Origin of the sequence: Vibrio profundi (assembly GCF_005281835.1) — a bacterium.
GTDB classification, from domain to species: Bacteria; Pseudomonadota; Gammaproteobacteria; order Enterobacterales; family Vibrionaceae; genus Vibrio; species Vibrio profundi.
The window spans coordinates 152,063-209,733 of sequence record NZ_RZIS01000008.1; the positions used below are offsets into that span (position 1 = coordinate 152,063).

53 protein-coding genes (2 of these 53 running past the window's edge) are annotated in these 57,671 nt (G+C 44.7%); 17 read left to right on the forward strand and 36 right to left on the reverse strand.

Translation table 11 applies throughout. From position 1 onward, the window contains the following. The 8 genes from gspJ to gspC all read right to left on the reverse strand — a co-directional run. Positions 1-370, reverse strand: the 5' portion of a protein-coding gene (gene gspJ, locus ELZ11_RS18325; protein ID WP_137358827.1) for a type II secretion system minor pseudopilin GspJ. Its footprint begins 311 nt before the window's first position; the window shows 370 of its 681 coding nt (coding positions 1-370); its start codon is at positions 368-370; its stop codon lies beyond the left edge, outside the window. Beyond that, positions 357-749 (reverse strand): type II secretion system minor pseudopilin GspI, encoded by a 393-nt coding sequence (gspI, locus tag ELZ11_RS18330; RefSeq protein WP_137358828.1) that lies wholly within the window; start codon positions 747-749, stop codon positions 357-359. Before gspI ends, gspJ begins: the two co-directional genes overlap by 14 nt. Beyond that, positions 739-1,320, reverse strand: coding sequence for a type II secretion system minor pseudopilin GspH (gspH, locus tag ELZ11_RS18335; protein WP_137358829.1), 582 nt, complete (start codon positions 1,318-1,320; stop codon positions 739-741). The genes gspI and gspH overlap by 11 nt, the downstream gene beginning before the upstream one ends. A gap of 45 nt (positions 1,321-1,365) precedes the next feature. Continuing rightward, positions 1,366-1,809: a type II secretion system major pseudopilin GspG gene (gene gspG / locus ELZ11_RS18340; protein ID WP_137358830.1), complete on the reverse strand. Its 444-nt coding sequence runs from the start codon at positions 1,807-1,809 to the stop codon at positions 1,366-1,368. Positions 1,810-1,874: 65 nt separating this feature from the next. Then, a complete protein-coding gene (gspF, locus tag ELZ11_RS18345) occupies positions 1,875-3,095 on the reverse strand; it encodes a type II secretion system inner membrane protein GspF (RefSeq protein WP_137358831.1) in 1,221 nt (406 codons plus the stop codon). A gap of 2 nt (positions 3,096-3,097) precedes the next feature. After that, the gene (gene gspE / locus ELZ11_RS18350; protein ID WP_137358832.1) at positions 3,098-4,600 is read right to left on the reverse strand and encodes a type II secretion system ATPase GspE; all 1,503 of its coding nucleotides are present in this window, start codon (positions 4,598-4,600) and stop codon (positions 3,098-3,100) included. Beyond that, positions 4,600-6,624: a type II secretion system secretin GspD gene (gene gspD / locus ELZ11_RS18355; RefSeq protein ID WP_137358833.1), complete on the reverse strand. Its 2,025-nt coding sequence runs from the start codon at positions 6,622-6,624 to the stop codon at positions 4,600-4,602. The genes gspE and gspD overlap by 1 nt, the downstream gene beginning before the upstream one ends. 38 nt (positions 6,625-6,662) lie before the next feature. Further along, the gene (gspC, locus tag ELZ11_RS18360) at positions 6,663-7,580 is read right to left on the reverse strand and encodes a type II secretion system protein GspC (RefSeq protein WP_374939841.1); all 918 of its coding nucleotides are present in this window, start codon (positions 7,578-7,580) and stop codon (positions 6,663-6,665) included. 251 nt (positions 7,581-7,831) lie between these two features. Here gspC and hslR point away from each other — a divergent pair, with 251 nt between their 5' ends. From hslR to ELZ11_RS18380, 4 genes are all read left to right on the forward strand, one after another. Beyond that, entirely contained in the window at positions 7,832-8,218 is a 387-nt protein-coding gene (gene hslR, locus ELZ11_RS18365) for a ribosome-associated heat shock protein Hsp15 (RefSeq protein ID WP_137358834.1), read from the forward strand. 29 nt (positions 8,219-8,247) lie between these two features. Then, positions 8,248-9,126 (forward strand): Hsp33 family molecular chaperone HslO, encoded by an 879-nt coding sequence (gene hslO, locus ELZ11_RS18370; protein WP_137358896.1) that lies wholly within the window; start codon positions 8,248-8,250, stop codon positions 9,124-9,126. Positions 9,127-9,462: 336 nt separating this feature from the next. Then, positions 9,463-11,088 carry a phosphoenolpyruvate carboxykinase (ATP) gene (pckA, locus tag ELZ11_RS18375; protein WP_137358835.1) on the forward strand — a complete coding sequence of 542 codons (1,626 nt, stop codon included), beginning with the start codon at positions 9,463-9,465 and terminating at the stop codon, positions 11,086-11,088. A 151-nt stretch (positions 11,089-11,239) separates the two neighbouring features. Beyond that, positions 11,240-13,198, forward strand: a complete 1,959-nt coding sequence (locus ELZ11_RS18380; RefSeq protein WP_137358836.1) for an AsmA family protein — start codon at positions 11,240-11,242, stop codon at positions 13,196-13,198. Position 13,199: 1 nt separating this feature from the next. On the opposite strand, the gene ELZ11_RS18385 is transcribed toward ELZ11_RS18380, so the two are convergent. The 3 genes from ELZ11_RS18385 to ELZ11_RS18395 all read right to left on the reverse strand — a co-directional run bounded on the left by ELZ11_RS18385 (position 13,200) and on the right by ELZ11_RS18395 (position 15,560). Next, positions 13,200-14,141, reverse strand: coding sequence for a bifunctional GNAT family N-acetyltransferase/hotdog fold thioesterase (locus ELZ11_RS18385; RefSeq protein ID WP_137358837.1), 942 nt, complete (start codon positions 14,139-14,141; stop codon positions 13,200-13,202). Positions 14,142-14,212: 71 nt separating this feature from the next. After that, entirely contained in the window at positions 14,213-14,647 is a 435-nt protein-coding gene (gene dtd / locus ELZ11_RS18390; protein WP_137358838.1) for a D-aminoacyl-tRNA deacylase, read from the reverse strand. Then, a complete protein-coding gene (locus ELZ11_RS18395; protein WP_137358839.1) occupies positions 14,619-15,560 on the reverse strand; it encodes a virulence factor BrkB family protein in 942 nt (313 codons plus the stop codon). Before ELZ11_RS18395 ends, dtd begins: the two co-directional genes overlap by 29 nt. Positions 15,561-15,602: 42 nt before the next feature. On the opposite strand from ELZ11_RS18395, the gene ELZ11_RS18400 reads away from it, so the two are divergent. After that, positions 15,603-16,244, forward strand: a complete 642-nt coding sequence (locus ELZ11_RS18400; RefSeq protein ID WP_137358840.1) for a DUF2959 domain-containing protein — start codon at positions 15,603-15,605, stop codon at positions 16,242-16,244. Between the two features lie 95 nt (positions 16,245-16,339). On the opposite strand, the gene typA is transcribed toward ELZ11_RS18400, so the two are convergent. Further along, positions 16,340-18,172, reverse strand: coding sequence for a translational GTPase TypA (gene typA / locus ELZ11_RS18405; protein WP_137358841.1), 1,833 nt, complete (start codon positions 18,170-18,172; stop codon positions 16,340-16,342). 539 nt (positions 18,173-18,711) lie between these two features. Here typA and glnA point away from each other — a divergent pair. From glnA to add, 6 genes are all read left to right on the forward strand, one after another. Then, a complete protein-coding gene (gene glnA, locus ELZ11_RS18410; protein WP_137358842.1) occupies positions 18,712-20,121 on the forward strand; it encodes a glutamate--ammonia ligase in 1,410 nt (469 codons plus the stop codon). Positions 20,122-20,311: 190 nt separating this feature from the next. Further along, positions 20,312-20,872: a DUF4124 domain-containing protein gene (locus ELZ11_RS18415; protein WP_137358843.1), complete on the forward strand. Its 561-nt coding sequence runs from the start codon at positions 20,312-20,314 to the stop codon at positions 20,870-20,872. Positions 20,873-21,009: 137 nt separating this feature from the next. After that, positions 21,010-22,086, forward strand: coding sequence for a nitrogen regulation protein NR(II) (gene glnL, locus ELZ11_RS18420; protein WP_308699259.1), 1,077 nt, complete (start codon positions 21,010-21,012; stop codon positions 22,084-22,086). Between the two features lie 95 nt (positions 22,087-22,181). Then, positions 22,182-23,585 carry a nitrogen regulation protein NR(I) gene (glnG, locus tag ELZ11_RS18425; protein WP_137358844.1) on the forward strand — a complete coding sequence of 468 codons (1,404 nt, stop codon included), beginning with the start codon at positions 22,182-22,184 and terminating at the stop codon, positions 23,583-23,585. Positions 23,586-23,693: 108 nt separating this feature from the next. After that, positions 23,694-26,231: a phosphodiesterase GepA gene (gene gepA / locus ELZ11_RS18430; RefSeq protein ID WP_137358845.1), complete on the forward strand. Its 2,538-nt coding sequence runs from the start codon at positions 23,694-23,696 to the stop codon at positions 26,229-26,231. A 107-nt stretch (positions 26,232-26,338) separates the two neighbouring features. Next, on the forward strand, positions 26,339-27,343 hold the full coding sequence (add, locus tag ELZ11_RS18435) for an adenosine deaminase (RefSeq protein ID WP_137358846.1): 1,005 nt from the start codon (positions 26,339-26,341) through the stop codon (positions 27,341-27,343). Positions 27,344-27,445: 102 nt separating this feature from the next. On the opposite strand, the gene hemN is transcribed toward add, so the two are convergent. From hemN to ELZ11_RS18460, 5 genes are all read right to left on the reverse strand, one after another. Then, positions 27,446-28,837 (reverse strand): oxygen-independent coproporphyrinogen III oxidase, encoded by a 1,392-nt coding sequence (gene hemN / locus ELZ11_RS18440; protein WP_137358847.1) that lies wholly within the window; start codon positions 28,835-28,837, stop codon positions 27,446-27,448. 211 nt (positions 28,838-29,048) lie between these two features. Continuing rightward, positions 29,049-29,537 (reverse strand): DUF2489 domain-containing protein, encoded by a 489-nt coding sequence (locus tag ELZ11_RS18445; RefSeq protein WP_137358848.1) that lies wholly within the window; start codon positions 29,535-29,537, stop codon positions 29,049-29,051. Positions 29,538-29,543: 6 nt separating this feature from the next. Beyond that, positions 29,544-30,095 carry a Der GTPase-activating protein YihI gene (gene yihI / locus ELZ11_RS18450; protein WP_137358849.1) on the reverse strand — a complete coding sequence of 184 codons (552 nt, stop codon included), beginning with the start codon at positions 30,093-30,095 and terminating at the stop codon, positions 29,544-29,546. After that, positions 30,095-30,733 (reverse strand): class I SAM-dependent methyltransferase, encoded by a 639-nt coding sequence (locus tag ELZ11_RS18455; RefSeq protein ID WP_167494720.1) that lies wholly within the window; start codon positions 30,731-30,733, stop codon positions 30,095-30,097. Before ELZ11_RS18455 ends, yihI begins: the two co-directional genes overlap by 1 nt. A 577-nt stretch (positions 30,734-31,310) precedes the next feature. After that, positions 31,311-31,928 carry a c-type cytochrome gene (locus ELZ11_RS18460; RefSeq protein WP_137358851.1) on the reverse strand — a complete coding sequence of 206 codons (618 nt, stop codon included), beginning with the start codon at positions 31,926-31,928 and terminating at the stop codon, positions 31,311-31,313. A 148-nt stretch (positions 31,929-32,076) separates the two neighbouring features. On the opposite strand from ELZ11_RS18460, the gene yihA reads away from it, so the two are divergent. Further along, a complete protein-coding gene (yihA, locus tag ELZ11_RS18465) occupies positions 32,077-32,730 on the forward strand; it encodes a ribosome biogenesis GTP-binding protein YihA/YsxC (protein ID WP_137358852.1) in 654 nt (217 codons plus the stop codon). 502 nt (positions 32,731-33,232) lie between these two features. Here yihA and spfP read toward each other — a convergent pair. The 4 genes from spfP to hemB all read right to left on the reverse strand — a co-directional run bounded on the left by spfP (position 33,233) and on the right by hemB (position 38,445). Further along, on the reverse strand, positions 33,233-33,280 hold the full coding sequence (gene spfP, locus ELZ11_RS24145) for a small protein SpfP (protein WP_438356636.1): 48 nt from the start codon (positions 33,278-33,280) through the stop codon (positions 33,233-33,235). A gap of 193 nt (positions 33,281-33,473) precedes the next feature. Then, positions 33,474-36,275 carry a DNA polymerase I gene (polA, locus tag ELZ11_RS18470; protein WP_137358853.1) on the reverse strand — a complete coding sequence of 934 codons (2,802 nt, stop codon included), beginning with the start codon at positions 36,273-36,275 and terminating at the stop codon, positions 33,474-33,476. Positions 36,276-36,896: 621 nt separating this feature from the next. Further along, complete coding sequence (locus ELZ11_RS18475; RefSeq protein WP_137358854.1) at positions 36,897-37,331, reverse strand: GNAT family N-acetyltransferase; 435 nt, start codon at positions 37,329-37,331, stop codon at positions 36,897-36,899. 67 nt (positions 37,332-37,398) lie between these two features. Beyond that, positions 37,399-38,445, reverse strand: a complete 1,047-nt coding sequence (gene hemB, locus ELZ11_RS18480; RefSeq protein ID WP_137358855.1) for a porphobilinogen synthase — start codon at positions 38,443-38,445, stop codon at positions 37,399-37,401. Positions 38,446-38,629: 184 nt separating this feature from the next. Between hemB and ELZ11_RS18485 the strand changes: the two genes are divergently transcribed. After that, a complete protein-coding gene (locus tag ELZ11_RS18485) occupies positions 38,630-39,391 on the forward strand; it encodes a TatD family hydrolase (RefSeq protein ID WP_137358856.1) in 762 nt (253 codons plus the stop codon). A 282-nt stretch (positions 39,392-39,673) separates the two neighbouring features. Here the strand turns inward: ELZ11_RS18485 and tatC are convergent, their stop codons facing one another. From tatC to rmuC, 7 genes are all read right to left on the reverse strand, one after another. Then, complete coding sequence (gene tatC / locus ELZ11_RS18490; protein ID WP_137358857.1) at positions 39,674-40,423, reverse strand: twin-arginine translocase subunit TatC; 750 nt, start codon at positions 40,421-40,423, stop codon at positions 39,674-39,676. 83 nt (positions 40,424-40,506) lie between these two features. After that, complete coding sequence (gene tatB, locus ELZ11_RS18495) at positions 40,507-40,911, reverse strand: Sec-independent protein translocase protein TatB (RefSeq protein ID WP_137358858.1); 405 nt, start codon at positions 40,909-40,911, stop codon at positions 40,507-40,509. Between the two features lie 3 nt (positions 40,912-40,914). After that, positions 40,915-41,160, reverse strand: coding sequence for a Sec-independent protein translocase subunit TatA (gene tatA, locus ELZ11_RS18500; protein ID WP_137358859.1), 246 nt, complete (start codon positions 41,158-41,160; stop codon positions 40,915-40,917). Between the two features lie 53 nt (positions 41,161-41,213). After that, a complete protein-coding gene (gene ubiB, locus ELZ11_RS18505) occupies positions 41,214-42,848 on the reverse strand; it encodes a ubiquinone biosynthesis regulatory protein kinase UbiB (protein WP_137358860.1) in 1,635 nt (544 codons plus the stop codon). Then, on the reverse strand, positions 42,845-43,450 hold the full coding sequence (locus ELZ11_RS18510; RefSeq protein ID WP_137358861.1) for a ubiquinone biosynthesis accessory factor UbiJ: 606 nt from the start codon (positions 43,448-43,450) through the stop codon (positions 42,845-42,847). The genes ubiB and ELZ11_RS18510 overlap by 4 nt, the downstream gene beginning before the upstream one ends. Before the next feature lie 52 nt (positions 43,451-43,502). Further along, positions 43,503-44,282, reverse strand: a complete 780-nt coding sequence (gene ubiE / locus ELZ11_RS18515) for a bifunctional demethylmenaquinone methyltransferase/2-methoxy-6-polyprenyl-1,4-benzoquinol methylase UbiE (protein ID WP_137358898.1) — start codon at positions 44,280-44,282, stop codon at positions 43,503-43,505. A gap of 118 nt (positions 44,283-44,400) precedes the next feature. Beyond that, positions 44,401-45,966 (reverse strand): DNA recombination protein RmuC, encoded by a 1,566-nt coding sequence (gene rmuC / locus ELZ11_RS18520; RefSeq protein ID WP_137358862.1) that lies wholly within the window; start codon positions 45,964-45,966, stop codon positions 44,401-44,403. Positions 45,967-46,103: 137 nt separating this feature from the next. Here rmuC and ELZ11_RS18525 point away from each other — a divergent pair, with 137 nt between their 5' ends. Next, positions 46,104-47,012 carry a DMT family transporter gene (locus ELZ11_RS18525; RefSeq protein ID WP_137358863.1) on the forward strand — a complete coding sequence of 303 codons (909 nt, stop codon included), beginning with the start codon at positions 46,104-46,106 and terminating at the stop codon, positions 47,010-47,012. A gap of 70 nt (positions 47,013-47,082) precedes the next feature. Here the strand turns inward: ELZ11_RS18525 and ELZ11_RS18530 are convergent, their stop codons facing one another. From ELZ11_RS18530 to ftnA, 4 genes are all read right to left on the reverse strand, one after another. Then, positions 47,083-47,913: an HDOD domain-containing protein gene (locus ELZ11_RS18530; protein WP_137358864.1), complete on the reverse strand. Its 831-nt coding sequence runs from the start codon at positions 47,911-47,913 to the stop codon at positions 47,083-47,085. A gap of 95 nt (positions 47,914-48,008) precedes the next feature. Beyond that, positions 48,009-49,202 carry a BaiN/RdsA family NAD(P)/FAD-dependent oxidoreductase gene (locus ELZ11_RS18535; protein WP_137358865.1) on the reverse strand — a complete coding sequence of 398 codons (1,194 nt, stop codon included), beginning with the start codon at positions 49,200-49,202 and terminating at the stop codon, positions 48,009-48,011. 186 nt (positions 49,203-49,388) lie between these two features. After that, positions 49,389-49,712 carry a universal stress protein UspB gene (gene uspB, locus ELZ11_RS18540; protein ID WP_137358866.1) on the reverse strand — a complete coding sequence of 108 codons (324 nt, stop codon included), beginning with the start codon at positions 49,710-49,712 and terminating at the stop codon, positions 49,389-49,391. A gap of 67 nt (positions 49,713-49,779) precedes the next feature. Beyond that, the gene (ftnA, locus tag ELZ11_RS18545) at positions 49,780-50,307 is read right to left on the reverse strand and encodes a non-heme ferritin (protein ID WP_137358867.1); all 528 of its coding nucleotides are present in this window, start codon (positions 50,305-50,307) and stop codon (positions 49,780-49,782) included. A gap of 177 nt (positions 50,308-50,484) precedes the next feature. Here ftnA and uspA point away from each other — a divergent pair, with 177 nt between their 5' ends. Beyond that, complete coding sequence (gene uspA, locus ELZ11_RS18550; RefSeq protein ID WP_137358868.1) at positions 50,485-50,919, forward strand: universal stress protein UspA; 435 nt, start codon at positions 50,485-50,487, stop codon at positions 50,917-50,919. 54 nt (positions 50,920-50,973) lie between these two features. Next, the gene (locus tag ELZ11_RS18555) at positions 50,974-51,867 is read left to right on the forward strand and encodes a carboxylate/amino acid/amine transporter (RefSeq protein WP_137358869.1); all 894 of its coding nucleotides are present in this window, start codon (positions 50,974-50,976) and stop codon (positions 51,865-51,867) included. A gap of 127 nt (positions 51,868-51,994) precedes the next feature. Here ELZ11_RS18555 and ELZ11_RS18560 read toward each other — a convergent pair whose 3' ends face one another. From ELZ11_RS18560 to ELZ11_RS18570, 3 genes are all read right to left on the reverse strand, one after another. Continuing rightward, positions 51,995-52,483 (reverse strand): hypothetical protein, encoded by a 489-nt coding sequence (locus ELZ11_RS18560; protein WP_137358870.1) that lies wholly within the window; start codon positions 52,481-52,483, stop codon positions 51,995-51,997. Positions 52,484-52,583: 100 nt separating this feature from the next. Then, the gene (locus tag ELZ11_RS18565) at positions 52,584-53,363 is read right to left on the reverse strand and encodes a class I SAM-dependent methyltransferase (RefSeq protein ID WP_137358871.1); all 780 of its coding nucleotides are present in this window, start codon (positions 53,361-53,363) and stop codon (positions 52,584-52,586) included. Between the two features lie 83 nt (positions 53,364-53,446). Further along, positions 53,447-56,557, reverse strand: a complete 3,111-nt coding sequence (locus ELZ11_RS18570; RefSeq protein ID WP_137358899.1) for an EAL domain-containing protein — start codon at positions 56,555-56,557, stop codon at positions 53,447-53,449. 126 nt (positions 56,558-56,683) lie between these two features. Here ELZ11_RS18570 and asnC point away from each other — a divergent pair, with 126 nt between their 5' ends. After that, entirely contained in the window at positions 56,684-57,148 is a 465-nt protein-coding gene (gene asnC, locus ELZ11_RS18575) for a transcriptional regulator AsnC (RefSeq protein WP_137358872.1), read from the forward strand. A 69-nt stretch (positions 57,149-57,217) separates the two neighbouring features. On the opposite strand, the gene prlC is transcribed toward asnC, so the two are convergent. Next, positions 57,218-57,671, reverse strand: partial view of an oligopeptidase A gene (gene prlC, locus ELZ11_RS18580; RefSeq protein WP_137358873.1) — the end only. It continues 1,589 nt past the right edge of the window; the window shows 454 of its 2,043 coding nt (coding positions 1,590-2,043); its start codon lies off the right edge, out of view; it ends in the stop codon at positions 57,218-57,220.

Sequence of the window (57,671 nt, forward strand, 5' to 3'; positions counted from 1 at the left end):
CCCCACGAGGAAATTGCTGCTGAGGGTTGTGCCAGCCAAGGCGGCTAAACATGACGCCTTTGGTATCAGAGTCTAATAAATACTGCTGCCAATAGATCAACTTAGATGATGGCTCTTCTCCGTTAGTTCGGAACTGGCGTAATGCCATTTGACGAAAATCATTATCTAATATGACCAAAGCGCGTTGCAGTTCGTTAAGTCGAGTACTGCGCTCCAAAGACAATTCATTACTGCGTTGCACTTGGTTTACCACTTGATAAGCCGCCACGCTTAACGTCGCAAAAATTGCGATTGCGACCAATACCTCAATTAAGGTAAAGCCTCTCATTTGGCGCCGAGTCGACCGTTTAGAAGCTTTAATTGGCAACATAACTTTGTACCGTGACCACAGGAGACGCCTCTTTCGAGGTTGCGACACTCACTTCAAACGCTTTCAATAAATCATCACTGGTCTGCACTGGAGTAACTTTCCAATACCAGGTACGCCCTGCCATCTCTTGTTGCCCTTTCTGAGACTTCAATTTATCGGGATGTAACATCACCATCGCCATTTGATTGTCGACCACCATAGACGCAAACGCCTTTTCTTCAAGGTAGCTAATAGTATTGATATGCTGGCTTACCGCTCGAATAACACTTATCGCAGCGGTCGCAAAAATAGCTAAGGCCACCAACACTTCTAGTAACGTCATGCCTCGGATTCGCTGAGCTGAGCGATAACGACGCGAAGTACGATTATTACTCTTCATCAGATTCTCCCGGCATTAGCAACTTAATCACCCCACTATCGCTCACTTTAATTCGCCAGCCGTCTTGAATCTCATCACCGACATTTGGGTAAAAAGACAAGCTAAACGGCGTTATTTCAGCGCTCGATAGAATAAACAGTTGAGGTGGTTTAGGCTTTTTATCTTCTTCGAGGTCGGCGAACATGTCCTCGTCAAATAAGCTACCAGGTTCAAACAAACGATCGTCGTTGTCCCATGCCCCACCACCTAACGTTAGCTTCAATGCCAACTCTTTAGGTAATTCTGTTGATGATGGGATTTTTTCAAATTCAGTTTCTTGCCAGCCTTCGTTCGTCAGAGTCATAAGTACATAGCTCAACTTACGCTCATCGACGCGAATTCCAAAATCGAGGCCACTCAAAATGGCCTCTTCATTCAGTAGCTGTAAGCGCTGATAGAAACTCTGCGCTTGTTGCTTAGCAATATCTTTACTGCTGCTTGGTATGGTAGCAATCACTGCTACCGCCGTTACTGATAGCAATACGAGAACCAACAAAATCTCGATTAAAGTAAAGCCTGCTGACTTTTTCATAGTGAGTGGTCTTCGCATTACTATCTAGCAACAATAAGCGTGAGCTTATTGGAAATCCTGCATGTTCCAGTTGCCGATATCAGCCGCAGCACCTTCACCGCCTTCTTGACCATCCGCGCCTAGCGTAAAGATATCAATCGTGCCGTTATCGCCTGGGCTTAGGTATTGGTACTCATTACCCCAAGGGTCATTTGGTAAACGCTTAATATAGCCGCCATCACGATAGTTACGAGGCTCCGGGCTGCTTGGTTTAGACACTAGCGCCTCTAAGCCTTGATCTGTCGTTGGATAAACGCTGTTATCCAACTTATACATGTCTAATGCGTTTTCCAAAGCCACGATGTCAGTAATCGCTTTTTGTTGATCCGCTTTTTCTTTATTGCCTAATAAGTTAGGGACAACAAAGCTCGCAAGCACACCAAGAATTACCACCACAACCATGACTTCTAAAAGGGTAAAGCCAGACTGTTTTTTCATTTTATTTTTCATTATTTTCTCCAAATTACAGACTTAGATTTCAGGCTAAATTTGCCTGTTCACCTAGCGCCCCGAAATTATCCACTCATTAAATTATTCATTTCGAGCATTGGCATCAACGTGGCCATTACGATGAACAACACTAAGCCAGCCATTAACGCGATAAGCGCTGGCGTAAAGATACCCAATGCAATGTTAACTGTTGATTCAAAGCTCTGATCTTGGTTGTCAGCAGCGCGCGTCAGCATCTGCTCTAATTGACCACTTTGCTCACCACTGGCAATCATATGTAGCATCATCGGTGGAAACAATTTGGTTTGATCTAAAGCCTTACGCAAGCTCGCACCCTCACGAACACTATCCGCTGCATTCAATACTTGCTGTTTCACGTGTTGATTCGACATCACATCCACAGCAACCTTCATCCCTTCTAAAATTGGGATGGCACTGGAAGTACAAATAGAAAGGGTTCGCGCAAAGCGAGCGGTATTCACCCCTTTTGCGATTTTTCCAATCAAAGGTAAAACCAATAGCTTACGATCCCAACTCAAGCGAATTGTCGGTTTTTTCAGTGCCGCACGCAGCATGACAAAGGCCGCAATGAACACCAACAACAATTGGATTCCCCAGTTTTGAATAAATTCACTGGACGCGAGAAGAAATTGGGTAGATTGAGGCAATTCTTGCCCCATTTGAATGATGGGTTCCACAATTTTAGGAACAACAGTCGCCAGCAAGAACGATACGATTGTCACCGCAAACACCACCAGCACTACGGGATAAATCATCGCTTGCATCAGTTTAGAGCGCATTTTCTGACGATTCTCAGCGTAATCCGCCAATCGCTCCAGCACCGCATCCAAATGACCCGATTTTTCCCCCGCCGCCACCATCGAGCGAAACAGTTCATCAAAGATATGTGGGTAATCCGCGAGACTGTCTGCAAGCGTATAACCTTCAGTCACCTTAGCGCGAACTGCGGCTAACATAGTCCGAATTCGTGGCTTTTCAGACTGCTCCGACACGGCTTTCAGGCACTCTTCAAGCGGCATCCCGGATTGAACTAAAGTGGATATTTGGCGAGTAATAAGCGCAAGATCTGGCGTACTAATGCCTCGCTTAAACCCTGTCGATGGCCCGCTAGATTTTTCAGCTTTAGCCTTTGCTTCGATGACTTCTATTGGCACTAAGCCTTGTTCTTTCAAGCGCTGGCGAGCTTGGCGAGCATTATCGCCTTCAATCGTACCTTTCTTCTGCTTGCCTTGCGCATTCAAGGCTTTGTATTCAAACGCAGCCATACTTAAACTTCCTTGGTCACTCGCATAACTTCTTCTAACGAAGTCACACCTAACCTAACTTTATCAAGGCCATCGTCACGGATGCTTGGCGTCGTTTCTCGGATTGCTTTTTCAATCGCTTGCTCACCCGCTTCACTATGGATCAGCTCTTGTACGGACTCATCGATCATCAATAGCTCATGAATACCCGTACGGCCACGGTAACCTTTATGGTTACAATGCTCACAACCTTTTGCATGATAAAGCGTTAAATCTTCTTTTTTCTTTAAACCGAAAAGCTTTTTCTGTTCTTTGTCAGCTTCATAGGGCTCTTTGCAGTCATTGCATAAAGTCCGCACCAAACGTTGAGCTAAAACGCCCAACAAAGAAGAAGAAATCAGGAAAGGTTCAATGCCCATATCACGTAAACGAGTGATAGCACCAACAGCGGTGTTGGTGTGTAACGTCGACATTACTAAGTGACCAGTCAAAGATGCTTGAACACCAATCTGTGCGGTTTCTAAGTCACGAATCTCACCCACCATTACTACATCAGGATCCTGACGTAAAATGGCACGTAATCCACGCGCAAACGTCATATCAACCTTAGGGTTTACTTGAGTTTGACCTATACCATCGATATCAAATTCAATCGGGTCTTCAACCGTTAATATATTACGTTCATTACTGTTGAGCTCTTGCAAACCAGCATAAAGCGTTGTCGATTTACCAGAACCTGTCGGGCCCGTAACTAGGATAATGCCATGTGGACGTTGGATAAGATGTTGGAAGTTTTGATGATTACTTGGCGTCATTCCCAAGCTATGTAGGTCTAAGCGAGTGGCATTTTTATCCAGAAGACGCATTACAACGCGCTCACCATGCGAGGAAGGCATCGTAGATACACGCACATCCACCGCTCGACCACCAATTCGAAGCGAAATACGTCCATCTTGTGGAACGCGTTTTTCTGCGATATCGAGCTTCGCCATAACTTTCACACGCGAAACTAGCAATGGAGCCAGTTTACGGCTTGGCGCAAGTACATCTCGTAGTACGCCATCCACACGGAAACGAATCGATAGCGACTTTTCAAAGGTCTCGATATGAATATCTGATGCTCCTTCCTTGATCGCTTCACCTAACATGGCGTTGATCAATTTAATGATAGGCGCATCATCTTCCGATTCTAATAAGTCTTCATCTTGTGGCAGTTCTTCTGCAAGAGAGAAGAAATCATCGTTATCTGCGCCGATATCTTCCATTAGCTGACGCGCTTCAGAAGAGTCACGCTGATAAGCTTGAGTGAGTTTAACTTCGAATTCTTCTTCAGCTATTGCTTCAGGAGTAAAGCCACTTTTCACAACGCGGCGTACTTCTAAGATCGCAGTAGCACTTAATGGTTCAACAAAATACAAGGTTGGAGCACGCTCTGGGTGTGTGTACTCCAGAACCATTTTATAACGGTTTGCAAAACTGAACGGCAGTCGTTGATAAGCTCTCGCCGTATCTAACATATCAACCATTACTGCGCTTCCATTTGATCGATAAAGGCTTGGATTTCAGCAGGATGACGAATGTCGTCGCCAAACTTCGGCAATACCGGAATATTGTCGTTATCCATCAGCTTAAGGCCTTGCTCTGACTTGTATAGCTGCTCAGCACGAATGTAGTTATATTTACGCTGAGTAATACCGTCGGCTATCATGCCGTCACGAATAATAGTTGGTTTGATGAATACCATCAGGTTCTTTTTCTCAACCTGTGTACTGGTCGACTTGAAAAGGTGACCAAGGTAAGGGATATCACCTAGTAGTGGAACCTTAGATTCGCTTTCAAGAGCGCGTTCATCAATCAAACCGCCAAGTACCAACATTTGGCCATCTTGAACGATCACTGAAGTATTCAATTGACGCTTAGCAAAACGCACGTCTACTGCACCATTAGCACCTAGTACATTAGATACCTCTTGTTCAATATTCAGCTGAACCGAGTCGCCTTCGTTAATTTGAGGAACCACTTTCAGCTTAATACCCACTTCCTTACGTTCAACCGTCTGGAAAGGGTTATCGTTACTTGAGCCAGCTGTTGAGCCAGTAAGAACAGGAACTTCTTCACCCACAATAAAAGATGCTTCGCCATTATCCATGACGGTAATACTTGGAGAAGACAGAATGTTAGAGTTAGAGTCTGTGGAAACCGCGCTTATCAATGCAGTCCAGTCACCCATTACCACACTTAAAGCCGCACCATTCACGCCAGAAAGTGCAGAAGCCAAAGTAGAGTAGTCACCCTCTTTCGTCACGGTATTAAAGCCAGTAACATTACCGTTATCATCAGTAATAGTGGTCGTTTCTTCTGAATCTTTTGCCTCTTCTAAGCCAACCATCACATTACCAATTGAAGCGCCAGTGTTGCTGTATTGGATCATCGCGCCTGTTTCTAAGTTGCCCCATTGCACGCCTAAATTAACGCCATCGCCTTCTGCCATTTCTACAATAAGCGCTTCAATCAGAACTTGCGCACGGCGAATATCCAGTTGCGCTACCACATCTTGCAATGCATTCATGATATCAGGCGGAGCAGTCACAACTAATGCGTTGGTTTCTGGGTGAGCGGCGATCATTACTTCGTTACGATTCGCACCCTTACTCTTCGAAGAGGTTTGCTTCTCTGCCTGTAGGTTGTCAGATACACCTTTCAATACATCGACAAGATCTTCTGCTTTGGCATATTTAAGGTAAACCACTCGGTTATTGCCTTTAGTCGCCATTTCTACATCAAGCTGCTCAATTAGCTTTCTTAGTCGACTACGTACTTTAGGATCGCCTGAAATCAAGATCGAGTTAGTGCGCTCGTCAGCTACAAGCTTTGGTTGTAGGAAAGCAGGGGTGTTTTTCGCATCAGTCGTTTTATTCAATGCATCAACAATACGGACCATTTCCGCAGCCGATGCATTTGCTAACTCAACGACTTCAATTTCTTTGTCACCCGCTTGGTCCACTCGCTTAATGATATCCGCCAAGCGGTTCACTACCGCAGCACGGCCTGTGATCAAAATGATATTAGCTGGATCATAGTGAACAACGTTACCCGCACCTGCATTGTCATTCAGTTGGCGTAGCAAAGGAGAAAGTTCACGAACCGAAACATTACGCACCGCTACAACTCGGGTAATTACGCTGTCGCCTTGAATGGTTTCGCGATCACCGACAACGGGAATAGCAGACGTTTTCGAATCTTTGGCTTTGATGATTTTCAGTACGCCGGATTCCATTTCAACCACAGCATAACCGTACACTTCCAAAACGTTTAAGAAGAAACTGTAATACTGCTCTTCATTGAGTACGTCGTAACTGCGTACATCAATTTTTCCTCTAACCGAAGGGTCGACAATGATGGTGCGCTCTAAATTACGACCAACAATATTGATAAATTCCTGAATGTCGGTGCCTTTAAAGCTGGCACTAAAATCATTTGCGATAGCGGCTGGTGTGCAAACTAAGCTTCCTGCCAGTAACCATGCACTTTTCTTAAACCAATGCTTCACGTACTTCTCCTACACTCTCGCCATCATGGCGTAAGTTTTTAAAATTCAATATAAACATCATGTGGCTGACCATCTCTCTCAACCGTTAAGTTAAGTTCGGTAAGATCTGAGATAGTACGAAAAATAGTACTCATCGCGGCCGGATCCGTTAAATCTTGACCGTTGAGTTGTGTGGCGATATCACCACTTTTTAAACCAACTGAATGAAACAATTCAGGCTCTTTTCCCGGACTCACACGGTAGCCCAACACTTTGCCATCACGCTTAACTTGAGATAAACGCACATACTGGAAAATTTGTTGCGGATCTTTGGTAATCGCCGCTTTAATAGACGATAACTTCTCTTCTTTATCGACCGGATTATTGCCAATCACTGATGATGACGGCTTCGCTTTAGGCTCAGATACTTCCAAACGCTTATATTCGATGCCTTCTAGCATCAAGGTTTCATCACGACCAGAGTTTTCAATGATCACGCGATCAACTAGAACCGCTTTCAGTTTTGCGCGTGTACCTTCGATATCTTCATTAATGCCATACGTCGCTTGTCTACCACGATTTGCGATAACCGCTAAGCTCACTTCTGGGTTAGAGCTTGCCACGACGCCAACCAACACTAAATTGAGGCGGGTCTTAGGCGCATCTTGAACCACAGGCTTTTGAACCACAGGCTTAGATTCGCTATAAGCACCAAATAAGTTACTTTTCTGCAGAGTCGACAGATCCAAAGAAGACGTTGGCTGCTGCGAAGAGGAAACGGACGCTTTCCAAGGGACAATAGATTGCTGTGATGGTTCAATAAACCAAGCGAGCTGGCCTAAAATCCAAGCAGAAATACCCAATAAAATGCAGCAAGCTACCACACTGAGTTTTTGCTGTAATTCAGGACCATTTTGTAACCATCGGCTCAATGAAGGATAACGCTCCAATCCACTTCCGAGCTCTAAAAACTTCACTCGTATCAATCCCTTCTCTTTCAATGAGGTCGTAATGCTACAACGCTCTACTATTTACGTATTTTATATAAGGTGAGGTTTATGGACTATATCACAACCTTTTCAATGTGCTTCATCCCCAAAGCTATTTTGTAGGTTACCTTGAAAAAATGCTGCCTCGACTCCATTGTTAGCTTCAACTACTCAAAATACACTCAGTAATTTGACTAATACGCCGCATTCATCACTTTCTTGAGAGGCTATAAGCCATTATGAAAACCGATAATGAAGCTGTCAGGCTTGATAAATGGCTTTGGGCAGCTCGCTTTTATAAAACCCGTTCAATTGCTCGTAATATGGTCGATGGCGGCAAAGTCCACTATAATGGCCAACGTAGTAAACCGAGTAAAATTGTTGAACTTGGCGCCGTGATTACACTACGCCAAGGAAATGAAGAAAAAACGGTCACAATAGAGAAAATCTCCGCGCATCGCGGTGGGGCTCCAATCGCTCAAACTCTCTATAGTGAAACCGCTGAAAGCTTGGCGAAAAGAGAAGAGTTTGCAAAGCAACGTAAATTGCACGCTCATAGCCCAAGCCCAGAGCGCCGCCCTGATAAAAAGCAGCGTCGCGATATTATTAAATTTAAACATCAATAAGCTGGACCATCCATATGACCACTGAAGTAATGGCAAACAACATTTTAAACCGCTACCTATTTGAAGATCTTTCTGTACGCGGTGAACTGGTACAACTGGATGAAGCGTACCAGCAAATTATTTCTAGCAAGGAATACCCGGCAGCAGTACAAAAACTGCTTGGTGAGCTATTGGTTTCAACCACACTACTGACAGCAACACTAAAGTTTGAAGGCTCAATCACTATGCAGCTACAAGGTGACGGCCCAGTATCTCTTGCTGTCATTAATGGTGACCACGATCAGAAGGTCCGTGGCGTAGCGCGCTTTGAAGGCGAGATCGCTGACGACGCTGGCCTGCACGACATGATGGGTAAAGGTCACCTAGTGATCACTATTACACCTAAGAAAGGCGAGCGTTACCAAGGCGTAGTTGGGTTAGAAGGCGATACACTTTCAGAAGTGCTAGAAGGTTACTTCGCCAATTCAGAACAGCTAAAAACACGCTTATGGATTCGTACAGGTGAATATAATGGTAAGCCGCACGCTGCTGGTATGCTGCTACAAGTGATGCCTGACGGCACTGGTACTCCAAATGATTTCGAGCACCTAGAGCAACTAACAGACACAGTGAAAAACGAAGAGTTATTCTCTCTAGAAGCAAACGAACTGCTTTACCGTTTGTACAACCAAGAGAAAGTACAGCTTTTCACGCCTCAACCAGTAGAGTTCTTCTGCGGATGTTCTCGTGAGCGTAGTGGCTCTGCGATTATTACTGTCGCGAAAGAAGAGATCTACGACATCTTAACTACTGAAGGCAGCGTTGCTCTTCACTGTGATTATTGTGGTACTAACTACTCTTTCGACAAGAGCGATGTTGACGCTTTATATGCCGATGCAGCGGATAAGGGCAATAATACGGTTCATTAATTTACCGCGTTTAGCAAACACGTAATTTACCCAACAAAAGGCCAGCGTAATGCTGGCCTTTTTGTGATCCAAAGCCAGTATTCACGGGGCTTTCACGTAATAAAATCACTGCTTAATTTTAATCAATTAATAATCATTTTGATCTAGCGCAAAGGTTTGCGCACAGGATAAACTAGCCCTACCAATATGTGACGAGACACTTAAAACCTTATGGTTTTTATGGGTATATTTTGAGCTATACCCTGCTTCCCAATCTCGTGACAAGAATGGTGAGCTGATAAAAATAATTACAAATTAATACCAAAATCCCTACAAAATATCCTACAAGGAGCACCTATGACCGTTATGGAACATACAAAGGCTGCACAAATTGATCTTACCAAACACGGGCTAACTGGTGTAACTGAGGTTCTGCGTAACCCAAGTTACGAGCAGTTATTCGTTGAAGAAACACTACCAGGTCTAGAAGGCTACGAAAAAGGTGTAGTCACTGAACTAGGCTCGGTTGCTGTTGACACTGGTATCTTTACTGGACGCTCACCAAAAGATAAATACATCGTAAAAGATGACACTACCCGCGATACCATGTGGTGGTCAGATCAAGGCAAAAACGACAACAAACCTATCACGACTGAAGTATGGAATGAGCTAAAAGAGCTTGTGACAACGCAGCTATCAGGCAAACGCCTGTTTGTGATTGACGGTTATTGTGGTGCTAACCCAGATACGCGTCTTAGCGTACGAATCATTACTGAAGTAGCGTGGCAAGCGCACTTCGTTAAGAACATGTTCATTCGTCCAACTGACGAAGAGCTAGCAACGTTCGAACCTGATTTCGTGGTAATGAACGGTGCTAAAACAACTAACCCTAATTGGGAAAAGCAGGGTCTAAACTCTGAAAACTTCGTTGCTTTCAACCTAACAGAGCGCGTTCAAATCATCGGTGGTACTTGGTACGGCGGTGAGATGAAGAAAGGCATGTTCGCAATGATGAACTACCTACTTCCTCTGCAAGGTATTGCTTCAATGCACTGTAGTGCTAACGTGGGCGAGAAAGGCGATGTAGCGGTATTCTTCGGCCTATCAGGTACAGGTAAAACAACGCTTTCAACCGATCCTAAACGTCAGCTTATCGGTGATGACGAGCACGGTTGGGACGACGATGGTATCTTCAACTTTGAAGGCGGTTGCTACGCAAAAACGATTCGCCTGTCTAAAGAAGCGGAACCAGAAATCTACAACGCGATCCGTCGTGATGCGCTACTAGAAAACGTAACGGTTCGTGGTGATGGTTCTATCGATTTTGATGACGGTTCTAAGACAGAAAACACTCGTGTTTCTTACCCAATTCACCACATCGAGAACATCGTTAAGCCAGTATCAAAAGCAGGTCACGCTCAAAAAGTTATCTTCCTAACTGCAGATGCATTCGGCGTGCTTCCTCCAGTTTCTAAGCTAACGCCAGAGCAAACGAAGTACCACTTCCTATCTGGTTTCACTGCGAAGCTTGCAGGTACGGAGCGTGGCATCACAGAACCAACCCCAACGTTCTCAGCAGCGTTTGGCGCGGCATTCCTAACACTTCACCCAACTCAGTACGCTGAAGTGCTAGTGAAGCGTATGGAAGCAGCGGGGGCGGAAGCTTACCTAGTCAATACAGGTTGGAACGGCACTGGTAAACGTATCTCTATCCAAGATACTCGTGGCATCATCGACGCTATCCTAGATGGCTCAATCGACGAAGCGGATACCAAAGTAATTCCAATGTTCAACCTTGAAGTGCCACTAGCACTGCATGACGTTGACTCTGGTATTCTTGACCCACGCGATACGTACACGGATCCACTTCAGTGGGAAAGCAAGGCGAAAGACCTAGCGGAACGCTTTATCAATAACTTTGATAAGTACACCGACAACGATGAAGGTAAAGCACTAGTAGCAGCAGGTCCTCAGCTAGACTAACGCAGCTACATTGCCTTAAAAGTGATATTTCTGTAGCAAGCCCCTCTTTTGAGGGGCTTTTTTGTTGAAGCCTCGCGTTTTTTGTTCCACTCTATTTGCAACGCATTACGGTCAACCAAAGCCGAAAGTTCATCATGGAGTATTTCAAGGAATGAAGAAGGCGCTCATTACACTCTCGCTGTTACTCATGCTCATCACCGTTTCGATTGGTGGATTCCTTGCTAGCCTGAATACTCAATATGGTGCGCCGGTCATCAATTATGTATTCAACTCTCTATTTAACGTGCCTGTCAAAGTAGAATCGACCAGCGTTAGTATGCCCTATCATCTCACATTATCTGGCGTCGATATCACAGCGAACGACACGCATTATTTAGAACAAGTGGACATTTGGTTCGAGCTAAACAGCCTTACTCAAAGACGACCAATCATTAGCAGCCTACTGATCGATGGAGCCAGCCTTCAGCATGGTCTAGATAACTTCTCGATTCATGATTTCATCGATCAATATCAAGTCACGCTCCACCAGCTGGCGATCAATAACCTCGATTATGCGCAGGATGAGTTCAACTCTCGTGGTGTTAACCTTCAAGTAAAGAACCCTCAGTGGCTTTCTTCGACACAACGCTTTCCTTTTGGTGAACTGCAACTGACTGCCGAGCAAATTTACTGGCACGGTGAAGCGATCGACCGATTGCTTATCGACGCCGACTTTAAGCCTCAAGATAGTACGATTTACGGCAGCTCTTTCACTTGGCGCGGCGCCAAAGTATCAGGGCAAGCTGAGCAGTTCACCCAAAACTGGTCGCTCATTAATGTCACACTCGATGGCCTGATTCTAGACTCAGCTCAAACGACTGAAATCTTCAGCAAGCCTTGGCCAATAGAGCTCATCAATATTAACCACATTAATAGTTTAGACATTATCCGCAGCGACCTGAAAGGGCAAAGCTGGCACTTAGCTGGATTTGATATGTCTGTTGAAAACCTATCACTCCCCTTTAAGCCTTGGCAACAAACACAGGGCGAGCTCTCTATTCAAGCCGAAGGTATTTCCGCCAACCAACAACCGTTGGTAGGCCCGAGTTTAAACTTATCCTTCACGCCTAATCAGATCGCCATCAACCAGTTTTCTGGCCAATGGCAACAAGGAAGGATCCAACTCAATGGCGCACTCACTCCAAACCGAATAGATTTGGCTCAACTATCGCTTCAAGGGATCAAGTGGTCATCAGATCACAAGCAACCAGATCTTCCACTTCCTAGTTGGGTTCAACAGCTCAATGACATCAGCATTCAAGAGCTATCTATCAAACGCAGCCAATTTATCCAACTGGCTGAAGAGCCATTTTGGCAAATATCGGGGTTAGATGTTGAGGGTAAGCAACTTCAGCTGTTATCCCAAGGGAAAGCTGGATTATGGCAAGGAGAACTACGAGCAGCAGTGAACAATGCCAGCTACGATAAAATACTGACCTCTCACGCTGTCGTCGAGATGAACAGTAAACAGGGCCGATGGCAACTTACGCGCCTCTTTGCACCGCTCGCAGAAGGTTATATCGAAGCCGAGGCCAATCTCAATTTTGCTGCGCTCAGCCAACCTTGGAACGTGCTAGTAACTGCAGATGGTATACCGACCCTACCTGTATTCTCTCGATTAGGTTTGCCGGTTGCTTTACACGGCCTCGCGGAATTTGAACTGCAAGCCAAAGGTTTAGTTGGTGATCAAAGCATGCTCGCACACTCTTTGACGGGACAGCTGAACGGCTCTATTCGTAATGCTGGGGTTGAAGTGCCTAATACTGATGAGGAAAAAACCAAAGCACTGCCTGTATCGATCTCAGACATAAAAATTCAGATGGACCGAGGCCGGATTATATTTGAAGGAGTCGATATTACTGGCGAGGAAACCAAAGGTATTGTTGCTGAAGGAGAGGTGGATTTATTGACTCCCGAGCAGCACAAACTGCCGATTAACTTGAATCAAGGATGTTATTCACTTACGGGAGACTTCATCAGTGGTGAGTATCAACAGAACGTCGAGTGTGTTGATACCGATACCATCCACTCCACACCATCGCAAGCCACACCCGAGGATTCAGAGGAGTAAACTACTCCTCATCTGAAGAGGGCTGAGGCTCCTGAAGCACTTTCTTATAATCAGGAAGCAACATGTAAGTCCCCACAAACTCTACCGCGGCCACATCACCACTGTAGATGGTTACGTGAATCACAATACGAGCCTTTCTACCTGAAGCAAGCCTATCTAAATCGCCACTGATCCCGTCTAGTGACGTCGATGCGACTGGGCTTTGCTCGACAGGATGACGATAACGAATATTACTGTCGGCCAGAACGATATCACCACTCAAGCCACGCTCTTTCATCAACAGCCAAGTCATGCCCCAGCCTGTCAATGTTGCCAACGTAAAAGCTGAGCCGGCAAACATGGTGTTGTGAGGGTTTAAGTTAGGGTTTAGCTGAGCACTACATTCAAACTGATAACCTGTGTATTGGTTGATCTTGATGCCCATTTTGTCACTGATCGGGATTTGGTTTTCCCAACGTTCTTGGAGCTCACTACACCATTCAGGACGGCGCAACACATCAGCCATAGGGTCTAGCGGCTTGACCATTTGTTGATGTCGAACTGGACCACGCTGATCATTAATTTCTCCGCGACGCTCAAAGCTGTTTTTCTCATAGAAAGCGATCGCATCTTCACGCGCATTACACACCAAGCGTTTAGCGCCTTCTTGACGGGCTAACGACTCTAGCGCCACCAAAATCAAGGACCCCATACCCTTACTACGACGTGAATTCTTCACAGCCATGTAGCGGATCTGCCCTTCAAAATCAGGAGTAATGTATAAACGGCCAATCGCCATCGGACGTCCACGTCCATCCACAATCATTCGATGGTGGCTCATAGGATCATATTCGTCACGCTCTGAACCGATCGGCATCCGCCAAGGTTCACGTAACATCTGCCAACGAAAGTGGTAATACTTGTTCAGTTGGTTTTCTGTTTTAGGCGTTATTAGTTTAAACATGAATATCCTTAGTGCGGATAACTAGAAAGTCACCAATTGATGTTCTTTTCCATTATCCATTAAAATCCGTTTTATACTTGCAACCAGAATGTCACAGGGCCATCGTTTACCAGTGACACTTTCATATCTGCGGCAAATTGCCCTCTTTCTGTCGGTAATAGCAGTTCGCATTGATCTGAGAAGTAATCGTATAGACGCTCTGCATCAGCAGGATGTGCTCCTTTAGAAAACCCTGCACGTGTACCTTTTTTCGTATCGGCTGGCAAAGTAAATTGCGATACCACCAATACCTTTCCGCCCACCTGCTTCACGTTCAGGTTCATCTTACCGTCATCGTCTTCAAACACACGGTAAGTCGTTACGCGTTCTACCAGGCGTTTCGCTTTCGCTTCATCATCGTCTTTTTCTACGCCTAATAAAACCAGTAGACCTTGGTCGATTTCACCAACAGTATCACCATTTACTCGAACGGCGGCTTCACTTACCCTTTGAATCAGTGCTATCACTGCTTGTTCCTTCTACGACTTCATCTTGCTTATCCGCAGAGTGTACCATTTCTACTTGCTGACTCCACTGTTCACGTTCACCTAATGCTGCTGTGACTTCTGCACCAATCAAAACAATCAACCAACAGAGATAGACCCAAACAAACAAAATAGGAATAGCCGCAAGTGCGCCATAGATCAGCTGGTACGAAGGAAACTGGGTGATATAAGCCGCAAACCCTTTCTTGCTTAACTCAAACAATATCGCGGCAACAAAAGCGCCCAGCACCGCATGCGACACATACACCTTCTTATTTGGCACTAAGAGATATAAGCCAACAAATGCACTAAACGATAAGATGAATGGTAGCCAACGTAGCAGTAAGTTAAATGCACCAGAAATGGTCTCGCTTTCTAGCAATTTCAAAGACGTCACATAAGACGTCGCAGCAATACTCGCCCCAACCAGAATTGGTCCAAGCGTCAAAACCATCCAATACATCGAAAATGAAAAGACCGCTCGGCGTTTTTGCGTCACACGCCATATGTAGTTTAAATTCTTATCAATGTTAGAGATCAGCATTAACGCCGCCACGAATAAAAACACACTACCTACCGCTGTCATTTTGCCAGTGTTAGAGACGAACTCGAGTAACGCGCCATGGACCGCATCTCCAGCAGCCGGAACAAAGTTATTGATAATAAAGTTCTGGAGTACGATGCCTACATCGGCGAATACCGAAAATGACGACAAGATAGACAATAATACTGTCAACATTGGCACAATTGACAGCAATGTAATATAGGCAAGATAACCGGCATTCACATTGACGCGATCATGCTTCATGCGGGTGAGTAGGTATTTAAAAAATGGGATACCCAGTTCAACAACCTTCTGAACTCTCAACTTGTAACTCCCTTGTAACTCGTTCATAGTCCTAATTAATATTCTGCAACTTAACTATAGGAAACTAGGATGCCTTATTTAATTGCTATAGTGCTATCTATTTTTACCTTAACTGGATGTCAGTCTGCATATTATTCCGCGATGGAAAAAGTGGGCTACCACAAGCGTGACATCATGGTTAATCGAGTTGAAGACGCCAAGCAGTCCCAACAAGACGCACAACAAGAATTCTCTAGCGCACTCGAAGTTCTCTCCTCACTCACCAACTTCAACGGTGGAGAGCTTGAAGGTATGTACAACACCATCAACGGCAAATACCAAGACAGTGAACAAGCCGCACAAGATGTCAGCGACCGTATTGCCGCGATAGAAGATGTCTCTGCGGCATTATTCGAAGAATGGCAAGATGAGCTAGACCTTTATACCAGTGATAAATTACGTCGCTCTAGTGAGCAAAAGCTTAACGATACGAAATCTTCCTACAAAGCCATGATTTCAGCGATGAAACGAGCTGAGAAAAAAATGACACCGGTACTCAATACCTTGCGCGATAACACCTTGTACTTGAAGCACAACCTCAACGCTAGTGCCATAGGCGCACTACAAGGGGAGTTTATGACATTAGAACGCGACATCCAATTCGCCATTAAACAGATGAATACTGCAATTGCAGAATCAGATAGGTTTTTGAATAAACTAAAAACCAAATAGGTTAGAAATTCGAAACCTTTATCCAGCACGAATACAAAAAGGGCGAGAAGTGAATCACTTCTCGCCCTTTTCTATACGCTTAAACGTTAGCTAAATTATGCTTTAGCTGGACGTGCTGCACGTTTACGTTCGTTCTCAGTAAGGAACTTCTTACGGATACGAATGTTTTCTGGTGTTACTTCTACTAGTTCATCTTCATCGATAAACTCAAGAGCTTGCTCTAGAGTGTACTTGATAGCAGGAGTAAGAACTTGCGCTTCATCAGTACCTGATGCACGAACGTTAGTTAGCTGCTTACCTTTCAGACAGTTAACTGTTAGGTCGTTTGAACGGTTATGAATACCGATAACTTGACCTTCGTAAACTTCATCCGCGTGCTCAGAGAACAGACGACCGCGCTCTTGCAGGTTGAATAGTGCGTAAGTCAGAGCTTTACCCGTTGCGTTCGAGATTAGAACACCGTTATTACGTTGACCAATTACACCACCTTTGTGTGGACCGTAGTGATCAAATGTATGGTAAAGAAGACCAGAACCTGAAGTTAACGTCATGAACTCAGTTTGGAAACCGATAAGACCACGAGAAGGCATCATGAAGTCCATACGAACACGGCCTTTACCGTCTGGTGCCATGTCAGTCAGCTCACCTTTACGTAGACCGATGTTTTCCATGATACCGCCTTGGTGCTCTTCAAGAACATCAATCGTTACTGTTTCGTACGGTTCCATTAGCTGACCATCTTCTTCTTTGATGATTACTTCTGGACGAGATACCGCAAGTTCGAAACCTTCACGACGCATGTTCTCGATCAGGATAGATAGGTGAAGTTCACCACGACCTGAAACACGGAAACGATCTGGGTTATCAGTTTCTTCAACGCGTAGAGCTACGTTGTGTACTAGTTCTTTTTGTAGACGCTCAAGGATGTTACGTGAAGTCACAAACTTACCTTCTTTACCCGCGAACGGAGAAGTGTTTACTTGGAACGTCATCGTTACTGTTGGTTCATCAACAGAAAGCGGAGTCATTGGCTCAACATTGTTTTGGTCACAGATAGTGTCTGAGATTTTCAGCTCACCAAGACCAGTAATTGCAATGATGTCACCAGCGTTAGCTTGATCCACTTCGTGACGCTCTAGGCCTAGGTAACCAAGAACTGTACCTACTTTACCGTTACGCTGCTTACCGTCAGCACCAACGATAGTCACTTGTTGGTTTGGCTTCACAGAACCACGAGTAACACGAGCAACACCGATTACACCTACGTAAGAGCTGTAATCAAGTTGAGAGATTTGCATTTGAAGTGAACCGTCGATATCAACGTTAGGCGCTTCAACAGTATCTACTACTGCTTGGAACAATGGTTCCATGTTCTCGCCTTCTTCGCCTTCTTCTAAAGAAGCCCAACCGTTAAGCGCTGAAGCGTAAACAACTTTAAAGTCTAGCTGTTCATCAGTCGCACCTAGGTTATCGAATAGGTCAAATACTTGATCCATAACCCAATCAGGACGAGCGCCAGGGCGGTCAATCTTGTTGATTACAACGATTGGCTTAAGGCCGTGTGCGAATGCTTTTTGCGTTACGAAACGAGTTTGAGGCATTGGGCCGTCAACTGCGTCAACGATTAGTAGAACAGAGTCAACCATAGACATAATACGCTCAACTTCGCCACCGAAGTCCGCGTGTCCAGGAGTATCTACGATGTTGATGCGGTAGTCATTCCAGTTAATTGCTGTGTTTTTAGCAAGAATGGTAATGCCACGCTCTTTTTCGATGTCATTCGAATCCATGACACGCTCTTCAGCTTCACCACGAGATTCAAGTGTGCCTGACTGTTGTAGCAGTTTATCAACCAGCGTTGTTTTACCGTGGTCAACGTGCGCGATAATCGCGATATTTCTTAACTTATCGATCTGTGGAGTAGACATGGACTTTCGATTCACTCATAAAAGTAGCCGCACATTACTCACCATCTGAATATGCGCCGCTAGCTTGATTAAAAAAACGGTCAATAATATACCAGATTTTAGAAAAAACCCCAGAGATATGTGATCTCAGACAAGTCTTTTTTCAACTGGCCCGCGTCATGCGTTTGCAATAGTGCTCTGCCAAGCTTGATATCAAACAAATTATAGTCATTGTTTCATCAAATAGAGTCAGATCAGAAAAAAGTGGATTGACAACAAACTGAAATCATTGCTGAATGGTATGCGCTTGTGACTCATATTGGTGCACTCACACTCAATTGCACCATTTAAGTGCACCCAATGATCAATTTGGTGCATTTAAATACTTCAAAAGAGCCACAAACAACGCAAAGCCTTGAAATTAAGGGAATAATTTTTTTGGCACGATTTTGGCTTTAGCTAAAACAGCATCGATTAATGCAATTCAATAGACATTAATCAATGCTAGTTTCAACCGAATCGAGCTAATACCGCTTTAATAACACTGGAGGTTATCCAAGATGTCAGTAGAAAATGTACTATCGCTGATCCAAGAAAACGAAGTTAAGTTTGTTGACCTACGCTTTACTGATACTAAAGGTAAAGAGCAACATATCTCTCTACCTGCACACCAAGTCGACGCAGACTTCTTCGAAGAAGGCAAAATGTTCGATGGTTCTTCAGTAGCTGGTTGGAAAGGTATCAACGAATCTGACATGGTAATGATGCCAGATGCTGCATCTGCAGTTCTTGACCCTTTCACTGAAGATGCAACGCTAAACATTCGTTGTGACATTCTTGAGCCTGCAACTATGCAAGGCTACGACCGTGACCCACGTTCAATCGCAAAACGCTCAGAAGAGTACATGCGTTCAACAGGTATCGCAGACACAGTTCTAATCGGTCCTGAGCCAGAGTTCTTCCTATTTGACGATGTTAAGTTCGCAACTGACATGTCAGGTTCATTCTTCAAAATTGACGACGTAGAAGCAGCTTGGAACACAGGTTCTGACTTCGAGGGCGGTAACAAAGGTCACCGTCCAGGCGTTAAAGGCGGTTACTTCCCAGTAGCTCCTGTCGATTCTTCTCAAGACATCCGTTCTGCAATGTGTCTAGTAATGGAAGAGATGGGTCTAGTTGTTGAAGCTCACCACCACGAAGTAGCAACTGCGGGTCAAAACGAAATCGCTACTCGTTTCAACACGCTAACAACAAAAGCTGATGAGACTCAAATCTACAAGTACGTTGTACACAACGTTGCTCACGCATTTGGTAAAACAGCGACATTCATGCCTAAGCCACTTGTAGGTGATAACGGTTCTGGTATGCACGTTCACCAATCTCTAGCAAAAGACGGTGTGAACCTATTTGCAGGTGATAAGTACGGCGGTCTATCTGAAACTGCCCTTTACTACATCGGTGGTGTAATCAAGCACGCTCGCGCAATCAACGCATTTGCGAACCCATCAACTAACTCGTACAAGCGTCTTGTACCAGGCTTCGAAGCACCTGTTATGCTAGCTTACTCAGCTCGTAACCGTTCTGCTTCTATCCGTATCCCAGTAGTACCAAGCCCTAAAGCACGTCGTATCGAGCTACGTTTTGGTGACCCAGCAGCGAACCCATACCTATGCTACTCTGCAATGCTAATGGCTGGTCTTGACGGTATTAAGAACAAGATCCACCCAGGTGAAGCTATGGATAAAGATCTATACGACCTACCTGCAGAAGAAGCAGCAGAAATCCCAACAGTTGCAGAATCTCTACAACAAGCACTAGCTGAGCTAGACGCTGACCGTGAATTCCTAACAGCTGGCGGCGTATTCTCTGATGACTTCATCGATTCTTACATCGCTCTTAAGTCGCAAGACGTAGAGAAAGTAAACATGACAACTCACCCACTTGAGTTTGAACTTTACTACTCGGTTTAATCACCGCTGATGTAAAATGTAAGCATCAATACAATTTATTAGGCTCGCCTCGCAGGCGAGCCTTTTTTGTATTTGCCCATAATATTCACCCTCGTAACATACCCTCGACATTCTGTCAGCGCTCCAAGAAGCACCATCTAAATAATAATACTCAGCAATACGTAAAATCACCCGACCGAGGTAGCGAAGCATGCGAAACAAGCTAACCCTAATTGTGATGGCGTTGTGTCTCACTCTGAACACACAAGCGCAAACCGTCTATACATGGGAAGATGAAAACGGAGTGCTTCACTTCAGTGATACACCGCTAGAAAGCAATGCCAAAAAGCTGATACTGCCTGACTACAAAGCCTCTGCCCCCGCGCCTAAATTCGAGAACTCAACGCCTGTCGATACGCCCAAAAGCACTCTACGCATTTCACCACTTCACACCAAAAGCGTGAACGAACCCAGCAAACCTTTGGCGTTAGAGCTTACTCTGCAAACTCCGCAACACGATCAAACGCTGCGCAGCAATCAAGGCTTGATTGATATACAGATCGCTACCAATCGAAAGCTAGGAATTGGAGAACAATTACAACTGGTGCTTGATGGACGGCGCTATGGTGCACCTCAAATCCAGTTTAATTGGCAATTGAAAAACGTTGATCGAGGTGCGCATACTATTTCAATTCAAGCACATAGAAGCGGCAAGCTTATTGCATCGTCTAGACCTGTGACTGTGTATTTACACCGTGCAACGGTCAAGTAAGGCAATAGGGCATAAACGAGTGAGTAAACTGGCCTAAATCGGGTCAATCTTCTTTAGCTTCTGGTTTTTATGCGCCATACTTGAATTCACACGCACCATAATGGTGCACACACGTGAATTAGGACAAGGACGCCATAGTGAACATAAAAGCTCAAAGAGATAGTCTGAACAATGAAGGCTTATCGAGTGCCATCCTCGATAACATGGTGACCGCTACTCTAATGCTGGATGAAGAGCTGTTCATTCGCTACACCAACCCAGCCGCTGAGCAGCTGTTTTCTCAGAGCGCCAAGCGCATGGTCGATCATCCTCTCAGCCAACTCATTCAGCACGCATCCCTTGACCTCGCCCTCTTAACACAGCCACTGCAAAGCGGACAAAGCATTACCGATAGCGATGTGACTTTTGTGGTCGACAATAAACCTCTGATGCTTGAAGTCACTGTCAGCCCTATATCTTGGAAAAAAGAGCTTATGCTGTTGGTCGAAATGAGAAAGATTGATCAACAACGCCGTTTAAGCCAAGAACTCAACCAACATGCACAACAACAAGCAGCGAAGCTGTTAGTGCGTGGTTTGGCGCATGAAATAAAGAACCCGTTGGGTGGCTTAAGAGGGGCGGCACAACTGCTTGGAAAGATGCTTCCCGATCAATCCCTTACTGAATACACTCAGATCATTATTGAGCAAGCAGACCGACTACGAGCACTGGTTGATCGCTTACTTGGCCCGCAAAAGCCTGGCAAGAAAACATCTGAGAACCTCCACCAAACCTTAGAGAAAGTGCGTCAGCTTGTGGAATTAGAAGCAGGACCCGCGCTGACCATCGAACGAGATTACGACCCTAGCTTACCTGATTTAATGATGGACGCAGCACAAGTCGAACAAGCAATGCTCAACATTGTTAGTAATGCGGCGCAGATACTTTCTGCACAAGAACATGGCAAAATTCTCATTCGCACCAGAACGGTGCACCAAGCCAACATTCATGGGCAACGTCATAAACTGGCGGCTCGCGTAGAGATCATCGACAACGGCCCTGGCATTCCTCATGAATTACAAGACACCTTATTTTATCCAATGGTCAGCGGCCGAGAAGGTGGCACTGGGCTTGGGTTATCTATCTCACAAAATTTAATCGATCAGCATAATGGCAAGATCGACGTCGAAAGTTGGCCTGGCCATACGACTTTCACCATTTATTTACCGATTTAGTACGCGTTCGTCAGCTCGAACAATAACAACGAACGACCGCGATCATCACAGAATTTTAGACATGACATTTAGCGTCTGCTGCAAAGGATTTAATTATGAGTAAAGGATACGTATGGGTTGTTGATGACGACAGTTCAATTCGTTGGGTCGTTGAAAAGACACTATCTTCTGCCAATATCAAATGCGAAACATTTGCCGACGCCGAAAGTGTGTTGATGGCGCTTGAGCGCGAAACACCAGATGTGCTGGTATCTGATATTCGCATGCCTGGGATCGATGGTATTGAACTGCTAAACCAAGTGCATCAACGCTCTCCTGACTTACCTGTGATCATTATGACCGCGCACTCGGATTTAGATGCGGCGGTCAATGCGTATCAACAAGGTGCGTTTGAATACTTGCCAAAACCTTTTGATATCGATGAAACCTTAACCCTAGTCGAACGTGCCATTGCGCATAGCCATGAACAAAAACGCGGCCAAGTAAGTGAAGAAGCGTTAAATACCAATGCGCCTGAAATCATTGGTGAAGCACCGGCAATGCAAGAAGTGTTTCGAGCGATTGGCCGCTTATCCCGCTCATCAATATCCGTATTGATCAACGGTGAGTCCGGTACTGGTAAGGAATTAGTCGCGCACGCCCTTCACCGCCACAGCCCCCGCGCCAGTAAACCTTTTATCGCCTTAAATATGGCTGCAATACCTAAAGACTTAATTGAATCTGAGTTATTTGGTCACGAAAAAGGAGCCTTTACGGGAGCAAATAGTGTACGCCAAGGTCGATTCGAACAAGCTAATGGCGGCACACTTTTCTTAGATGAAATCGGTGACATGCCGCTAGATATCCAAACGCGCCTGCTACGTGTATTGTCTGATGGTCAGTTCTATCGCGTCGGTGGACACTCTGCTGTAAAAGTGGATGTGCGAATCGTTGCTGCCACCCACCAAAACTTAGAACGCTTAGTTCACGAAGGCGAGTTCCGAGAAGATTTATTCCACCGTCTAAACGTTATTCGCATCCATATTCCCGCGCTAAGAGAACGTAAGCAAGATATCGAAAAGCTTACCCAGCACTTCTTAATGTTAGCGGCTGAAGAATTAGGAGTAGAAGTCAAAACTCTGCATTCAGATACCGTCACCATTTTAAATCGACTGAATTGGCCAGGTAATGTCCGACAACTAGAAAATATCTGCCGTTGGCTAACCGTGATGGCTAGTGGTAGCGAAATACTGCCTAACGATTTACCTCCCGAACTACTCGACGAAAAGCCTGCAAGCGTGTCTCCAGGAACCGATAGCTGGCAAGAACAGCTGTCCAATTGGGCAAAGTGTGCACTCGATTCAGGAGAAAAAGAGCTGCTTTCTTATGCACTCCCAGAATTTGAACGTATACTTTTAGAAGCCGCTCTCGACCATACCAAAGGTCACAAACAAGACGCAGCAAAAGTACTTGGTTGGGGGAGAAACACGCTAACTAGGAAATTAAAAGAACTGTATTGACCCATATATGACTAAGGTTGCAGCTATTTTTTAATCAAAAAAAGGCTCGCGGCGCCAATTACGAGTGGGTACAATTACAGTACAACATACACCAACTTGTAGCTTAGCATGCCGATAAAAACGCAAATTACACTAAGAACTGCCGTTGTTCTGCCGTTTGTGATGATTTTCCTTCTCACTATTGGTGTAATTGTGCTTGCTCAAAAAAGCAGCTACGAGGAGATGGTTAATGATATTAGCGCTAAACAGCTGACATCATTAACCGCCAATGTAAATAAAAGCCTGAGTACCTTCTTACAAGAGCCATTCAATGCGGCACTGGCATTGAGCCACAGCATTGGCTTTAATCACCAATACCAAGCAGGCAATCTAGACGTTATCCAAGATTACATGCTAGATAGCTTTACCGACTTATACCAAACCATTCCTCAGCTTGACGTGCTCGGCTTTGGATCCGAAGCAACTAACTATGTAGGCTTTCGTAAAGAGTCCAATGCTGGCTACACCTTGATGTTGCAAGACTCACGTACCAACGACCAATTGGTCATTTATCGCGGCCGCCAAATGACCAGCGATATTCGCTCTGTCATCACAGGTTATGACCCACGAATCCGCCCTTGGTACGCGCCGGTGGCCGAAGTTCGACGACCAGCTTGGTCTTCTATTTATGCCAATGTTGATGAACGCCAAGAAATTACCTTGTCCGCGTTATCGCCCGTTTATGATGATAGCGAGTTCATCGGCGTGTTCGTAGCCGACATCAAAATCGATACTTTCAACGCATTTCTAAAATCACTTAAAGAGAAAACCAACGCGTCGGTTTACATCATCGACCAAGAACAGCGATTGGTCGCGCATTCAAGCGGTGGAAGTGTGGTGTCTTGGGGAACGAATAACACCGAAAAAGGCGTGCGTTTGCTGGCAACTGAAAGCACCAATCCTATCATTCGCCAAAGCGCTGATTATGTACACGATCACCAGTACACCGATACACAATATGTCCATCGCTTTGATTTTGATTTAAATGGTGAGCGTTACTTCAGCCAAATCACTCCTTATAAAGATGAATTTGGTCTCACGTGGTACATCGGTATGTCGATCTCAGAAAGCGATTTGCTCGGACAACTACCAGAGAGTCAGAAAAACAGCTGGATTATCGGTTTGGTGGTCAGCTTAATCGGCATATTTATTGGTTTATTCGCTTTCAATCGTATCACTCGCCCTATCACTTCCACGGCAGCAGCAGCCAAGCACTTGGCCAATGGTGACTGGGAAAGTCACATGCCAAAACCAGGTAATATCTACGAAACCAGTTTACTGGTACACGCCTTTAATGAAATGGCGAATAACTTAAAAGCGTCCTTTAATGCGCTGCAGGCACAACTGACCTACGACTCCCTGACTCAGCTGTATAGCCGTGAAGGCTTGTTAAAAGCCAGTGAAAAAATCAATGCCACCAGCTCTGGCAGCCTATATTTGCTCGGCATAGATCGTTTTCGTGATATCAATGATAGCCTTGGTCATCATAATGGTGATCAACTGTTAGTCATCGCCGCTTCACGTTTACAAAGCACCTTACCTAGCGAGTACTTAATCGCTCGCGGAGGCGACGAATTCGCCATCTACGCACCACATGTCACCGACCAAGAAGACATTAACCTGCTGGCGAACCGCTTACTGCAGACCTTTGCTTCACCGTTTTGTATGGAAAACGACAATATCATCGTCAATGTGTCCGTGGGCGTTGTGAGTACTTCACCAAGTAAAGACATGACGGCTTGGCTTAGAAACAGCAGTATTGCGCTTAGCAAAGCCAAACAAGATAAAGCGAGTATCAGTCACTACAGCCCAGAGATGGCAGATGCGTCACGTAACCGTACTAAAATGTTGGCGCGCATTAACTCCGCCATCGAGCAACAAGAGTTCATCCCTTTCTATCAGCCCATCATCGATCTGGAAACGGGGGAGACCGTTGGCGCTGAAGCTTTGGCTCGCTGGATAAGCCAACAAGGGGTGATATCTCCTCTCGAGTTCATCCCATTAGCAGAAGATACCGGTTTGATCAGCGATATCGGTCGTCAAATTCTATTCAAAGCCTGCCGAGATACCGCTTCAGCGATTGAATCTGGCAAGTGGCCGGCTAACTTCGCGATTCACGTTAATCTTTCGGTCGACCAACTGTCGCAAGATAACTTCTTAAGCGACGTTAAACATATTCTGGAAACAACCAAGCTCAACCCGAATAATCTGACCTTAGAAATCACAGAATCACGTATTGCGGACAACGATCCAACGATCATTGATAACATGCTCGCACTCAAGGCGTTAGGAATTTGGATTGCGATTGACGATTTTGGTACTGGCTACTCTTCTTTAGCTTACCTACATAAACTGCCATTTGATTGTTTAAAAATCGACCGCAGTTTCGTCAGCAAGCTAGAGCAGGAAAACCTCGACAGCTCTATCGTGGCCGCCATTGTTAATATCACGAAAGGCTTTAAAGTGAACTTGGTCGCCGAAGGTGTAGAAACGCCACAGCAGGCCGAACTGCTCTGCCAATTACAATGCCCTCAAGCTCAGGGCTTCCTCTACAGCCGCCCGGTACCTTTTGAAGATTGGCCAACAGATTTGGTTAACATGAAGTAGAAAACAGCGAAAATTGCTGTTTTCATACGCTTTTGTTGCTGACACTTTTTCGATTCATTTTATACTGATATAACCCACACACATTTTTCAATCTGGAAATAGTCATAATGATAACTAAAAATTTACCCCTTACTGATCTACACCGCCACCTAGACGGTAATATTCGTACTCAAACTATTCTAGATTTAGGCCAAAAGTTTGGTGTGGCATTACCTGCCTACGACGTCGAAGCACTGACTCCTCACGTACAAATCGTTGAAGCTGAGCCTTCACTGGTGGCATTCCTATCTAAGCTAGACTGGGGTGTTGCGGTACTAGGCGACCTTGACGCTTGCCGCCGAGTGGCTTATGAAAATGTAGAAGATGCGCTTAACGCTCAAATTGATTACGCTGAACTGCGTTTTTCTCCTTACTACATGGCAATGAAGCACAAACTTCCTGTAGCAGGCGTGGTCGAAGCGGTTGTCGATGGTGTCGAAGCGGGTATGCGTGACTTTGGGGTAAAAACGAACCTTATCGGTATCATGAGTCGTACTTTCGGTACTGATGCATGCCAACAAGAACTTAATGGCATCTTAACTCAAAAAGATAAAATCGTAGCGGTTGACCTTGCAGGTGACGAGCTAGGCCAACCAGGCGATCGATTCGTAACGCATTTTAATCAAGTACGTGATGCTGGCATGAATGTAACAGTACACGCTGGTGAAGCTGCAGGTGCAGAAAGCATGTGGCAAGCGATCCAAGAGCTAGGTGCAACACGTATTGGCCACGGCGTGAAAGCGATTCACGATCCAAAACTAATGGATTACCTTGCAGAAAACGGCATTGGTATTGAGTCTTGCTTAACATCTAACTTCCAAACTAGTACCGTTGATTCACTAGAAAACCACCCAGTGAAGCAGTTCCTTGAGCACGGCGTGAAAGCGTGTTTGAACACCGATGATCCTGCAGTAGAAGGTATCGAACTGCCACACGAATATGAAGTCGCAGCACCTCAAGCGGGCCTAAGCCAAGAACAGATTCGCCAAGCGCAAATCAACGGCCTTGACCTAGCTTTCATCTCTGATGCTGAGAAACAAGAGCTGAAAGACAAAGTTGCAAACCGCGCTTAAGCAAATTTAGTAAGCGATAGGCTCACGTTTATGAGCCTACCGAAAAACAAAAAAGCCCGCATTTTATGATGCGGGCTTTTTATTATCTGAATCTCGCTAAAACTAAATCACGCGAGAAAACTGCTGCTGACGCGCTTTCGCTCGAAGGTACTTGTCGAAGCACATACAGATATTACGAATTAACAAACGGCCACGCAGAGTCACGCGAATTTCGTGGTCATCCACCTCCACCAGCTGATCATCAATAAATGTCTGTAGCAATTGAAGGTCTTCTTTGAAGTACTGGTTAAACGTTACTTTAAACTCGGATTCAATTTGAGTCTTATCCAGCTTAAAATTACAAATTAACTGCTTAATCACTTCACGACGCAGTAAGTCATCCGCGTCTAGTGCCACGCCTTTCCATAATGCATGACGTAAATCGTTCACTTGAGCGTAGTACTTCTTGAGCTCTTTTTGGTTTTGCGCGTAAGCGTCGCCCATCATAGAGATAGCAGACACACCAAAGCCTACGAGATCGGCCTCACCCTGCGTGGTGTAGCCTTGGAAGTTACGGTGCAAAACGCCTTCACGCTGTGCAACGGCTAGCTCGTCATCAGGTAGAGCAAAGTGATCCATACCGATAAACTGGTAGCCGGCACCCGTTAAGGTTGAAATCGTATCTTGCAGAATCGCCATTTTCTCTTCAGCGATCGGTAGATCGTCATCTTTAATTTTACGCTGCGCCGCAAACAGCTGAGGCATGTGGGCGTAGTTAAACACCGATAAACGCCCTGGTTGCATTTCTAATACTTGTTTCAAAGTCTCGGCAAAAGACTCTTTTGTTTGCTTTGGTAAGCCGTAGATTAAATCCAGGTTAGTTGAGCGGAACCCAAGTTCTTTTGCGCGCTGTACCATAGCGATAATGAATTCTTCATCTTGCTCACGGTTCACTAGCTTCTGCACTTCTTTATTGAAGTCTTGAACACCAATGCTTAAACGGTTGAATCCTTCACTGCGTAAGTGATCCAGCATGTCTAATTCAATTTCACGCGGATCCACTTCAATACTGATTTCTGCATCGCCTTCAAAGTTGAATTCATCATGAAGGATAGCCATCAAGCGCGAGATTTGTTCTTTACTTAGGAAGGTTGGCGTACCACCACCAAAATGCAATTGCGTGACTTTTCGGCCATGTAACAAGGAAGCGCGTTGACGGATCTCATGCTCAATCACATCCAGATATTCATCGGCTTTGTGTGAGTGACGAGTGATGACTTTGTTACAACCGCAGTAGTAACAAAGCTTATGACAAAATGGGATATGTACGTAAAGCGACAACGGACGGTCTGGGTACTGAGTACACGCCATGTCATAGTCGGCTACTGTGAACGCTTCATGAAACTCTAACGCTGTTGGGTAAGAGGTATAACGCGGTCCAGAATAGTTATACTTGTCTAAGATGGCTTGATCCCAAACGATTTGCTGATTGGTTACTACTGGCTGACTCGACATGATGGTACTTCCGGTTAAGATCAGTGAGCATTTGAGTAAGCTCAATAATCATTTACATACATTAAATATAGACTGGCTATTTTGCCATACGACTTTCTATGTCGTTTGATGCGAAAACAAGTTTTGGTGAAAAATATTCAGAACTGCTAGCGTGATCACTCACACTAGGTTAGGAACAAAAAGGCCTACTGGAGCCAGTAAGCCTTAATAGTTAGATCATTTGAATGTTGATTTGATTATTCATTGGCTTCACTTTCTTTTGAAGCTGTTTTAACTCATCAATAATCGCGTCATTCAAGCGAGTTTCTGCTTTGTGGCGAGCCAAGTTTTGCTGCATTCGCTCTTTTTTCACGAGTGCTTGTCTGTCTTCACCACGCGCCATGTCTTTAACCACATGGAATAGCTCAGAAAGGGCTGGGTACTCGACTTCAAAATCAACACGCTCATCACCTTGAACGTAGTCCATGATGTTATAGATGCGAATGCTGATTTCAGACAAATCGCACTGACCCTGAATTCCCGCTAAGCACAGCGTATTCACGTTGTCGTAAATATTCGCGTTACGTTTTTCAATCGCTAACGCTTTATGCTGCTCTTGCAGTTCCGTCTGCTTCTTAACTTGAAGAAGAAGGTAACCTGCATATGCACCTAAGCCGAGAATGATCAATCCACCAACAATGGCTAATAAGGTTACGTTCATCAGGCTCTACCCTTTAAAGTTATCTAAATCGATATCTTCAAATTGAGATAGCAAGTCTTCATCTGAGTTAGCTTTCTTCGATACAGACACTGGCGCTTCTTCGAATGTCTCTTCCTCTTCTGGCTCTAACAAGCCAAGGCGATCCATCAAGAACTCAATACGATCTAGCTTCTCATCGACGTATTTCTGTAGACCAGCACCTAGGTTTTCACCATTTTCAATACGATCAAGCAAGATGTTCAGTTGAGCATCATTTTCAAGCATTTCCAGCTCTTGCTCATTAGAAAGCTTACGCTCTTGCTTGGTTTGCTTCTTCACTGGTTCGATAACCAATGGGATTTTTTTCTTGCTGCCTAAACGTGGATCGCGGTTTTGTGCGGCTTTACGCTGCTTCGCTTCGCTACCATCAGAGTGGCGGCTACCCGACTTCAAACCTTTACGCTTTTTAAGACGTTTACGCTCACGGCCTTCAACGTCAGACTCGCTACGGTTGCGAGTTACAATAACTTCAGGAGCACCAGCGGCTCCCGGCTTTCTAGATTTCTTACTACGGCTCATTACTGGGTCTTCCTCAGTAAAATTACATCATTTCCAACAAATTCGAGTTCGAGCTTATCCCGCTCAGCCAAAAACTGGAATGTTTGGCGACTAAAAAACACCACATGCGTTGGGTCATTTTTATAGTGCCAACCAGCAAACGCGTCTACGTCTATTACTAGTTTGGTCATCAAACCAATCCAGCCACCTGGCTTAACTAAATTCAACCATTGCTGCCATATCTGATCAGGGTGATAAAGATGCTCTATCACTTCAGTGGCAGTCATAAAGTCGTACGTTCTCTCTAATGCAGTAGCATCAGGGTGATAATAAATGTCGTACAACTCCATTGTGTGCCCTGCCTCTTCTAACATTAAAGATAATGTAGGGCCTGGGCCACAACCAAAATCCAACCCTTGAGAGTTAGACGGTATTCTATCTGTTAGTGGTTCGGCAACGCGCGATAGAAATCGGCGATAGCCTTCATCACTAGGATCGTTCTCATGTAGATCATAGTGTGCTTTTTCTTCGCTTGCAGCTAACCGCTGTTGCGGGTCAACAAATACCAATTCACATTGCTGGCACTGTAGATAGGCTCTACGTTTATCAGCAAAATAATGAATCACGCTATCGTGATGGCATAAGGGACAAGTATACATGTGCACATCCTTAAACAGGGATGCGAAACATACCAGAAACTGGCTATAGAGTGGAGAGGTATTGAGTGTTTTTTCAGCAAATCAATAAAAAAAGCGATAGGAAAACCTATCGCTCTCTAAATCTGCCTGTACTGGCCAAAATTTGTATACTCAATCTGGTACACAAATCTCCATTTGTTATTGGTGCTTTCCTTGCCAAATTGTTTGTTTTTCATCGTCCTGATGAATTTTGGCTTTCCTTTTCTAACACCTTGTTACTGGGCTATCCAAGCCTGATCCATTTCTGTCTATACCATTAGACAAAGGCGATCATCCATATCTGAGTTCGGCTCCGTGCCGATGCGCTTACTATACCGCGTCAGCGTAGTGCGACCAGCCTTTGAGTTCACACTTTAGATCTATATATTTCTCAGTTTTAAATCGCTTTATGAATCAATAAATTAGAATTGTTAATTTAAAGTTATACGGTAAAGAATGGCGAATGTCTCACAGGACAGTGAGAAAATGGAGACAAAAGAAAACGCCCCTACCAAATGGTAAGGGCGCTTCTTAATTCTGTGCTCGAGCGTGTATCTTATTAGTGTAAACCACCAACGTACTTCGATAAGGTATCAATATCTTCGTCGGTTAGCTTTTTAGAGACATCACGCATCATCGCGTTCATATCGTTATTGCGGCTACCGTCGCGGAATTTTTCTAGTTGCAGTTTGATGTAATCAGCTTGCTGGCCCGAAATCTTAGGGAAACCAGACAACTCCGTACCATTACCACGAGGGCCATGACACGCGATACATGCTGTAATACCACGCTCGGCATCACCTGCTGTGTAAAGCACTTTACCTGCTTCTACTACGTTTTCTGGTGTTGTATTACCAGAAATCGGTAGTGATGCGTAATATGCAGAAAGATCTGCAATATCTTCATCGGTTAGTGGCATAGCCATACCACTCATTACTGGATCGTAACGACCTTGCTTACCACCACTTGTCATACCTAACTTGAGATCTTTCAACTGCTTCTCAAGGTACTTGGCATGTTGACCAGCCAGTTTCGGGTAATTGGTGATTAGACTGTTGCCGTCAGCACCATGGCAGGCAACACATGTTTGTGATTTTGCTTTACCAGCTTCAATACTACCTTGAGCCCATACTGAGCAGCTGGCTAAAAGACTCAAAATTAGCGCTAATTTCTTCATGACATTCCATTATAATTATCAAGCTTCCAGTACCACTCTATGTTGCCACTCATGGTACAATAGGCGACCTTATGCCGAGCACGGTTATTTTACACAATTTCACAAAAAAGTAATCAATCGACTACACAAAGTCGAGATGGAGTTAACAGTGAGCGTAAAAATTCATTATCAAAACACGCATTTCATTACGAGTGCGCCAGATATTCGTCATTTACCAGAAGATGAAGGTATCGAAATTGCGTTCGCAGGACGTTCCAACGCAGGTAAGTCTAGTGCGTTAAACCGCCTGACAAACCAAAAAAGCTTAGCGAAAACCAGTAAAACACCAGGCCGTACTCAGCTGATCAACTTATTCAAAGTGGATGAAGGTTGTCATATTGTCGATCTACCTGGATATGGTTTTGCACAAGTACCACTTGAAATGAAAAAGAAGTGGCAAAAATCACTGGGTGAATATCTACAAAAGCGTGAATCATTGAAAGGCTTAGTGGTGCTTATGGATATTCGCCATCCCATGAAAGATCTCGACCAACAGATGATCTACTGGGCAATTGATAGCCGTATCCCTGTGCAAGTATTGCTGACTAAAGCTGATAAGCTCAAGAGCGGAGCTCGTAAAGCACAATTGCTTAAGATCCGTAAAGATGCGGAATCATTCGGTGGTGATGTAAAGGTAGATGTCTTCTCTTCCCTAAAAGGGATTGGTGTTGATCAACTAAGAAACAAAATGGATGAGTGGTTTGCCCCTGCATTTGCTCACCTAATTGAAGAAGAGCAACAAGACGACTCCGACGTTGAATAGATAGCTCTACGCAACACGAAAACGTACGAAACCTCACCTCTGTGTGAGGTTTTTTTATTTACAGGAAGAAAAAGAAACGACCAAGCAGTAGCAAGGGAAAGAAACTCCCCGCCATCCTAGCGGGGAAAGGGAGAGAAATACTATTCGTTTTAATTATCTGTTTAACATGACTTAAAACATTCTGTAATTCAATCACACTTTCGGTTGAGCCCATCTATTAAAAAACACCACAACCCATAAAGATCAATTAGTTACACCGACAGGCATGATCTAAAAGCCCTTAATTCCAAACAAGAATTAACCAAACTGTGAAGGGAATAATATTACAGATGGATCTATCAACAAATTACAATCAAGAGTTGAGTAAGCAAACAAAATGCTCTGGATAAGAATCAAGGAAAGAGAAGTGAGTAGCGATAAGATTATAGAGCTTTGAATTATATATAAATTTCTTTAGCACAAGAAAAAACGCCCCAGTCAAATACTGACTGGGGCGGCTGAATCAGCCTAATCCAATAACGTGAAACAAAAGGTCTGAAAGATAGAACATCTTACCTCTGTACCCTACGAGATTTAATGTACAACAATTGGTCAGAAATGGAAACTATTTTTGTAGTTTATTTTCATTAAAATTTCATTAAACAACGAAGTGCCTTTTTGCTTAGGATCTTTTTTCACGCCAAAAAAAAGCCAGCGTTTGTGCGCTGGCTCATAATAATCTTTCTATTTAGTATGATTTTTGACTAGTGCGCCTGATCCCAGTTATCACCATGACCAGCTTCTGCGACTAATGGAACTGCTAACTCTGCAGCAGCTTCCATCAATTCCTGTACTTTACTTTCAATTTCGGTCAGAGCTGACTCTTCAACTTCAAATACTAGTTCATCGTGCACTTGCATTAACAGCTTCACGCGGCCATCACCTTCCGCTTGAATCCACTCATCCACCAACAGCATGGCTTTCTTGATGATATCAGCAGCCGTACCTTGCATTGGAGCATTGATCGCCGCACGCTCAGCGGCTTTACGACGCATACCATTACGGGATTTGATTTCTGGTAAATGCAGGCGACGGCCAAAAATAGTTTCAACATAGCCCTGCTCCGACGCAGCACTACGCGTGTCTTCCATGTATTGCATCACACCTGGGTAACGTTCGAAGTAAGTATCCATATAATGCTGGGCTTCACCACGAGGGATACCAAGCTGCTTCGCTAAGCCAAATGCGCTCATGCCATAGATAAGACCGAAGTTAACCGCTTTAGCACGGCGACGTTGCTCGGTAGAAACATCTTCAATGCTTACCCCGATGATTTCAGCCGCTGTCGCTGCGTGAATATCTTTACCCTGTTGGAATGCTTCCAATAACGCTTTATCACCCGATAGATGTGCCATAATACGCAACTCAATCTGAGAGTAATCGACCGCTAGAATCTTCCAGCCATGCGGCGCTACAAACGCTTGACGAATGCGGCGACCTTCTTCGTTTCGAATAGGGATATTCTGCAAGTTAGGATCGGTAGAAGATAAACGCCCCGTTGCAGTAACGGCCTGATGATAAGACGTATGAACACGCCCAGTCTCGGCATTGATCATCTTAGGCAGCTTATCGGTGTAAGTCGTTTTCAGCTTCGCTAATCCACGATATTCGATGATTAACTTAGGTAGCGGGTAATCAAGAGCCAGCTCTTGCAGAACTTCTTCATTGGTAGAAGGGGCACCGGAAGGCGTTTTCTTGATAACGGGTAATCCCATTTTCTCAAACAAGATCGCTTGAAGCTGCTTAGGAGAGCTCAGATTAAATTCTTGCTCTGCAATTTCGTACGCCTTTTGTTCTAGTTCATCTAAACGCACTGCTATTTCTTGCGATTGAGCGCCAAGCAGCATGTCATCAACGAATACGCCTGTGCGTTCAATACGAGACATAACCGGAACCAATGGTACTTCGATCTCTTGGTAAATAGCTTTCAGCTTTTCATCTTGCTCAATATTTTCCATTAAGCGGTTATGCAAGCGTAAAGTTACATCTGCATCTTCCGCCGCGTAAGGCGCCGCTTGCTCGAGTTCTATTTGATTGAACGTTAGCTGCTTCTTACCTTTGCCTGCAATCTGCTCAAAAGAAATGCAGCTATGTTGTAAGAAACGCAACGCTAGGCTATCCATATCATGCTTACCACCTACGCTGTTGAACACGTAAGAAGCCAACATCGTATCGTGCTTAATGCCTTTCATCTCGATGCCGTATCGAGCCAAAACACTCGCATCATACTTGAGGTTCTGGCCAACTTTAGCTTGAGTATCATCTTCCAAAATCGGTTTAAGTTGCTCAAGAACCCAATCGCGATCTAGCTGTTCAGGAGCATCTAGGTAATCGTGTGCTACTGGTACGTACGCCGCCACGCCTTCTTCTGTCGCAAACGAAAGCCCAACCAAGTTAGCGACCATGTAATCTAGGCTGTCGGCCTCGGTATCAAAGGCAAACACTTCTGCAGCTTGTAATTTATCTAACCACTTAGCAAAGGTTTCTTGATCTAGAATCGTTTCATATTGGCTACGATCGATAGTCACCGCTGAGGTATTCATTTCTGTAGCGGTTGAAGGAGTACTATTGCGACCCGCTCCTGCTGAGGCAGACTTTTCGTCCGCTTCAACAACTCCCGTCCCCCCCTCAAGTAACTCATTCAACCAAGATTTAAATACCAGCTGACCGTACAGTTTGATCAGCTCATCGGTATCTGGCGTTGCTTTCACCAAGGACTCAGGAGTTTCTTCAAGTTCAACATCTAGCTTAATGGTGGCCAATTCATACGACAATTTGGCATTATCTTCATTATCGATGAGCTTCTTCGCCATGGTTTTAGAGCCACGGAAGCCAAGAGCGGCAATGTCATCAAGGTTTTGATATAGCTTTTCAATGCTACCAATGCCTTGTAGAAGAGCAGTCGCTGTTTTATCACCGACACCAGGTACACCTGGGATGTTATCGACTTTATCGCCCATTAATGCGAGGTAATCGATAATAAGTTCAGGTGGGATACCAAACTTTTCAATTACACCTTCGCGATCCATCACCACGTTAGTCATGGTGTTAATCAAGGTAACGTTCTCATCCACCAGCTGAGCCATATCTTTATCACCAGTACTGATCAGTACCGGAATGCCCGCGTTAGACGCCTGAGAGGCCAAGGTGCCGATCACATCATCAGCTTCCACACCTGGAATTGAAATCAGTGGTAAGCCCATCGCACGAATAACATTATGTAATGGCTCGATTTGGCAACGTAAATCATCGGGCATCGGAGGACGATTGGCTTTGTACTCTGGATACATATCATCACGGAACGTTTTGCCTTTTGCATCAAAAATGACCGCAATACGATCAGAGGCAAATTGGCGCATCATGCTGCGGAGCATATTCACAACACCGTAAACGGCATTGGTTGGGATATCACCATTACTCATGGTGCCAGGGTAAGCATGAAAAGCACGATAAAGGTAAGAAGAACCGTCAATGAGAATCAACGGATTATCAGGAATACGAGCCATAATATTTGTGTATCCAGTAAGTACAGAAATGATCTGTTAAGGATGCCACGTCTCTAGCTCTGATGCTATGCCAACACCTTTATCTGAGACTGGCATTTACCTGTTACTTTTTCACCGCCCAAAACACCCTTCTGTGGATAACTCTGTTTATATTATTTACCCACAAGTTGATAACTGAGATAAAAAGCACACCAAAATAAACATAAGACATTGAAAACAAATAATAAAACCAGAGATCGATCATCTAATTTACGATCTTTTTACGATCTTGCATTGTGGAAAAGAATGCTGATGTTGTTTTATTCACAAATTTGAAAGGATGGTTTTGCGTAAATAGAAAAAAAGCGACACCCGAAGATGTCGCCTAGCAAAAAACGGTAAGCCATTCTAAATGAATACTACAGCTTAACCAAAAAGCTATAAATTACACTGGAAGCAATGTGAGCAATGTCGTGTCAAAAAGAACTTAGTATAAGTTCGCGAGAATTCTGTTTTTCAGTGAGCCATTTACTCGCTGATTCAACATCCTTGTGAACTGTTTCCTCATTCCCTAAGACGCAGTTAATAATAATGATTCTCATTTCACAGTCAAGCTCTAAATGAGAAAAAATCTCATTTAATTTATAGAAACTTTACAAAATGGATTCGAGATTCTTCAATACTTTCTTTTTCTTCTAACTTTTCAATTAGATAGGAGTTCCTTAGTAATAACCGCAACATTACCGGAAATTGATTACGAGACTTCACCTTTAGCTGTTGATAGCCCTGTTCCCGCACCCATCTCTCCTGAACATCTAATTGTTGCTGAGCCACCCCTTTATTTCTTGCGAAAGAAGTCACACCACCAAACCAACTATAAAAAGTCGTGCTATCTAACTGATAACCAATTTTGAAGCCAAGTAATCGCCCTTGCTCTTCTGCAACCAAAATTAGGGACTTCTTCCCCTTAATGCGCGTTGTTAAGGACTCCACTGTTTCCTTATGTGCAAATTCATCAATCTGTTCAACAACGCTAATAACTTCTTCTAATGTACCTTCACGAACAACGACCGTCATCGCTCATTCCTCTAATGAAAAAGGGCTGGTATAAACCAGCCCTTAAATATATCAAATGCTAAGTGGGTTACTCTGTATCCACTAAATGCTCAGCTGCACGAGCGTTATCTTCTGCTAGCCACTCTGCAACATCTTTCGCGAAGTACGTCAAAATACCATCTGCACCAGCACGCTTGAAGCATAGTAGAGACTCTAGAACGGTTTCACGTTCCTTCAACCAGCCATTTTGAATCGCAGCTTTATGCATCGCATATTCACCGGATACTTGATAAGCAAAAGTCGGCACTTGCAGTTCATGCTTAACACGGCGCACAATGTCTAAGTAAGGCATACCTGGCTTAACCATTACCATATCAGCGCCTTCATTGATGTCCATCGCGACTTCATGAATCGCTTCATCACTGTTAGCCGGATCCATTTGGTAGTTTTTCTTATCACCACCTTTAAGGTTGGAAGCACTGCCGACTGCATCACGGAACGGTCCATAATAGCAAGATGCATACTTAGCAGAGTACGCCATGATCTGAGTATGTACGTGACCAGCTTCTTCTAGCGCTTCACGAATCTTACCAATACGACCATCCATCATGTCAGATGGTGCTACAACATCGGCACCGGCTTCAGCATGCGATAAAGCCTGCTTGATTAGTACTTCAGTTGTCTCATCGTTTTGCACGTAACCATCTTCATCGATGATGCCGTCTTGGCCATGCGTGGTGAATGGGTCTAGTGCCACATCCGTAATCACGCCCATTTGTGGGATATGTTCTTTCAGTGAACGTACCGCACGTTGAACCAAGCCTTCAGGATTATACGCTTCCGTCGCACATAAGCTCTTCGCATCTTGGTTAACCACTGGAAATAGAGCAATAGCAGGCACACCCAAGTTAGCCAAATACAACGCTTCTTCCAACATCAAATCGATAGAAAGGCGCTCAATGCCTGGCATAGATTCCACTGTTTCGCGGCGATCTTTACCCATCAATATGAACATTGGGTAAATAAGATCGTTCACCGACAACTGGTTTTCTGCCATCAATCGACGGCTAAAGTCGTGTTTACGCATACGACGCATACGTCGCCCTGGGAATTGACCTTGAATTGAAACAGACACGAGATTCTCCTTGCCCAATGTTAATACTGACTAATAAATACTTGGCAAAAGCATATCACTCATTATCTAAGACGCTAGCAGTAAAGAGAAAATCCATGTCCAAAAAGGTCACTATTTACAAAAAATGACCTTCTCCTCACACTGCCGTATACTCAGCTCAACCAAAGTTGTTCAGGACAAAACCATGATTGACACTCACGCGCATATCTATGCCAGCGAATTTGATAACGACAGAGAAGAGGTCGTACAGCGAGCACTGGCTCAAGGTATCGACAAGATTTTACTTCCAAATATCGATTTAGAATCGATTGAACCAATGTTAAAAACAGAGGCTCAATTCCCAGAAGTATGTCGTTCAATGATGGGACTACATCCTTGCTACGTTGACAAGAATGTAGAGCAAAACCTAGCGACAGTGCGAGCTTGGTTTGAAAAGCATAACTTTATTGCGGTCGGTGAAATTGGTATTGACCTGTACTGGGATAAAACCTTTAAAGCTGAACAAGAAATGGCATTTATCACTCAGCTTAACTGGGCGAAAGAGCTCAATTTACCGGTTGTTATCCACACTCGAGATTCAATAGAAGAAACCCTAACGCTACTTCGCCAAGAACAAGACGGGTCTTTGCGTGGTGTATTCCACTGCTTCGGTGGTAGCGTAGAAGAGGCACGAGCAATCAACGATTTGGGCTTTCACTTAGGGTTAGGCGGAGTATCCACATTCAAAAACGGTGGCATGGACAAAGTAATCCCACATCTTGATATGGATTACGTAATTTTAGAAACAGACTGCCCGTACCTCGCGCCTGCACCCCACCGCGGTAAGCGCAATGAACCCGCCTACACCCAACTTGTCGCTCAACGAGTCGCAGATCTAAGAGAAACCAGTGTGGCAGAGATAGATTCCATCACCACAAGGAATGCATATCAATTATTTGATATATAAAACATAATCCCACATACCACTTTATGGTTATACCTTGAGGATTATATAAATCTCGTTTAATATACGCGCTTACAATAAATTACAAATAAAAGTGAGCCGTATATGTGTGAACACACTATTCACTTACAGCGTCATCATAGAAAACTTTGGCATAAAATCGTCGGAATAAAAGAGCTTTATATTTGCGCTGTGTGCGGAAAAAAACTAAAAATCCGCTAGCAACAAATAAAAAACGGTTGGCCTACTAAGCCAACCGTTTTTTATATCCTACGTATTAAAAACCTACGCCTCTTCTTGCTCTTCATCACTAGGCTTCTTCACATAGAAGCGAGCGAAGAATAAACCAACTTCAAATAGCAAACACATTGGAATCGCAAGTAAGGTTTGAGAAATCATATCGGGTGGTGTCAGCATCATGCCGATAATGAAGGCCCCAACCACAATGTATGGGCGCTTTTCTCCTAAGCTTTTTGGCGTGGTCGCTCCAGTCCAACACAACAAGATGATGGCTACAGGCACTTCAAAGGCAATACCAAACGCCAAAAAAAGCGCGAGTACAAAATCCAAATAGCTAGATATGTCCGTTGCAAACTCCACTTGCCCTAATGAAATAGCAGTGAAGAAGCCAAACACTAGCGGAAATACCACAAAGTAAGCAAACGCCACTCCACAGTAAAATAGCAACGAGCTCGATGCCATCAATGGCATGATCAAGCGTTTTTCATGTTTGTATAAGCCAGGTGCAACAAATGCCCAAACTTGATACAAAATAAATGGGACCGCGACAAAAATCGATGCGATTAAAGTCAACTTCAGTGGAGTAAAGAATGGTGATGCGACATCTGTAGCGATCATCGTCGCCCCTTCTGGCAGACGATCTACCAAAGGTGCGGATACAAACTCATAAATGTCGTTAGCAAAATAAATCAGCCCTAAGAACACAACCAACACCGCCACGATGGCACGTAAAAGTCGGTTTCGTAATTCTAATAAGTGGGTGATTAAAGGCTGTGTCTGCTCAGTCGAAGACATGTCAAACCTCTTAAACAGGAAGATCGAAAAGGAGCCACCTCAATACTATTTATACAAGTATCCAGCGGCTCCTCCTTGCGAGACTATTCGGCTTTCTTATCTGGCGTCACTGATTCACCACCGTTCACAGGAATACTCTCGTGATTAGTATCGGCAACACTGCTTGTCGTGTCACTTGGTTGATCAGATTCAGGCTTAGCATACGGACGTTGAACTTGCGCAGCAGCCTGCTTGAGTTCATCGACCGAAGCTTTAAGATCTGGAGATAAATCTTCCATCCCCATTTGCTCCGCCTTGCGCAGGTTTTCTTGTAGCTCTTGCACTTTTAGCTCATGTGAAAGTTCATCTTTCACATTGTTCGCCATGCTTTTCGCCTGTCCAATAAACTTGGACACACTACGAATTGCAACTGGTAAACGCTCAGGCCCTAGAACGACTAACCCGACGACAGATATTAATACCAGTTCCCAAAAACCGATATCAAACACGACTTACGCCTGCTCTTTGTCTTTCTTAGTTTCAGCAGTAGCGTCTGTTTTCTGCTGTTGCTCAATGTTCTTTGGTTCGAAGTCTGCGTCTTTCTTATCTGCAGGCTTATCTTCATCGCTCATTGCTTTTTTGAAGCCTTTAACCGCAGAACCTAAGTCGCCGCCCATGCCGCGTAATTTCTTAGTTCCGAACAGTAAGATCACGATTACAGCGATGATCAGAAGTTGCCAAATACTAATACCACCCATTCTATTTACCTCGGGTCTATCTACACAAAAATTATTTTAAGAGAGTCTACCGCTTAACGACGGTAAGCTCGCCAACTTAGCAACCAAAATGTGACACCTGCGATGCCACAGCCCATACTCAGTTGCTCATAAGGGCTTGAAACTAATATTGCGGAGCATACGACTAAAGTGGCTCCAACACCAAACAAAAACTTTCCAGTTGCTTGTTGACGTTTGCTGTCTCGATAACCTTGATAAAGCTGATCCATTCTTTGGTTCATCGCTTTACCTTGACGTAAGCTATCGTATAAAAGCTCCGGCAGTTCAGGCAGTTTTTCCGCCCAAAATGGGGCACGCTCTTTTACTGCATTGATCACCGCTTGCGGGCCAACTTGCTCCATCATCCATCTTTCTAAAAATGGCTTAGCGGTTTCCCACAAATCCAATTGTGGATATAGCTGACGCCCTAACCCTTCAATGTACAGCAAAGTTTTTTGTAGCAAGACCAGCTGTGGCTGAACTTCCATATTAAAACGACGCGCCGTATTGAATAAGTTTAGCAATACGTGACCAAATGAGATCTCACCAAGTGGCTTGGCAAAAATCGGTTCGCAAACAATGCGAATAGCGAACTCAAAATCGTCCACGTTAGTGTCGTGCGGTACCCACCCTGAATCGACATGCAACTCGGCAACTTTACGGTAATCTCGATTAAAGAATGCCAATAAATTCTCGGCCAAATAGCGCTTATCTTCACTGTTCAGCGTGCCTACTATGCCGCAATCCAAACCGATCCACTGTGGATTGTCTGGGTTTTCCGGGTTAACGAACACATTTCCCGGATGCATATCTGCATGGAAAAAGCTGTCGCGGAACACTTGAGTGAAGAAAACGCTGACGCCACGTTCTGCCAAAAGCTTCATATTCGTGCCGTTCGCTTCCAACATTGGAATGTCAGACACTTGGATGCCGTATATTCGCTCAGAAACCATGACAGTTTCATTACTCAAGTCAGGAATTACTTCAGGAACATATAATTCTTCGCTACCTTCGAAGTTTCGGCGCAGTTGAATCGCATTTGCAGCCTCACGGCGTAAGTCCAACTCATCAAGTAAGGTTTTTTCGTACTCACGTACTACTTCAACCGGTTTCAAACGACGTGCTTCAGGAAGTGCTTTGGCGACTATACGCGCCATTCGGTACATGAGTTTTAGATCTGCATCAATGACTGGGCGAATATCTGGTCGAATAACCTTCAAAACGATTTCACGACCGCTATCTTTTAGCTTTGCAGTATGTACCTGAGCAATTGATGCAGACGCTAGTGGTTCGATATCAAAATCAGTAAACCAAGTATCAAGCGTATCGCCAAGCGCCAGCTCCATCTGCTCTTTAGCCAAGGCGCCATCAAAAGGCGCGACTTGATCTTGCAACAATGCAAGCTGATCTGCGATATGCGGAGGGAATAAGTCTCGACGCGTCGACATCATTTGGCCAAACTTGATCCATACAGGGCCCAGTTCTTGTAATGCCAAACGAAGACGGTGTCCCAACTCCTTTTCTGGGTGTTGGTTTTTAATCCAAAACAGAGATTTACGCGCCAATAACGGCGCTTTGGTCAACTGGTGAACCGGCATCAACTCATCGAGGCCGTATTCAAGCTGAACTTTAACGATATGGTAAAGACGCTTTATTTCTGCAGGAGTCATGCTTTCTCCAGCAATGCATCAAGCTTTGCTTCCAAACGTGCAGTGGCACTTTTTACATCATCGACTTGATCACAGAAGTAGGCGACTTCAAGTGGTGCAGGAGCTACTTTCCACTCTTCCGTTAATACCTGAGCTAAATGATTTTGATGCTTGCCTGCTTGTTTTGCGACAAAGCCACCGACATTTTTGATGCCTTGTACCACTGTATGAGCAACCACATCGCCGGTTACGCGCGACAACCACTCTTCGATATCTGGCTTACAGTCTGTCATTAACTGAGCAAACTTCTGTGCCAGTTGAATATCGCCTTCCAACACCAGCTTATCTTGCTTGATCAGCTGAGTGATATTGGATTGCTCACGCAGTTCAGGCAATACCGATAGGTTCAAAGATAAGTAGCAATCAGGTTGCCCTTCATATTCAGCCAGTACATCAATCTGCTGGCTAAAAACGAACGTCAGTGTCTTGTTTAACTCTTTCAGGTTTACTTGAATAACCTGCCCTTTTAAACGAGATAAACGACGCCCCAAATCAGGGTCGTCGTTTACTAGTGTATTAAGAGAGGTTTCGATTACCGCGGTCACCAATGGATCGAATGGCATGTCAGTCCTTAATTAATTCCTACAAGCGTGATAACAACGTATCGGTAACAACTTAAAACTTGTAACCACGGTGCAGCGCAACAATGCCGCCCGTTAAGTTGAAGTACTTAGTATTTTCAAAGCCTGCGCTTTGCATCATGCCTTCCAATGTTTCTTGATCTGGGTGCATGCGAATCGATTCTGCTAAGTAGCGGTAGCTGTCTGCATCGTTTGCAATAAGCTCACCCATTTTCGGCAATAGGTGGAAAGAGTACGCGTCGTACACTTTTGATAGAGGCTCTAACACTGGCTTAGAAAACTCTAGAACCAATAAGCGGCCACCTGGCTTTAATACGCGGTACATTGAACGAAGCGCTTTATCTTTATCCGTCACGTTACGTAAACAGAAGCTGATCGTAATGGCATCGAAGTAATTGTCTGGGAATGGCAGTTCTTCTGCGTTCGCTTGAACGTAGTGAACGTTACCAACGATGCCACTGTCGCGCAATTTGTCACGACCAACATTCAACATTGAGTTATTGATGTCTGCCAATACCACATGGCCCGTTTCGCCGACAATACGTGAGAATTTAGCGGTTAAGTCACCAGTACCACCACCTAAATCAAGAATACGTTGACCAGGGCGAACGCCACTGCAATCAATAGTGAAGCGCTTCCACAAACGGTGAACACCACCAGACATCAAATCGTTCATGATGTCGTATTTCGCTGCTACAGAGTGAAAGACCTCTGCGACTTTCGCGACTTTTTCATCTTTCGCGACCGTTTCAAAACCAAAGTGAGTGGTTTCTGATTCTAATGCTGAATTTGATTGCACGCTTGTGTCCGTCATGCTGTTGTCTACCATGGTAAGTCCTCATCAACAGCGCAAATTAACATCAAGGGCGCTGCAAGCGAGTAGTTTACTTTATCCTCAGCAGGTTGTCTTTGTTAGATAAATAAAATCCCAGTTAGGACTCTTCCTGTGACGAGTTCAAATTCGCGATTTTACTTAAACGATGATCGAGCGGGGATACCGCCGCCTTACTTTCTTCAGCCAAACTTTCACTTTGTGCAAGATCGGTAAGCGCGACTGAAATCGGCTTTTTCACCTCAACCCCAAGTGATTTAAAGCTTTCTGCTTGGCGAATCACATTGCCACGCCCCGTAGCTAATTTATTCATGGCACCTTGATAGCTCTGATTGGCTTTATCTAACGCCCCGCCGAGTCCTTCCATGTCATCCACAAACAAACGCAGTTTGTCGTAAAGCTTACTGGCACGCTCTGCGATCACTTTGGCGTTTTGGCTTTGACGTTCATTTCGCCACAAATTATCTATCGTTCTCAATGCCACCAGCAAGGTCGTTGGGCTCACCAAAATAATATTATGTTCCATCGCATCTTTAACCAAACTAGGGTCAGCCTGAATCGCGACTTGGAATGCGGGTTCCACGGGTACAAACATCAATACGTAATCCAAACTTTGGATCCCTTTCAATTGATGATAATCCTTCTGACTTAACCCTTTAATGTGCGCACGCAAAGCCAATAAGTGATCACGTAAAGCGCTATCTCGCTGTTGATCGCTTTCTGCATTGAAGTAACGTTCGTATGCGACCAAGGCCATTTTAGAATCGACCACGACTTGCTTATCTTGAGGTAAGTGAACAATCACATCTGGCTGGTAACGCTTGCCCGCTTCGTTCTGCAAATTCACCTGAGTTTGGTATTCATGTCCTTCTCGCAAGCCGGAATCAGCTAATACTCGTGCGAGCACCACTTCCCCCCAATTACCTTGCTGCTTATTATCGCCTTTCAATGCTTGCGTCAGATTAACCGCTTCACGGGTCATGTTTTCGTTTAATCGCTGTAGGTTCTTCAGCTCATGTACCAGAGTATGTCTTTCTTTCGCTTCTTGGCTGAAGCTATCATTCACTTGCTTCTTAAAACCTTCCAACTGTTCTTTTAAAGGCGACAGTAGCCCTTCAAGGCTTTGTTTGTTTTGCTGATCGACTTTGGCGGTTTTGGTTTCAAATAACTGGTTCGCAAGGTGTTCAAATTGCTGCTTTAAACGACTTTCCGCCTGCTCTAAGAGTTGCAGTTTTTCGCTATTGGCGAGGTTTTCTTGATCGTGGCGGGCTTCTTGTTCACGCAGTTCTGCTTCCAATTCCGCTTTATGATCTTTTAGGTGATTGATCTCATCTGCGTATTGCTGACGCTCTTGCTTAACGGCTTCAAAATAACGCAGCTTTTCCATCGCAGCCATTACTTTTCCGTGAGCTTGCTTGAGCTCATACGCAGCTTTATCACGCTCGCCATCAAGTTCATCCAACTCTTGCTGCGCTTGCGCAAGCGACTGTTGGAGCTGCGTACTTTTGGAATCAAATAACTGCTGACTAGAATCAATTTGTTGCTCTAACAACTGCTGTTGGAATGACATTTTCTGTTTCACCCACCAACCAACCGCTAGCCCACAGGTCACCGAACTGGCAAGAGCCGCAAGTAGAGTGGTTTGATGTTCAAGAATCCATTGCATGATAATGATTTAGCCTAATTAGAAATGCTTACTAGAATGGTATTTTGATACTGGATAAATGTCCAGTTTGTCGTATCTAATTTCGCCAGATAGACTAGGCGCTCCGTACCCTATTCACTAACCTATATTGAGTTGTTATGAACGAACGTCGCGCTTTAGGCTTTGGTCTCTCCGCTGTCTTATTGTGGTCCACCGTGGCTACCGCATTCAAGCTGACCCTCGCTGAGTTTTCACCGATCCAAATGCTGACGATCGCTAGCGTCGTATCTTCTATCGCTTTAATTATTATCTGTTTCGTACAAGGTAAACTATCGCAGCTCAGCACCACCTTTTTATCTAACCCTTGGTATTACTTATTGCTTGGGTTGATAAACCCACTGGCTTACTACCTGATTTTATTCAAAGCGTACGACTTATTACCCGCTTCTCAAGCGCAAGCTATCAACTACAGCTGGGCCATCACCTTAACACTAATGGCGGCGGTATTTCTTGGGCAGAAAATCCGCAAACAAGACTGGGTAGCCTGCGCATTCAGCTATTTAGGGGTAGTGGTTATTGCGACCAAAGGGAATGTGCTTGGGATGCAGTTTGATAGCCCGCTCGGGGTAGGGTTAGCGTTGCTCTCGACCTTATTATGGGCTGGGTACTGGATCCTCAATACCAAAAATAAAGCCGACCCGGTCATCGGGGTATTACTTGGCTTTTTGGTCGCCTTGCCATTTGCAATTGGCCTTAGCATCTATGAGGGCGAAAGCTGGAGCCAGATTAGTACTAAAGGCTGGCTCGCTGTCACTTACGTGGGTTTATTTGAAATGGGGATTACTTTCGTACTGTGGCTAAGCGCATTAAAATCGACCAACAACACCGCGCGTATCAGCAACCTTATTTTTGCTTCACCGTTTATCTCGTTAATGTTGCTGGCCACCATTATAGGCGAAGAGATTCACCCAACCACTCTCATCGGGTTAGTGCTGATCATTGCGGGGTTAGTGATTCAACAAGTGAAGTTTTCAAAAAACAAATCATTAGCCAGCGACAAGTCTTAACGTTTAATTGTTGCAGGCGCCCCAACGAAAAAGGCTAGCATTCGCTAGCCTTTTTACTTATTCAATCGACTTAATCTGAGAATAACTCATAGGCTAGCTCACTGCCTTGGCCTCTAACCCCATCAATTACCGCAATCATCTCATCTGGAATACTCAGCGCTTTTGCCGCCGGATGGCTATGCAAAAATTCGAGCTTTTCGCTTTCATCCAACATCGAGTCCCAACGGTTGTGTATTTCGCGCGATAAGTACATCAAACACGCCAGTTTTTTCGAGACACGCGCCTTACCGGGACGGTTCACATTGGCGATAGCATCTGCCATTTCTGGTGGGAATTTCCAAGCCTGAGCTAAGCGTGAACCCAATTCAGGCGCATCGGTTTGCAAAACTTCTCTTTGCACTGCTAAAGCACTTTCACCCGCTTCGACTCGAGCAGCGATCTCAACCGCTTGCTCTGGCACCAATGAATGGATCATCAATTCGCCGATGTTATGCAAAACCCCAGTCGTAAACACTTCATTCGGATCTAAGCCGATTTGTCCTGCGAGTTTGCTGGCGATCATCGAAATCTCAAAGGTATTCGACCAATAGTCTTTAACATTAAGGGTTTCAATTTTTGGGAAAGCACTAGAAAGAATAGAAGAGGAAACTAAAGTTCGAACCGCGCCACTTCCGACCCGTATGATGGCATCGTTAATGGTCGAAACAGGTTTGTTTCCACCAAAATGCGCTGAGTTTGCCATGCGTAAGATACGAGCACTCAGTACCTGTTCCATCGACATTTTTTTTGATAATTCGCCGAAATCGACGTTTTCTCGGTTCACCATTTCAAGCAATTCTTGAAGAATGCTCTCAATGCGGGGAAGTTCATTGAGACGGGATATCAAAGCTTGCTGGCTCATTGGCTCACTCCTTTCGCACGCTACCCTTCTTAATATAGAACAGTTTCGTCGCTTTAGAGTGAGCAATAATCGAATTACTTACGGGAGGAGATACCTTACACCCACTGACCTGCAACGTAGCCGCTCGACCAGCACCATTGGAAATTATACCCGCCTAACCAACCAGTTACGTCCATCACTTCACCAATGAAATATAGGCCAGACACCTTTTTACATTCCATGGTTTTAGAAGAAAGGTAATCCGTGTCTACGCCGCCTAGCGTCACTTCTGCCGTGCGATAGCCTTCAGTGCCGTTCGGAGCAATTTTCCAGTTTTCTAGATGCTCCACAATGGCGGCTAACTGCTTTTCATTGAACTGCTTTAACGGTTTATCATCGAGCTCTTTACGCTCAACCAACACTTCAACCAAACGCTTCGGTAATACTTTCGCTAAAGTATTTTTCAAACTCTGATTTGGGTGTTTTTCACGTGAACGCTCCAGTAACTCAGCCACATCCGCTTCTGGAACTAAATTGATGGATACCGCTTGTCCTGCTTTCCAGAATGACGAGATTTGTAAGACTGAAGGGCCAGATAAACCGCGATGGGTAAACAGCAAGGCTTCTTTGAACAATGTGCCATCTTGCGCTGTAATTTCGGCCGGAATCGCGATACCAGACAGCTCTGAAAAGTCTTCTTTGTCTTGTTTATGCAGCGTAAACGGAACTAAACCTGCTGTAGTCGGGAGCACTGGAAGGTCGAACTGTTCAGCGATTTTATAGCCAAATGGGGTTGCACCAAGCTTTGGCATTGATAAACCGCCTGTCGCCACGACTAACGATTCACATTCCAGTACATCGGTATTGGCATGCAAGGTAAACCCGGTATCTGTTTTCTCGATCGAGTGTACATCACACTGGTAACGCTGCGAGATATTGGGCATGTCACATTCACTAAGCAGCATCTTCACAATGTCTTTAGCGGTATGATCATTCACGCAAAACAGTTGCCCGTGATCGCGCTCTTCAAATTCGATTTCATGTTTGCTAATCATTGAAATGAAGTCCCAGTTGGTATACTGAGACAAAGCAGATTTCACGAAGTGGGGGTTGTTGCAGAGGAAGTTATTCGCACTCACATCGTAGTTTGTGAAGTTACAACGGCCGCCACCAGAGATAAGAATTTTACGTCCCGGCTTTTTCGCATGATCAACAACCAATACACGTCGACCTCGCTTTCCAGCTTCCGCAGCACACATTAAGCCTGCGGCACCAGCACCAATCACGATTACATCAAATTTTTCACTCATAGCAGTCTGCTTACCAATACCTTTCTCGCTCGGTCAAATGATGTCCTGTCGTTTGACTTCAGCCAATAAAAAAGGATGTGCAAAACAGCACATCCTTACTAATTTGTCGCTATTCTAACGGCAAAATCACACAATGCAATTGATGAACAATCGCTCAACCTAATCAAGCAAGCCTAGCGTGCATTTCTACACGATAAAGGCTGCCAACAAGGTAACGCCCAGCAACGACATAGACAAAATGAATAGCTCTCGGACTCGATCACATTTGGAAGTAAACACGGTATCGTGATGATGATGATACTCTTTACTTTTAATGTAATGGAAAAGACGAACTTGCTTGGTCACATTGCCATGCGTAGTGAAAAAGCCACCACCATCAACTTGTTGATAAAGCAATGGGTGAGCTTCACGCATAATGTATATCAGTGTGCGTAGCGCCGTTAAATATCGAGCCCAGTTAACACACGTCACCAACATCAGTGCAAATAGAATAGTGTCTCCGCTGATCATCTCTTCCTCCCTACATCTTCAAGAAGCTCAAGAGAAAAAGACAACCAGTGGCTAATTTCTCACAGTATTAAACTGCAGGAGCTTCCATTATTGAAGATGAACCTTCCTTTGCCAATTGCGCTAAATCTTTATCAATGAAGAACAACGCTTTACCGTCTTCACCAACAAGTTCTAGCTTATCCAAAATACCTTTAAACAGCTTTTCTTCTTCGTGCTGCTCTGCAACGTACCATTGCAGGAAGTTAAACGTTGAGTAATCTTGGTTTGTGAAAGCAACATGAGCCAATTTATTGATTCTTTGAGTGATCATTTGCTCGTGTTCGTAAGTTTCACGGAATACCGCACCTAGGCTTTCAAAGTCATGGTTAGGCGCTTCAATCGCCCCTAAGATTGGCATTGCACCCGTCTCGCTTACGTAAGTAAACAGGCGTTGCATGTGCTCCATTTCTTCGACTGCATGAGCGCGTAAAAACTCGGCTGCACCTTCAAATCCGTTATCTTCACACCAAGCACTCATTTGTAAGTATAGATTGGATGAGAAAAATTCTAGATTAATTTGCTCATTCAGTTGTTCAACCATAGTTTTAGACAGCATTGAAGTCTCCTAGTTACGCCTTAAATTTATTCTACTATATCATTATTTAATCAATATCTCGTAGCTCAATCATCCCTCACTTTGTTACGCAAACCAATGGATATGCGATCGCTCAGTCAAAAAAGGAAATTGTCTGGTGCTAACCTATAATAAGTTCATAAGTAGGGAGATAGTCGTATGAGTTACCAACATATTTTAGTCGCCGTCGATTTATCAGACGACAGTAAGATTCTGGTGGATAAAGCCGTAGCCCTCGCCAAACCACTCGAGGCCAAGGTTTCCTTTATTCATATCGATATCAATTACGCCGAGCTCTACACAGGTTTAATTGACATCAACATGGCTGAAACCCAGCATCAAGCTATGGAAGCCTCACGCATCCAACTGCAAAACTTTGCGGAACATGCGCGCTACCCAGTGACTCACACATTGATTGGTAGTGGCGATCTCAGCCATGAGCTGTGTGACACTATAAAAGAATTTAATATTGATTTAGTCGTGTGCGGCCACCACCAAGATTTCTGGAGCAAATTACTCTCTTCCACTAGGCAACTCATCAACGCCTCTCCGGTTGATATGTTGGTCATTCCACTTAAGGATTCGGAGGACTAATAGCGATAACTTCGTTAAACTGCGGCGTATCCATTCACGAAATGATTATTATTTATGAGTTATCTCGCTGCTGTCACCCTATTATGGGCGTTCTCATTTAGCCTGATCGGCGTTTATCTCGCGGGTCAGGTTGATTCATGGTTTTCGGTTCTGATGCGTGTGGGCTTAGCTAGCCTAGTATTTTTGCCTTTCCTCAAATTCCGCGACGTACCTAAATCCCTCATTGCCAAACTGATGGCGATTGGCGGTATTCAGTTAGGTTTAATGTACTGCTTCTACTACCAATCTTTTTTACTCCTCTCCGTACCTGAAGTCTTACTGTTCACTGTTTTCACCCCGATTTACGTCACACTGCTTTACGATCTATTGAAAGGCCAATTCTCACCTTGGTATTTGGTAACCGCCGCGATTGCAGTTTTAGGGGCCGTGTTCATCAAGTTTGCGGGCATTAACGACAACTTCTTGGTGGGTTTCTTAGTGGTTCAAGGCGCGAACTTATGTTTCGCAATTGGCCAAGTCAGCTACAAAGTGGTGATGGAACAAGAGTCAGTAGAGCTGCCTCAACATACCGTATTTGGCTACTTTTACTTAGGTGCACTCTGTGTCGCCTCTGTGGCTTTCATGCTGCTTGGCAACATCGACAAATTACCGACCACCAGCCTACAGTGGGGCATCTTAGTGTACCTTGGCTTAATTGCTTCTGGGGTCGGCTACTTTGTATGGAATAAAGGGGCTTGTACCGTCAATGCTGGTGCACTCGCCGTTATGAACAACGCACTGGTTCCTGCTGGGCTAGTGGTCAATATTCTGATTTGGAATCGTGATGTCGATCTTGTGCGACTCGCTACCGGTGGTGGCATTATTCTACTGTCGCTGTGGGTTAATGAGACTTGGGTGAAAAAGCGCATTAACAACGCGACTCCGACAAGCGATGTTGCAAAAAGCTAGCTAACCCAGGTGAAGTATCACCCGGATTTAAAAAGTTACTGAAACGAAAAAGAGCGCTATTAAAGCGCTCTTTTTTTGTATTCCATTTATTTCAACAAAGCAGTCATTGATGGCTTATACATTTTGCCTAGTGAACCTGCCCGGCAGAGAAGGTCGCACTTTCAATATTGTCCATGCTTTGATTAAGTCGGCTAAATTGCTTTTCTAGCGATTGATGCTTTTTAAGCAGCTTTTGTTGTTTCTTGACGACTTTTGCTAACGCTTTCGCGTGTTTTTTCTGTTTCTTAAGCGCTTTCTTTGCCTTCTTCAGCGACTTTTTATCCAGCATTTCGGCCGCAACTGGCTGCGGAGCTTCTGCTGCTACAACATTCAGCGTCACAGGCTCACTACGGCTTGGCAAAGTTTCCGCTAATAAACCACAAGCCACTTTCTCGGCATCCGGTTTAGATTGGCAGCTCGCGGGCGGAATTGCAGCAGGTTTGCATAAGTTATTTTTATCTGCGGAAGAGCGCGCACACGAACGGCACACGAATTTAGGTTCAGTGACCAAACTGTGGATCTCTCCTAAGTGCTCACTGATATCTCGACGATTTAACTTACAAAAACGTTTAGCCATGCTACAACTCCAGCTAAGAATAATAATAATTCTTAGTTAGATATACCTTTAGAATACGCGTTAAGCAAGGCTTTATTAGTAAGTTTTTAGCACGAAATTGCTAAGTCATTGATGCCTTTACATAGACATCAAAACGATTTTTTTTAGTTTCGATAGCCATGCTAGGTTTTTGCTGATCAAGCCATGCTGCGTAATCTGGTCTTTTCACGACCACGCGCTTACTGGCGAGTGCCAAAGCTGGCTGCAGCAAACCATCGGCATCCAGATCGGCACCCACCAAAGATTGGAATACGCGCATCTCTTTCTTAACCAACGCTGATTTCTTTTTGTTTTCTGGATGTGGGTACATAGGGTCGAGATACACTACATCAGGCTGTTCGAAGTTCGGGTCTTGAGCCAATTTGTCGAGCGCATCATGGCTAGAAGCGTGTAGCAGCTTCATTCGCTCACCAACCCAACCGCCAATGCTAGGATCTTGCTTGGCGCGCTCAATCCCGTCATCCAACAGCGCAGCGACCACAGGGTGACGCTCCACCATTTGTACTTTGCAACCCAGAGAGGCCAGTACAAAAGCATCACGCCCTAAGCCCGCAGTGCCATCGAGTACCGTTGGTGTAGCACCTTTATTCAACCCTGCCGCTTTTGCAATGGCTTGGCCTTTACCGCCACCAAACTTACGTCGATGACCTACCGCGCCACCCACTAAATCCACGAAAATAGCCCCGAGCTTCGGCTCATCGACTTTACGCAGCTCTAATCTTTGTTCTGTTAAAACTAACGCAAACTCACTATTTTGATCGTGCGTTAAATGCCAGCGCTCAGCCAATACGTCTAAGCGTTCAGTTTGATTAGGGTCTTCGCAAATAAGTTGAAGCTGCAAGGGGATCTCCGCCAAGGTGAAGGATTCAAAGAGGTCGCAGTGTACCCGATTGAATGACAAATAAGAATGCGTGACTCACCGGATTAAAGGCTCTTTTCCAGCATTAACTCATCCACTAATTCTGCCAATGGTTTTGGCCTACCAATAATGTAGCCTTGCCCATAGGTAACGCCCAGCTCAAGTAGCTTGTCGATAATCTGGGTATTTTCAACAAACTCCGCCACAGTGCGCTTACCCATCTGCTGCGCTAAGTCGTTGATCGAGCGAACCATAACGTGGTCCATTTCATTGACATCAATATCACGCACAAACAGACCATCGATTTTCACAATATCTACTGGCAGCTTTTTCAAATAACCAAACGACGATAAACCCGAACCAAAATCATCAAGCGCAATTAAGCAGCCTAATTCTTTCACTTGGGTAAAGAATTCAATCGCTTGATTCATATTGCTCATTGCGGCAGTTTCAGTGATTTCCAGACACAATTTTTCGCAAGGCACTGCCGATTGTTCCAAGCTTTCCAGCAAGAATTCAATGAACTCTCGGTTGCCCATCGAGTGGCCAGATAAGTTAATCGAACACAAACCAAGTTCTTCAATGGCGTCGGGGTGAGCTTCTAACCAGGTCAACGTCTGACTGACTACCTGACGGTCAATCAAATGCGCAATATTATAACGCTCAGAAGCGGGCATAAAAATGCCTGGAGAAATGTACTCTCCTTTGCTGTTTTTGATTCGAACCAAAATTTCAAAATGCATTTTTTCGCTTGCTTCATCGAAACTCATGATCCGCTGTGCAAAAAGTTCTAGTCGGTCATGCGCCAATGCATCATGGACTAAATTAACGCTTTCCATTTCCAAATGACGGCGCTGTTGCGCTTCATCATCTTCATGATAAAGGTTGTAGCGATTACGCCCTGCTTCCTTCGCTCCATGGCACGCGGCATCAGCTTGGGCATGAACGGTTTGCCCTGACGACGCGGTATGGTCAATCAGACGGATCCCTATCGAACACGTCAGGTGCAATCGAATATCGTCCCACAAGAAGGCTTGTTCGCTCATTGTCGAGATAATGCTTCGGCAAGTTGTAATGGCATCGCGCTCGGTACAGTCTTTGAGTAGCACAGCAAATTCATCACCGCCCATACGCGCTAATATTGCGTTGTAAGGCAGAACGTCTTCCAACAGCCCGGCACAGAACAAAATCGCGGCGTCACCAGCTTCATGACCAGCAGTATCATTAAGGACTTTTAGCTGGTCTAAATCGAGGTACAGCATGGCGTGAGTACGCATGTGCGTCTCTACTTCTTTGAGCGCTTTTCCTAGCACAATCTCGAAATAGTTACGGTTATAGGTATCGGTCAATAAATCATAGCTGGCTTGATATTCTAACTGCTCGGCAAGCTCGCGAGTCTCCGAAATGTCTTCGCCAACAATCAGTAACTGATCTGAGTCCGTCAGCGGACGAATATTTTCTCGTACCCAAATAGTTTTACCACTCGCATGCCGATACTGGATATCGCGTCGCCACACTCCTTTGGTTGTCTGCTGAGGTAGCAACAGCACCTGACGTGGGATCAATGCATTTTCATCCACGTAGAACTCACGTGGACGATGGCCCAACAACTCATCCGGGGTATAACCCAACAGCTGTTCAGTAAATTGGTTAACCTGTTGAATGCGGTTATTGGCGTCTAGAGTCACCATCATGACTGGCTGTTTGTCGTAATATAAACGCAGGTTTGATTCACGCTGAAACAGCTTACTTTCCGCAAACTTTCTCGACGTAACATCCCGAGCTTCTAATAAAAACTGAATGATTCCGAGTTCTTGATTCGGCAATGGTTTAATGGAAACTTCTAAGATTAATGAGCCTTGATCGCGACACCAAATCTCCGCTTCAAAATGCAATGTGCTGTAAGGTTCACCACCCGAGAAGTAATCATTCAGCGTTTTTGCTGCGCTCTCTTCCCAATGTTTGTGCTGCCAAAGGTTAGCGTCTAAATGAAACCCTTGGTTATACAACAGTTCGTGCAATTTACTATTGCTCGACACAAGCTTACCTTGCTGATCAATGATGCCGATGTACTGCAGGCTTTGGTCAAAAATCGATTCCAGTAGCAGTTGGTTTTTGCGGCTGGTAGTTTCGCTACGCTTAAGACGTTTCAGATAATACGCCAGCGCTAAAATGATGATCGCCATCAGCAAAAATACGCTACTTAAGGTTTGGATTTCCGTTTGGTAGCGTACAAAAAACGGTTGAGGCTTATTAAAGAAGGTCGCACTTGCTTCGCCATCGGCCCCTAAATTCCAACGTTTCACCATTTGGTAATCGAGCTTGATTTCAGGCGACCCCGCTCTCACTTTAGGTAGCGCCTGTTGAGGTTGGGACAGTACTCTCACAAGCATTCGCCCTGCTTCGCGCCCTTGCACAAAACCACTTTGAATCACCCCACCAACTGCGCCATGGCCAAGCCCAAGGTCATGCACCATGTAGATCGGCACATTCGATTCTTGATTCAATTTAATCCAATCTTGATCATCACTGATGTAGCCTTGCTTATCGCGATAATACGCCCAGAACAGTACGCTATTGGTCTGTTCCATGCTGCTCGCATCTTGACGCATTTGATCAAAAGACTCTGGCACATAGTGTTTTACCATGTCTTGATATTCAGGGTGAGCCACTAAAAACTTATCGATTTGCGCGCGAATCGCATCACCTGTAATGGAAAAGTCAGACACGACATAAATTTTTTCCACCCCAGACTGCAGTCTTTGAATCAACGAAATATTGCTGAGTAGATCGATGTCTTCAATCACACCGGTGGCGTTAATATCTTGATGCATCCGCGAGGAGTAGTTATTAATGCCGCCGAAAATCACTGGCGTATCACCCAGCTCTGGCGCTAAGCGCTGCATTAAATTCAAAGCATTGTTATCGCTGACCACGATAGCGCTAAACTTTTCATGAGAAAGCTTGGTTTTGTAGAGGCGATAAAGCTGATCGAGGTAATCTTGATTTTGCGTGCGCTTGGTATCGAGATAGACCACGCGGTAAGGAATTTCTTCGCTGTTCAGCTGACTGGCTAAGCCACTTTGGAAGCGGTCGGTCCAAAAAAAACCATGGTGATAGGAATGCACAACCAGCACATCTCTTGACTCTGCTGTCGCAAATACACTCCAGAACATCGCGAGAAAAATAAAAGAAAAGCGCACTGATTTCACCTTAACAACATGGATACTGTTAATATTATCACCCTTGAGTATTAAATGTACTTCATCCTATAAGTTTTCGCTCAATTACAAGGATTGGATATGCCGACTTCACAAGCTCGTTTGGACGACTTAGATCGCGCCATTTTAAAAACTTTAATGGAAGATGCTCGAACGCCTTACGCGGAAATGGCTAAGCTGTTTGATGTCAGCCCTGCCACAATCCACGTACGAATCGAGAAGATGAAGTCCGCCGATATCATTCAAGGTACGGAAGTGATCGTAAACACCAAGAAGTTGGGCTATGACGTGTGCTGTTTTATCGGTATAAACTTGAATGCCGCGCGTGATTATCACTCGGCGATTGAAAAGCTCAACGCATTAGATGAGGTGGTAGAAGCCTATTACACCACTGGCGCCTACAACATCTTCGTGAAGCTGATGTGTAAATCCATCGAAGAACTGCAATTTGTATTGATTGATAAGCTGCAAGCGATCGATGAAGTGCAATCCACCGAGACCCTAATCTCGCTGCAAAACCCGATCAATCGCAACGTAAATCCGTAATCAAACTTCAATCACCAGATACAAAAAGAGCCTCAATCGAGGCTCTTTATCGTTTGGGGGGCTAAATCATTACGCTTTAATACCCGCATGGCGTAGCATCGCATCGATTTGTGGCTCACGACCACGGAAGCGTTTGAATAGCTCCATCGGCTCTTCACTGCCACCCATTTCAAGAACGTTATTCAAGAAGCGTTTGCCCGTTTCAGTATTAAAAATACCTTCTTCTTCAAATGCAGAGAATGCATCAGCCGATAGCACTTCAGCCCACAAGTAGCTGTAGTAGCCTGCACTGTAACCACCAGCGAAAATATGGCCAAAGCTGTGTGAGAAACGGTTCCATTCAATACTTGGTAGTACCGCCACTTTAGATTTCACCGCAGCTAACGTTTCGAGTACACGAGCCCCCACTTCAGGGTCGTACTCAGCGTGCAACGTAAAGTCGAACAGACCAAATTCAAGCTGACGCAAAATAAACATCGCTGATTGGAAGTTCTTCGCCGCGAGCATTTTTTCCAGCATCTCT

Coding starts and splice junctions, on each gene's coding strand:
- gspI (WP_137358828.1), bottom strand. CDS start 749: ATGAAGAGTAATAATCGTACTTCGCGTCGTTATCGCTCAGCTCAGCGA.
- gspH (WP_137358829.1), bottom strand. CDS start 1,320: ATGAAAAAGTCAGCAGGCTTTACTTTAATCGAGATTTTGTTGGTTCTC.
- gspG (WP_137358830.1), bottom strand. CDS start 1,809: ATGAAAAATAAAATGAAAAAACAGTCTGGCTTTACCCTTTTAGAAGTC.
- gspF (WP_137358831.1), bottom strand. CDS start 3,095: ATGGCTGCGTTTGAATACAAAGCCTTGAATGCGCAAGGCAAGCAGAAG.
- gspE (WP_137358832.1), bottom strand. CDS start 4,600: ATGGTTGATATGTTAGATACGGCGAGAGCTTATCAACGACTGCCGTTC.
- hslR (WP_137358834.1), top strand. CDS start 7,832: ATGAAAACCGATAATGAAGCTGTCAGGCTTGATAAATGGCTTTGGGCA.
- hslO (WP_137358896.1), top strand. CDS start 8,248: ATGGCAAACAACATTTTAAACCGCTACCTATTTGAAGATCTTTCTGTA.
- pckA (WP_137358835.1), top strand. CDS start 9,463: ATGACCGTTATGGAACATACAAAGGCTGCACAAATTGATCTTACCAAA.
- ELZ11_RS18380 (WP_137358836.1), top strand. CDS start 11,240: ATGAAGAAGGCGCTCATTACACTCTCGCTGTTACTCATGCTCATCACC.
- ELZ11_RS18385 (WP_137358837.1), bottom strand. CDS start 14,141: ATGTTTAAACTAATAACGCCTAAAACAGAAAACCAACTGAACAAGTAT.
- ELZ11_RS18395 (WP_137358839.1), bottom strand. CDS start 15,560: ATGAACGAGTTACAAGGGAGTTACAAGTTGAGAGTTCAGAAGGTTGTT.
- ELZ11_RS18400 (WP_137358840.1), top strand. CDS start 15,603: ATGCCTTATTTAATTGCTATAGTGCTATCTATTTTTACCTTAACTGGA.
- typA (WP_137358841.1), bottom strand. CDS start 18,172: ATGTCTACTCCACAGATCGATAAGTTAAGAAATATCGCGATTATCGCG.
- glnA (WP_137358842.1), top strand. CDS start 18,712: ATGTCAGTAGAAAATGTACTATCGCTGATCCAAGAAAACGAAGTTAAG.
- ELZ11_RS18415 (WP_137358843.1), top strand. CDS start 20,312: ATGCGAAACAAGCTAACCCTAATTGTGATGGCGTTGTGTCTCACTCTG.
- glnG (WP_137358844.1), top strand. CDS start 22,182: ATGAGTAAAGGATACGTATGGGTTGTTGATGACGACAGTTCAATTCGT.
- gepA (WP_137358845.1), top strand. CDS start 23,694: ATGCCGATAAAAACGCAAATTACACTAAGAACTGCCGTTGTTCTGCCG.
- add (WP_137358846.1), top strand. CDS start 26,339: ATGATAACTAAAAATTTACCCCTTACTGATCTACACCGCCACCTAGAC.
- hemN (WP_137358847.1), bottom strand. CDS start 28,837: ATGTCGAGTCAGCCAGTAGTAACCAATCAGCAAATCGTTTGGGATCAA.
- ELZ11_RS18445 (WP_137358848.1), bottom strand. CDS start 29,537: ATGAACGTAACCTTATTAGCCATTGTTGGTGGATTGATCATTCTCGGC.
- yihI (WP_137358849.1), bottom strand. CDS start 30,095: ATGAGCCGTAGTAAGAAATCTAGAAAGCCGGGAGCCGCTGGTGCTCCT.
- ELZ11_RS18455 (WP_167494720.1), bottom strand. CDS start 30,733: ATGTATACTTGTCCCTTATGCCATCACGATAGCGTGATTCATTATTTT.
- ELZ11_RS18460 (WP_137358851.1), bottom strand. CDS start 31,928: ATGAAGAAATTAGCGCTAATTTTGAGTCTTTTAGCCAGCTGCTCAGTA.
- polA (WP_137358853.1), bottom strand. CDS start 36,275: ATGGCTCGTATTCCTGATAATCCGTTGATTCTCATTGACGGTTCTTCT.
- ELZ11_RS18475 (WP_137358854.1), bottom strand. CDS start 37,331: ATGACGGTCGTTGTTCGTGAAGGTACATTAGAAGAAGTTATTAGCGTT.
- ELZ11_RS18485 (WP_137358856.1), top strand. CDS start 38,630: ATGATTGACACTCACGCGCATATCTATGCCAGCGAATTTGATAACGAC.
- tatC (WP_137358857.1), bottom strand. CDS start 40,423: ATGTCTTCGACTGAGCAGACACAGCCTTTAATCACCCACTTATTAGAA.
- tatA (WP_137358859.1), bottom strand. CDS start 41,160: ATGGGTGGTATTAGTATTTGGCAACTTCTGATCATCGCTGTAATCGTG.
- ubiB (WP_137358860.1), bottom strand. CDS start 42,848: ATGACTCCTGCAGAAATAAAGCGTCTTTACCATATCGTTAAAGTTCAG.
- ELZ11_RS18510 (WP_137358861.1), bottom strand. CDS start 43,450: ATGCCATTCGATCCATTGGTGACCGCGGTAATCGAAACCTCTCTTAAT.
- ubiE (WP_137358898.1), bottom strand. CDS start 44,282: ATGACGGACACAAGCGTGCAATCAAATTCAGCATTAGAATCAGAAACC.
- rmuC (WP_137358862.1), bottom strand. CDS start 45,966: ATGCAATGGATTCTTGAACATCAAACCACTCTACTTGCGGCTCTTGCC.
- ELZ11_RS18525 (WP_137358863.1), top strand. CDS start 46,104: ATGAACGAACGTCGCGCTTTAGGCTTTGGTCTCTCCGCTGTCTTATTG.
- ELZ11_RS18530 (WP_137358864.1), bottom strand. CDS start 47,913: ATGAGCCAGCAAGCTTTGATATCCCGTCTCAATGAACTTCCCCGCATT.
- ELZ11_RS18535 (WP_137358865.1), bottom strand. CDS start 49,202: ATGAGTGAAAAATTTGATGTAATCGTGATTGGTGCTGGTGCCGCAGGC.
- uspB (WP_137358866.1), bottom strand. CDS start 49,712: ATGATCAGCGGAGACACTATTCTATTTGCACTGATGTTGGTGACGTGT.
- ftnA (WP_137358867.1), bottom strand. CDS start 50,307: ATGCTGTCTAAAACTATGGTTGAACAACTGAATGAGCAAATTAATCTA.
- uspA (WP_137358868.1), top strand. CDS start 50,485: ATGAGTTACCAACATATTTTAGTCGCCGTCGATTTATCAGACGACAGT.
- ELZ11_RS18555 (WP_137358869.1), top strand. CDS start 50,974: ATGAGTTATCTCGCTGCTGTCACCCTATTATGGGCGTTCTCATTTAGC.
- ELZ11_RS18560 (WP_137358870.1), bottom strand. CDS start 52,483: ATGGCTAAACGTTTTTGTAAGTTAAATCGTCGAGATATCAGTGAGCAC.
- ELZ11_RS18570 (WP_137358899.1), bottom strand. CDS start 56,557: ATGTTCTGGAGTGTATTTGCGACAGCAGAGTCAAGAGATGTGCTGGTT.
- asnC (WP_137358872.1), top strand. CDS start 56,684: ATGCCGACTTCACAAGCTCGTTTGGACGACTTAGATCGCGCCATTTTA.